Source organism: Rhizobium sp. Root708, from assembly GCF_001429725.1.
Taxonomy (GTDB): Bacteria; Pseudomonadota; Alphaproteobacteria; order Rhizobiales; family Rhizobiaceae; genus Rhizobium.
The window spans coordinates 280,089-337,138 of sequence record NZ_LMHV01000001.1 but is presented as its reverse complement, the minus strand read 5'-3'; the positions used below and the strand labels follow the sequence as shown (position 1 = coordinate 337,138).

Here is a 57,050-nt window from a genome sequence, read left to right as displayed (position 1 = left end):
TTTTTGCTGGTGAGCCGCTTGCGACAATGGGCGCAAAAAGAGTGGCAAGTGCGACCGCATTGGCGCTGGAAACCAGCCGGCCAACGCTTTACATTGAATTTCGAAAAGACGGAAAGCCGGTCGATTCCCGACCGTGGTGGACCGCCAAAGATACTGGAAAGGCACGCAATGATTCGTAGGGCTTCTCTTGTTCTGGTTGGCGCATTGATGGGTGCGACGGCTATGAGCGTCATTTACTCCGCGGGCGTGCCTGCTGAAGCGGCGGGGGCGTCCACCTACAAGGAGTTGTCGGTTTTCGGTGATGTTTTCGAGCGAGTTCGCGCGCAATACGTGACGCCGCCGTCGGAAGACAAGCTTATCGAAAATGCCATCAACGGTATGCTGTCGTCTCTCGATCCGCATTCCAGCTATATGAATTCCAAGGATGCGGCTGACATGCAGACGCAGACCAAGGGCGAGTTTGGCGGTCTCGGCATCGAAGTCACCGTGGAAGACGAGCTGGTCAAGGTCATCACGCCGATCGACGACACGCCGGCAGCCAAGGCCGGGGTGATGGCTGGCGACTACATCTCCGAAATCGACGGTCAGTCCGTTCGTGGTTTGAAGCTTGAGGACGCCGTCGAAAAGATGCGTGGTCCGGTGAACACGCCGATCAAGCTGACGCTGATCCGCAAGGGCGCGGACAAGCCGATCGAACTGACGATCGTTCGCGATGTCGTGGCTGTTCAGGCCGTGAAGTCGCGCGTCGAGGATAACGTCGGCTACCTGCGTATCATCTCGTTCACCGAGAAGACCTATCCGGATCTCGAAAAGGCGATCGAGAAGATCAAGAGCACCGTTCCCGCCGACAAGCTGAAGGGTTACGTTCTTGACCTTCGTCTCAATCCGGGTGGCCTGCTCGACCAGGCGATCCAGGTTTCGGACGCTCTTCTGCAACGCGGCGAAGTCGTTTCGACCCGTGGCCGCAATCCGGATGAGACCCGTCGGTTCAATGCCGGCCCGGGCGATCTGACGGACGGGAAGCCGGTTATCGTTCTGATCAACGGTGGCTCCGCCTCGGCTTCGGAAATTGTTGCCGGTGCACTTCAGGACCTCCGTCGTGCAACGATCCTCGGTACCCGCTCGTTCGGCAAGGGGTCGGTGCAGACTATCATTCCGCTTGGCGAAAATGGCGCGCTGCGCCTGACCACGGCGCTCTACTACACGCCATCGGGCCGTTCGATCCAGGGTACGGGCATCACGCCTGACGTCAAGGTCGACGAGCCGCTGCCGGATGATCTGAAGGGCAAGATGGTCACCGAGGGCGAATCCAGCCTGCGTGGTCACATCAAGGGGCAGAGTGAGACGGATGAAGGTTCCGGCTCTGCTGCCTATGTTCCGCCGGATCCGAAGGACGACGTGCAGTTGAACTACGCGCTTGATCTTCTGCGCGGCAAGAAGACCGATCCGTCTTTCCCGCCGAACCCTGATAAAGCCGTGAGCGCTAAGTAACGACGAATAAGGGCGTCATGCCGGAGCTTTCCGGCTGACGCCTTTTTTCTGTCTTGATCCAGAGGCGCCGAGATGGGTACCGATTTACATGCGCCCTTGGGGCAAGATCGCAAAGTCCGCCGGAAGCGTCCGGGCATTTTGCGTTTGGGGCGCATGCTGGCCGGCGTCTGCCTGGTCGCGATCGGGGGCTTCTCGGTCTATACGGCGTTTTATGGCGACGATCTGAAACGCACCAACCCAGCCGCAGGGCAGACAGCCGCGGCACCACCGACCGATACTGTTCAGGTTCCACCGGCTCCTACGGAGGCTCCGGAAGGCATGCCGCGTTCCGCCCCCCGGTCCGGCGCAAATGTCGAGCAAATGGTCTCTGGAGATGGATCCGTTGTGACCAAATACAGCCCGCGCTCGCGCGGCGACAGTGGCCCGGTTCTGATTGATGCGATGCAGGTGGGGCAGGATCCGCGCATGGCGGCGCTGCCCAATGATGCGTTGCTTGAGGATACGCCGGACGGGCGCCTACCGATCATTGGTCCGGATGGACGCCGTCCAATGGACCAGTATGCAAGACCATGGTCGGGAACACACGGAACGCGTGTCGCCATTGTCGTCAGTGGTTTGGGGCTCAGCCAGACCGGCACCCAGCGCGCGATCCAGAAGCTGCCGGAAGACATTACCTTCGCCTTCGCGACGAGCGGCAACAGTCTTCAGCGCTGGATGCAGGAAGCACGCCGGGGCGGGCACGAAATTCTGCTGCAGGTGCCGTTCGAGCCATATGATTACCCGGCGAACGACCCGGGGCCGGATACGTTGCTGACGTCGAAGTCCGCTGCAAAGAATCTGGAAAGTCTTCATCGTGCGATGGGCGAGATCACGAACTATACCGGGATCATGAACTACCAGGGTGCGCGCTTTCTCGCCGATCCCAATGCCATGGAGCCGGTGCTTCGTGACATTAGCAAGCGGGGCCTTCTTTTCCTCGATGACGGAAGCTCGGCACAGTCAAAGACGGCCGTGATCGCCAAGGGAACGGAACTGCCATACTCATTCGCGGACATTCAGCTCGACGCTCAGCTTGACGTGAATGCGATCACACAGAAACTCGACGAACTCGAGCGTATTGCGAAACGCAATGGACAGGCGATCGGCGTCGCATCTGCGTTTGACGAGAGTATTGAAGCGATCTCGAAATGGACGGAAGAGGCAGCGATGCGCGGCATAGAGATCGTCGGCATCGCGGCGCTGGCAAACGACCCGAAGAAGCCATGAGTGTGGGGCCAATGAACAAGCAGAAGATCAAAGCAGAAGACCTTCCTTACCGCCCCTGCGTAGGCGTGATGGTGTTTAACCGCGCCGGCTTTGTCTGGGCCGGCCGACGTATCGCGGAGGAGAACTCGGAGTATGACGGTTCACCGCAACTGTGGCAGATGCCGCAAGGCGGTATCGATCATGACGAGGATCCGCTGGAGGCGGCGTATCGGGAGCTTTACGAAGAGACCGGGATGAAGACGGTCACGCTGCTGGCTGAGGCGCGCGACTGGATCAATTATGATTTGCCGCCTCAGCTGATCGGCATCGGACTGAAGGGCAAGTTCCGCGGCCAGACCCAGCGCTGGTTTGCCTTTCGTTTCGAGGGAGACGAAAGCGAGATTGCAATCAATCCGCCACCGGGAGGACATTCCGCGGAATTCGATGAGTGGCAGTGGAAGCCGATGGAAAGCCTGCCTGGTCTCATCGTGCCGTTCAAGCGCGCGGTGTATGACCAGGTTGTGAACGAGTTTCGCCACCTGGCGAATTTGGCGCCGTCGGAATGAGAAAGCCGGCCGCAAGGCGGCCGGCTCTATCTCCGGTCATTCCGCCTCGTTGGCGGAATCTGCGTTCAGCTGTCCGTACTTGGCTTCGCCGATCTTGTTGAGAAGTTCGAGCTGCGTTTCGAGGAAGTCGATATGGCCTTCCTCGTCCGCGAGAAGCTCTTCGAAGAGCTTCATGGAAACGTAGTCGCCAGCCTCATGACAGATATCGCGCGACTTTTTGTACGCGCTACGGGCGTCGTATTCGCCGGCAAGGTCGGCTTCCAGAACTTCCTTGACGTTCTGGCCGATGCGAAGCGGTGCGAGTGTCTGGAGGTTGGGATGGCCTTCCAGGAAGATGATGCGCGCGACCAGACGGTCCGCATGGTGCATTTCTTCGATGGATTCGGCGCGCTCCTTCTTGGCGAGCTTGGTGTAGCCCCAATCTTCAAGGAGTCGATAATGAACCCAGTACTGATTGACAGCACCCAGTTCAAGAAAGAGGGCCTCGTTAAGCCGCTCGATGACTTTTTTGTCGCCTTTCAATGTCCGCTCTCCTGTTTTCCTCATGGAAGTTTCTGAGGCGGGACATGAAATCAAATATTTCGGCTTCCGTCGAGTGGTGACGGGCGTGATATTCCTCTGTCGTTTGGATTATGATGTCGACTACGTTCGGGAAACAACCGCAACAACGGCCCCGTTTTTCCATCGCGTGATAGACTTTTGCAGGAACAATCAACTGCCAACAGTCCTGCTCGAGAAGCTCGTTGATGACTTCCCGGATTTCGTGGTCAGTTATGTAATTGCAGCTGCAGACAAGCACGTCGTCATTCCAAACATGACATTCCTATCGTCTTTTCTGCTAAAGAAGACGCCGGTTGTCAAGAAAAAATAGAATCTGCGCCTGCGCCTTTGGTCGCATCTCGGATGAGTGTCGAAACGACTGGCACCCGCACCGCCATCAATTCCAACAGGGCTTCTCTCAATGGAAGTTTCGGCCCCTTGGCATGACGCCGGCGGTCTCGCGGGCTTCAGTTTTGCTGCCAGCCGTTATCTTCCTTTCCATGGCGGCCTTCTCCAGCGCATTGGCTACTTTTCGTTGACGGGGATCCGCTGTCGGATTGAGCGCTTCATCGGAACGGTCGCTAATGCCGAACCGCCGGGCTTCCTTCTGCAGGATACCAAGTGCGGGCGTCATGTCCTCGATATGGTCGACGACGGTATGGATCACGCCGCTCTGGCTCTGAAGCCTGCCATATATCTTCACAAGCCGGGCTCCCATGACGATCGGGCGGTACTTCTCGAAGACCTTCGTCCAGACAATGGCATTGGCAACGCCTGTCTCGTCTTCCAGGGTCATGAAGATAACGCCCTTGGCCGAGCCTGGGCGCTGCCGCACCAAAACGAGACCGGCGATCGTTACTTTTCGTCCGTTCGGAACAGTCAGAAGGTCGACGCTCCTCATTACGCCCGCCTTGTGAAATTCTTCGCGCAGGAAAGAGATCGGATGAGCTTTCAGGGAGAGCGAGAGGTAGCGGTAATCCTCGATGACCTGTTCGCCAGGCAGCATTTCCGGCAGCCTTGTCTCCGGCTCGACCTGCAGGTCGATGTGGTTTACCTGGTCAAACAGAGGGAGCTTTTCGGCGGCGCTCTTCACGTCAAGGGCTCGCACGGCCCAGAGTGCATCTCGCCGCGATAGTCTTATGGAGTGAAAGGCATCCGCATCAGCGAGGCGTTCTATATCGGCCTTCTGCAGGCCGGAGCGCAGCCAGAGATCGCGGATGGAAGAGTAGCCCCCGCCTCGGTTGGCAACGAGCTGTTCCATGCTCGTTTCCGAAAGGCCCTTTATCTGCCTGAAGCCAAGCCGAACGGCTCGCTTTGTCTTGATGACATCCCGCATGCTGGCATGTCGGAAATCGACTGCACGCTTGTCGAATTCGGTCTCCTCAAGCAAGCAGTCCCAGTTCGATTCATTGATATCGACGGGCCTGATCTCAACGCCATGCTCCCGGGCATCCCTGACAAGCTGCGCGGGGGCATAGAAACCCATCGGCTGCGAATTCAGCATCGCGGCACAGAAGACATCGGGATAGTAGGCCTTCACCCAGGACGAGGCGTAGACCAGCAGCGCGAACGAGGCCGCGTGGCTTTCCGGGAAACCGTATTCGCCAAAGCCCTTGATCTGGTTGAAGCATTGCTGCGCAAAATCGCGGGGGTATTCTTTTGCAACCATGCCACTAATGAACCGCTTTTCGAAATCGCCGATCGTGCCTGTTCGTTTGAAGGTTGCCATGGCGCGCCTCAACTGATCCGCTTCAGCAGGCTCAAAACCTGCCGCCGTGATGGCAATCTGCATGGCCTGTTCCTGAAACAGCGGTACGCCAAGCGTTCTCTCCAGAACTTTTTCAAGCTCGGGATTCGGATACGTTATCGGGATGCCGCGTGCTTGTTGTTCCCGGCGCTTCAGATAGGGATGGACCATGTCCCCCTGGATAGGGCCGGGCCTGACGATAGCGACCTCGATGACGAGATCGTAGAATTCCTTCGGTTTGAGCCGCGGCAGCATGCTCATCTGCGCCCGGCTCTCGATCTGGAAGACACCAAGCGTGTCGGCCCGGCACATCATCGCATAGACCGGTTCTTCGTCCTCATGAGTGGCGTTGCCGAGATCGGCGAGTGTCTTCTTGACGTCGTAATGCAGGAGAAGCAGATCGAATGCCCGCTTCAATGCGGTCAGCATTCCAAGTGCCAGAATGTCGACCTTGAGGATTTTCAGATTGTCGAGATCATCCTTGTCCCATTCGACCATGTAGCGTCCGGGCATTGCCGTCTTCATGATCGGAACGACTTCATCCAGCCTGTCCTTAGTGATGACGAAGCCCCCGACATGCTGGGTGAGGTGCCTGGGAAAGCCGAGAAGTTCGGATGCATATTTCAGCACGTTTTGGGTCACGGGATCGGAAGTTTCGAGCCCGGCCGCTTTTGCTTCCCGCTCGGACAACTTCTCTTCCGACCAGCCCCAGACCAGGCTGCCGATGGCGGACTGGATGTCCTCGGAAAGACCAAAGGCCTTCGAGACCTCACGACCTGCCGATCGGGTGCGGTAGGTCGTTACCCCTGCCGTCAGGCCGGCATGTTCCTTGCCATACTTTTGGTAGATGTGCTGGATGACTTCTTCGCGCCTCTCGTGCTCGAAATCGACATCAATATCCGGCGGCTCGTCCCGGTCCATCGAGAGGAAGCGGTCGAAGAGCAGGGTGCTCTTCTCCGGATTGACCTCGGTTATCTCGAGGCAATAGCAAATGACCGAGTTTGCAGCGGAGCCGCGCCCCTGGCAGAGGATTTTCTTCTCATGCCGGGCATATTGGATGATCCGATGGACCGTCAGGAAGTATGATTCATATTGCTTCTGACGAACGAGGCTCAACTCGTACTTAATGTTCTTCTGAACTTTTTCAGGCACGCCGTTTGGGAAGCGCTTTTCGGCCCCCGATCTGGTCAGACGTTCCAGTGTTTCATAGGGCGTTTCCCCCTCGTCATTCTCGGAGGGGTAATTGTGTTCCAGTTCGTCGAGCGAAAAGGAAAGGCTGCCAAAAAACTTCGCTGTGTTCGTGACGGCATGCGGATAGTCTCTGAAGAGACGATGAATTTCGCTGCCGCTCTTGAGATAGCGTTCGGCATTCGGAGCCAGGAGAAAGCCAGCCTCGGGAATGGGAATGTGTTCCCGGATCGATGTCACGATATCGGCGAGAGGGCGGCGGGCCGTATCGTGGTAGAGCGGCTGGTTGGTGGCGATCAGCGGGATGCGGTTGCGGTCCGCCAGCATGGAGATGGTCGCAAACATACGCTTATCGCGGCCGTCATAGGCGGGGGCGAGCGCCATGTGGATGTTTTTCCAAAAGCGTTTGCTGAGCCGCTCCAGACAGGTTTCGAACGCGGTGTGATTGTCATTATCGGCAATGGATGGGTGCGGAATGATCGCGAGCATCATGCCGTTGCCCCATTCCATCAAATCCGTTTCCGACAGAATGCACTTACCCTTCTCGGCTCGCAGGTTTCCAGCACTCAGCAGCCGGCAAAGATGCGCCCAGCCTTGACGATCTCGCGGGTAGGCAAGAATGTCAGGCGTTCCATCCGCAAAGACAAGGCGGGCTCCCGGCTGGAAACGGATCGGATCGGGAATGATGTCCTTCTTCTCGCGTTCCTCCAGAAGCCCGGCTTTCTTTCGTTCGAACTTCTTCCGGATCGCCTCTGCTTGGGCATGCGCTCGGACGACGCCCGCAACTGAGTTGCGGTCGGCAATGCCAAGGCCTCCAAGCTTCAGAACGGCAGCCTTAACGACCATCTCCTCAGGCTTGGAGGCGCCCTCCAGAAAGGAAAAATTGGTCTTGGCGCCGATTTCGAAGAAGGCAGACATCAGGCAATGACCCCATGCATGAACCAGTTCTGCGCTGTGTCACGCTCATAATGGCCTTGGCGATAGATCCAGAAGCGCCGTCCCTTATCGTCTTCGATCCGGAAGTAGTCTCGATCCGCAGTTTCCTTTCCATCCAAGCCATCGAACCACCATTCCATCGCCAGCCGCTCCGGTCCCTCGCTCTTCAGGACACGATGCTGCATGCGCCGCCAGTGAAAGCTCGCGGGTGCGCCATCCGGGATTTCGATGGCAAAGGCGTCCATCAGTTCCGCTTTCCGCAATAGCCGAATGGGCCGTTCGCTCCTGGCTGGCGGCTGATGTCCTTCCCGGGTTTTCGGGGCAGACAGGTGATCGATTGCGGGGACTGTCGTATAGGCTCTTTCCGGTATATGGCTTTCCCGCAATTGGAAGGTTTGCAGGCAGTCTTCTCCAAGGCGGGCGGAAACCCGATCCAAGAAAACAGCAAGAGAGGCGTCCTTCTGCTGGTGCTGTTCGAAATCACCCTGTGAGGTCACGAAATCTTCGTGCAGGAGCACGTTGAGGCGAAGGATTTCGAATCCGTAACCGGCATCGAAATCGTCGTGAATTGCCTGCAGGCGTTCAGCAAAGAGAGCGGCGATGCGCTTGGGCTCCCGCAAGGGCTGCGCTGTCCCGGCAGAAATCCGAAATACCTTGCCGTCGACACGGAACAGCACCAGTTCGAAGATGCGGCCGCCGACACCACGCGCTTCGAGCGAGGGCTTCAGGGAAACGGCAATCTGATCGGTGAGCGCAAGGATATCGTCTTCGGCTCCGATCGGTTCAATCAGGCGACGTTCGACCGAGAGGCTTGCGACGGGCAGGCGCGGAGAGACCGGCTCTTCATCTGTTCCAAGCGCCTGATCGAGCCTCAAGAGCACCGCTCCTCCAAATCGGCGGGTGAGCGGGGCGCGCGGCGCGGTCAGCAGATCGCCGACATATTTGAGACCCATCTTGTTCAGGCCGCCTATGGTTTCTTCCTCGAGGCGCAAGGCCGCGACAGGCAGGGGAGCCAGCGCCTGTTCTGCATCTCCATGCTCGATGATGCCGCCTTGGCCGAAACGGCTGATAGCCCAGGACAATCCGGGCGAAGAAGAGATCGCGCCGCGCGCGTCAATTCCCATCTGGAAAAGCCTTTTGAGAATATCCTTGAGAAGGGAGGCCTCGCCGCCGAACAGATGGGTGCAGCCGGTTATGTCGAGGAACAGGCCACCCATACCGTCGAGAGCGACAAGCGGGGTATAGCGATCGCACCAATCGGCGATCGCTTCCAGGAAGCGCCGGTTGGCGGCTGGGTCGTCCTCGATCACATCGAGCGTGGGGTAGATGGCGCGGGCTTCGGCGACGCCCATGTGCTTTCGGAGATTGAGGGTTTCGGCTGCCTCGTCGAGCGCTGTCAGCCGCATGGTATTGTTGAGACGGCTGGAACAGACGATCGGTGCGGCCTCAGGACGTCCGCGCGAACGCCAGGAGAGCCCCCATTTCTTTCTTGATATCCGGTCGGTTGGAAGATGCGGAAAGTGGAGTGCCAGAATGCGCTGCGCGTTCGTCTGGAAGGCGAGGCTCGACTGATTGTGAGACGGCGAAAAAACGGCGGTCATGAGGGTTCCACTCCAGTAGGAAGGAGAGGGGGGCCGGGTTGCGGCTCTTCTCCAGGGTCAGATGAAAAACCGGATTGCCGATGCTGCCGCCCAGCATCGTGCCATCCGGCAAGGGGCGCGCCTGTGCCGGCGCGGGTGCCATAAGGAAGCGGAAGCAAGCGCTGCTGGCCTCTTCCTCTCCAGCCTGCCGCAACAGGAAAAGCGGGCGTTTCGATGCTTTCGCCCGCAAGCTCAAACGACGGCTTTCCGTCAGGCCGAAGGGTTTCGGATTGCCGCGAACCTCCAGAATTGTCGCCGGAAAGACGCCGCTTTCGACTGCCGCTTCGGCAAGCCAAAGGGCATCTTCAAGCTTGCGTGGGCTGGCATAGAAGAACTGGTCCGGTTTCAGACCGAAATCGCGCAAGCCGACGGCGTAGGGGACGCCTGCTTCGATCGTGGAAACCATATCTGCGATCCAGAGGATCGGTAGCTGAGCACTGGGGCTCTCTCCCGCTTGACGCTGCAGCATGGCGGCAAGCGCCAGCACGAAGCCACTGCCGGCGCCGGCTTCGCGCAAAAGCTCTGAACGGACCTCGGTGATCCCGTCGAGCGGCAGGCCGCCGTCAACGGCCTCGTCGAGCGCGGGGATGCCAAGTGGAAGACGCAGCCCACTGTCATTCTGGGTGGAGAGGTCCTTCTCGGCCAGGGCTTCGCCTTGCGCTGCAGCCAAGGCCGGCGCGGGCTTTCCTTCAAGTTTTGCAATGGTTTCGCGGAGCGCAAAAAGCCGCTCGCGCGTCACGGCCGACTGTGCCATGACGTTCTCCAAGTCTCTTGTGTTCCTGTTATGTTCTTATGGATTCCAGAGGCGATCGGAAGAGTCAACAGCCATTTGATGTGAATTTATTCCTGCCTTTGATTCCGCTCTCGAAAATCGTACGCAAAGGTTCTATATGGGCCGCAAAGGAAGGGAATTTTTATGGCCCGCATAGACCAGAGCGATAATTGGCAGGATCGCCACGCTCCGACGATCAGCACTTTCGAGTCCCTGGCGATGGAAGCTTATAGCCATCTGCCGGAAGAGTTCCGCTCACTGACTACCAATCTGACAATCGAGATCGAGGATTTCCCTGACGACGACGTGTTCGAGGACATGGCGCTGGAAACGCCGTTCGACCTTCTCGGCCTCTTTGAAGGCCGAGGGATTTCGGAGCGGTTCACGATGGAAACCGGCGAATTGCCGAACCGTATCCGCCTCTACCGGCGGCCGATCCTCGACTACTGGGCCGAGAACGACGAGACGCTTGGCGATATCATCACCCATGTCCTCATCCACGAGATCGGCCACCATTTCGGTCTCAGCGACGACGACATGGAACGGATCGAGGCGAGCGCCGAAGAGGCGGCCGAACGATAAGCTTTCGCTTACTGTTCGGACAGCTTCATGTCCGGGTGGTAGTCCTTACCTTCGACGTCCTTGACGATCGCCTGAGCGCACATCACCTGGCCGGTCTGGGTATTGAAGGTCATCGATGGCGAACCGTTCAGCGACCAGCCCTTGTTGAGGGCGTCGGTCACGCGGTGACAGAAAACGGCATCATCCTGGCCGGTCAGAAGGCGATAAAGCTTCATCTAAAGTCGTCTTTCACTTCGCCGTTTGGCGTTCTGCAATCAGGCGAGCTTTATGAACCAGACTTTCCGCCTGAACAAGGTGTAGCCGCTCGATCATCCGACCATTGGCATTGATGACATTCAGTCCATCTGCAGTGGGGTCGGCAAAGGCGGCGATGATCGCCTCCGCCTCGGCAATTGCCGCCTCATCGGGGCCGAAATGCAGGTTAGCGGCTTCGATCTGAGCGGGGTGGATCAGCATCTTGCCGTCGAAACCCATGGCGCGGGCATGCGCGCATTCCGCATCGAAGGCATCGGCATCCTTGAAATCGTTGAAGACGCTGTCGATCGCGTCGAGGCCGTAGGCGCGCACCGCGAGCACCACCTGCATCAGCCAGGGCACGAGATAGGTGCGGCCGGGTTGCGGCAGAACGCCTGTTTCCTTGCGCAGGTCGTTGAGACCAACGACGAAACAATCGAGCCTCGAGCCCGGTGTTCGCCCGGCTTCGGCAATCGCCGCCGCGTTCAGAATGCCGCGTGGCGTCTCGATCATTGCCCAGATACGGAGGCTATCCGGCGCATCGGCATCGGCGAGCCGATCGCTGACGGCCATCACATCCTGAGGTTCGTTCACTTTCGGCAAGAGCACGGCATCCGGCTCCACCGCCAAGACCAATTCCATGTCCGAAATGCCGAATGTGGAATCAAGCGCATTAATGCGGATGATCCGCTCCTTGTTCAGAAGGGGAGCCCCTGAAAAAAAGGCCTTCAGATTGTCGCGGGCCTCCCCCTTTCGCTCCGGCGCCACCGAGTCCTCAAGATCGAAGATCACGGCATCGCAATCGAGCGCATGGGTCTTTTCCAGTGCGCGCGCATTGATGGCCGGAACGCTCAGAACGGACCGGCGGAGATTCAGGGAGCGAGTCGGAAAATTGCGGGTCATCACAAATGTGTGCCAAGCTTTGTGACAGGTGGCAAGACAACAAAAAGCCATGCTCATCTTGCAGAGAAAGAAATGAAGAACCACATTCCTTTCCGAAGAAAGGTCTAAAACCATGCAAAACATTCGTTCCGTCTTCCTCCTGCTCGCTGGCATCACCGCCTTCGTTGCACTGGCGTTCGTCACTTTTTCCGTGACGCTCGCAGTCGGAGGTATTCTGACGGTCCTCATGGTTGGCCGCGCGCTTTCGCTGAAGATGAAACCGGCTCCGGTCCGCGCCACAGCGAAGGCAAGGTCGCATTCCGGCGAGAACATGCGCATCTGGAATGACGGTCGCGGTACGATCATCGACCTCTGACTTTCGCGTCAGTTCCGGAAAATTTCGAGATCACTGTCGGCCCGACTGATCTTCCTGCGTCCTTGAGAGGTCTGGGCTTTCCGCCCGAACCAAATCAAACGATGGAGGACAGTATGGATACCGCAATGGAAACCGGCACGATGCAAATGCCGCCGGTCAAGAATGGCTTGCTGCCGTATATTACGGTCGATGGTGCGTTGAAGGCCGCGGAATTCTACAAGCGTGCTTTCGGCGCGGCGCAAGCCTTTGTCGTCCCTCCGGATGAAAACGGTCGGACGATGCATGTGCACCTCTACATCAACGGAAGCTCGCTGATGTTGTCCGATGCCTATCCCGAACACGGTCATCCGTTTCAGAAGCACCAGGGCTTCAGTCTCCAGCTTGTTATCGACGATATCGATTTCTGGTGGGAGCGCGCGGTTCAGGCGGGTCTAGAGGTGATCATGCCCGTTCAGATGATGTTCTGGGGCGATCGGTATGGCCAGCTGCGTGATCCGTTCGGCGTGCTCTGGGCAATGAATGAGCCAGCCAAGGCAAGCTGATCTCACTGCGGTCAGGGCGGGCTGCGCGTCGAATCCGCGCGCAGCCGGTCCCACGATATAAATTTTCCTTCATTTCGGCGGCAATCTGGACTAAACGCTGATCAACAAAACTACGTCTGCTGATATTGGAGCCAGGCCATGGACAAATTCGTAAAGCTGACGGGCGTCGCTGCCCCTCTGCCGGTTGTCAACATCGATACCGACATGATCATTCCGAAGGACTACCTGAAGACGATCAAGCGCACGGGTCTTGGCAAGGGTCTTTTCGCGGAAGCTCGCTACAATGAAGACGGCTCCCTGAACGAGGATTTCGTGCTGAACAAGCCGGCCTATCAGAATGCTAAGATCCTCGTTGCCGGCGACAACTTCGGTTGCGGCTCCTCGCGCGAGCACGCGCCGTGGGCGCTCCTCGACTTCGGCATCCGTTGCGTCATCTCGACCAGCTTCGCCGACATCTTCTACAACAACTGTTTCAAGAACGGCATTCTGCCGATCATGGTTAGCCAGGAAAACCTCGAAAAGCTGATGGACGACGCCTCGCGCGGCTCCAACGCGATCCTGACGATCGATCTGGAAAACCTCGAGATCACAGGTCCGGACGGCGGCTTGATCAAGTTCGATCTTGACGAGTTCAAGCGCCACTGCCTGCTGAACGGCCTCGACGATATCGGTCTGACGCTCGAAAAGGGCAAGGCGATCGACAATTTCGAAGCGAAAAACGCCGGATCCCATCCCTGGGCTGCGTAAGCTTAGAAGATTGTATGGTCAAAGCCGGGCTTTCGCCCGGCTTTTTCTTTGCTCGACTTACAGAAGCCGTTCTTTCCAGGTCTTCAGTTTCTCCAGCGAGACGCCGATGCCGCCGCAAACTTCGATCAGCGGTTTTTTGAAGCGGGCGAGACTATCGGCATGGACATCAGCGACCGCGAGCGCAGCACCGCAGGCAGGCTCGACCAGAATACGATAGGCATCGGCAAACTTCAGGCAGGCGGCGACCGCCTGCGCATCGGTGACCGTGACGCTTTCGATCGGGTGGTGTTTCGGCAGATCGAAGACGTGACTGGCCACCTGGCGCGCTCCGAGCGAGCTGGCGATGGAGGTGATCCCCGGCAAGGTGATGCGCTCTCCTGCAGCAAGGCTCGCATGAAGCGAAGCAGCTCCCTCCGTTTCGACGGCAATGACCGGAACATCAGACAGACCGTTTCGCTTGAGACCGGCAACGATGCCGGCAAGCAACCCGCCACCGCCGACGCTTGCGATGACACAATCGAAGTCGGCACCTTTTGCAACGACCTCGTCGATCAACGTGCCGTGTCCCTCCCACAGAAGCGGATGATCGAACGGATGCACATAGGCAGCCTTCCTGGCATTCGCCTGTTCGATCGCAAAGGCGTTGGCTTCATCGAACACCGTCCCGTGGACGATCACCGCAGCACCTGTTGCCTCGATCGATCGGCGCACTTCTGCGGACGTCGTCTCCGGCACGACGATCGTGACCGGAATGCCGAGCGATCGTCCGGCATAGGCGGCGGCGATCCCTGCATTCCCGCCTGAGGCGCAGAAGATTTCCCGTGCACCGTTTTCGATTTCATGCTGGCAAAGCCTGCCAACGCCTCGGAGCTTGAAGCTGCCGGAAGGCTGCAGCGCGTCGAGCTTCAGCCAGAGCGGCTTGTTGCTCGCGCTGTAATCGGCGGAGGTGCGGAAAAGTGGGGTGTCTAGATGGAGCGGTGCGGAAGGCATGATAGTACCCGATGAACTTGGCGATAGAGGCCCTTCTTGTGGACCCGCTTGCGCCAATCGGTCAACGAGCGATCGAGCAGTAATTCCGCAACCGTACCGAATCGGCCTCACACTCGCTTGAAATGCCGTTTTCGCAGGTCTAAGAAGCCGCAACTTGTTTTTCCGCGGAGGGTTTCATGACAGCGCGCAATCTTTTCCTGCTGCCGGGCGACGGCATCGGCCCAGAGGCGATGGGCGAGGTCCGCAAGATCATTGCCTACATGAACGAGGAAATGTCCGCCGGCTTCGTGACAGACGAAGGCTTGGTCGGTGGCAGCGCCTACGACGCGCATGGTGCCGCGATCTCCGAAGGCGACATGCAGAAGGCGCTGGCTGCCGATGCGGTTCTCTTCGGTGCTGTCGGAGGTCCGAAGTGGGACGACGTTCCCTATGAAGTGCGCCCCGAAGCCGGCCTGCTGCGCCTGCGCAAGGATCTGGAGCTGTTCGCCAACCTGCGTCCGGCCATCTGCTACCCGGCGCTGGCAAACGCCTCGTCGCTGAAGCCGGAGCTGGTCGAAGGCCTCGATATCCTGATTATCCGCGAGCTGACCGGCGGCGTCTATTTCGGCGAACCGAAGACCATCACCGATCTCGGCAATGGCCAGAAGCGCGCGATCGACACGCAGGTCTACGATACATACGAAATCGAGCGCATCTCTGCCGTGGCCTTCGAAATGGCCCGCACGCGTCAGAACCGCGTCTGCTCGATGGAAAAGCGCAACGTCATGAAGTCGGGCGTATTGTGGAACCAGGTGGTCACCGCAACGCACAAGGACAAGTATTCCGACGTCAAGCTCGAGCACATGCTGGCGGATGCCGGTGGCATGCAGCTGGTGCGCGCGCCGAAGCAGTTCGACGTGATCGTTACCGACAACCTGTTCGGCGACATGCTGTCCGACGTTGCGGCCATGCTGACGGGCTCGCTCGGCATGCTGCCATCGGCTTCGCTGGGCGCTCCGGATGCCAAGACCGGCAAGCGCAAGGCGCTCTACGAGCCGGTACATGGTTCGGCTCCTGACATCGCCGGCCAGGGCATTGCCAATCCGATCGCGATGATCGCTTCCTTTGCCATGTGCCTGCGCTATTCCTTTAACCTCGTGAAGGAAGCCGACAACCTCGAAAAGGCGATCGCCAACGTGCTCGACAAGGGCATCCGCACCGGCGACATCATGGCCGAAGGTGCCAAGAAGGTCGGAACCATCGAGATGGGCGAGGCGATCCTCGCCGAGTTCAAGGCGCTTTCTGCCTGATATTTCACGTGAAACACGGTTTTGGCCCTCCACATCACCAGATGCGGAGGGCCTTTGCTTGAAGGCGGCGGATGCTGCGCCTATCTCCGTTCTGCATTGATGAAAGAGCGGAGTGGAATGAGCGAGACAGTCGATCGTAAGCCCAGTTCCTGGAGTTACCTGCGGACTCGCTATGCGGCGCGGCGCACGATCCATCGGCGGGTGCCCTGGAAATGGTTTGCATTTTCCGCGGTCAATGCGATTGCCATCGCCTTCTTCGTCTTCGATCGCCCGCTCGGCCTGGCGGCCAAGGACCTGGCGCCGCCACTGATCTCGATCGCTGGCGATGTTACGGATATCGGCAGGCTTGCCTGGATCCTTGCCGGCCTCTGTACGATCTTCGCCACCGGTTATCTCGTTCGTCGCCGCCTCTGGAAAGTCCGCAGTCGGTTTCGCATTGTCTATTTTGCTCAGATGACGGCCTATGTCGCGCTGACCGTGCTGCTCACCAGCATCGTTGCCAACATCCTGAAGTTCGCAATCGGTCGGGCACGACCACTGATTTATGATCAGGAGGGCATCCTCAGCTTCGCGCCCTTCAACATGGATTTTCTGCACCAGAGTTTCCCGTCGGGGCATTCGGCCAACATCGGCGCGTTGTTCGTGGCGCTCGCGCTTCTCTTCCCGCGTTTTCGCCTCGGCTTCATCGCTATAGGTCTCTGGCTCGGCGCCACGCGCATCATCATCGGCGTGCACTACCCAAGCGATGTGGTGGCCGGCCTTGCTTTGGGCGCCTGGTTTGCTTTTGCTACCTCGATCCTTTTTGCGCGCTTCGGTCTCGTTTTCTCGATCGGTCGCGATGGCGGCTGGCCAACGCCGCGGCTGAGTCATCTTCTGTAAGGCCCACAACGAAAAACCCGGCGCTTTGGGCGCCGGGCGACTGTTTGGATATAAAGTTCCTCTAGTCCATGACGTTGATGTCGCGATCCTTCGTTTCCGGCAGGAAGATCAAGCCGATGACCAGCGTGATCGCCGCGAAGATGATCGGATACCAGAGGCCGAAGTAGATATCGCCAGTGGCGGCGCTCATTGCGAAGGCCGTTGCCGGTAGCAGGCCGCCGAACCAGCCGTTCCCGATATGATAGGGCAGCGACATGCCGGTATAGCGGATGCGGGTCGGGAAGAGTTCGACCAGCAGGGCTGCGATCGGGCCGTAGACCATAGTCACATAGAGAACCAGCACGAACAGGACAGCGATCGTGCCGATCCAGTTGACGCGGGCAGGGTCTGCCGTCATGGCGAAGGTGCCACCGCCAGCAATGCTATAGACCGCCATGTCGGTGACGCCATTCGCTTCATCCGCTGTCAGGAGCTTTCCGGCCACGAGTTTGTCGGCGGGCACGGTTTCCTTGGTGCCGGCGCGGATCGCATCTGCGTTCAGCGCGAGCTCGGGATTGGCGGCAATGAAGGTGTCCAGCTTGGCATCCGGAACCTTGGCGGCCCCACGGTTCAGCGGATAGCCGCCATCATGCAGGGCGATATTGACGCTCTTTTCGAAAGCCGAAGTCAGGCCTTTTGCCTTGTCGCCGGCCGCAATGGCATCGAAGCTGGCGATGGTTTCATCGCCGATCTTGACGGTTGCCGGTTGGCCAACTGGGCCGGGGACGACATCGTAGGGCACCGAGTTCTTGGTCAGGAAGGCCGTCGCCACGTCGCAGGAACTGGTGAACTTCGACGTTCCCGTCGGGTTGAACTGGAATTTGCAGTCAGCCGGGTCGGCTGTCACGGTTGCACGGACAGAGGCCTGGGCTTGCGCAAGTGCCGGGTTGGCGGTCCAGGTCATGGCCTTGAACAGCGGGTTATAGGTGACCGCTGCGATCAGCAGGCCGGCCATGATGATCGGCTTGCGGCCGATCTTGTCGGAGAGGCCGCCGAAAACGACGAAGAAGGGCGTTGCGAGGATAAGGGCAATGGCGACCATGATGTTTGCCGATTGCAGGTCGACCTTGAGCACGTTCTGCAGGAAGAACAGCGCGTAGAACTGACCGCCGTACCAGACGACTGCCTGACCCATCGTTGCGCCGAGAAGCGCGATCAGCGCGATCTTGGCATTTTTCCATTGACCGAAGGCCTCGGTCAGCGGCGCCTTCGAGCCCTTGCCTTCCGCCTTCATCTTCTGGAATGCGGGCGATTCGTTCATCTTCAGGCGGATCCACACGGAGACGCCGAGAAGCACGACCGACAGCAGGAACGGAATGCGCCAGCCCCATGCAGCAAAAGCTTCCTTGCCCATCAGGAACTGAACGCTCACGATGACGATCAGCGACAGGAAAAGGCCGAGCGTTGCCGTGGTCTGGATCCATGAGGTGAAGTAGCCGCGTCGTCCGTTTGGCGCGTGTTCGGCCACATAGGTTGCCGCACCGCCATACTCACCGCCGAGCGCAAGACCCTGCAGGAGGCGAAGGCCGATCAGGATGATGGGGGCTGCGATGCCGATCGATGCCGCACCGGGAAGAATACCGACGAGGAACGTCGAAAGACCCATGATGAGGATCGTTACCAGGAAGGTGTACTTGCGGCCGACCAAATCGCCGAGGCGACCGAAGACGAGCGCGCCGAATGGGCGCACCAGGAAGCCGGCGGCAAAGGCCAGAAGCGTAAAGATGTTTCGCGTCGCTTCCGGATACTGGGTGAAGTAGGTCGCGCCAATATAGGTGGCGAGCGAACCGTAAAGATAGAAGTCGTACCATTCAAAGACGGTACCGAGCGACGAGGCGAAGATAACCTTCTTCTCCTCGCCTGTCATCGGTCCGGCTTTGGTGCCGTCGACGCTTGCGACATTTGCCATTTTCTGTCCTCCACAGAGTGATGCGCGGAGCAAGCTGCGACCTCACTCTCCTCAAAGCTCGACCGGTCACAGTTCGCCTAAGTGGAGTGTGGCAGAAAATCGCCCTCATAAAGAGAGAGGCTTTGGAATTATGACTTTAGTCTAATGCTATGGAATCTCGCGTGAATTCTGGCGGCAATCTAATCGGTTCTGTGGGAGACGATGTTGACAAGCGTCCCGAATGGATCGCGCACATAGAAGCGCCGGACGCCCCAGGATTCATCTTTCGGACCGTAGGTAACTTCGAAGCCCGCTGCCGTCATCGCGGTGAAGGCATCGTCGACGTCATCCACCTCCACCGACAATCTCGGGACCGGTGTTCCGCCTCCACCTTCGCGCGCGAAACTGACCTGTGTCTGCATCAGCTCATCTGAGCCGAGGGTGACGATCCATCCGTGATCCATGACAACATCGAGGCCGAGGATGTCGCCGTAGAAGGATCTCGCGGCGGTGGGATCGGGTGTCTCGATATTGCCTACGATGCGTCGGACCTTCATGCTCTTCCTCCCAAGACGGATACGCGTTGCAGCCACCCAAACAAGAAAAAAGCCGGATGGCGAGACCATCCGGCTTTTTTTAAGCTATTGCTCGACCGTTTTTAAGCGGCCTCTGTCGTATGTGCCTTGCGGACTTCTTCGTCCGTAAGGATGCCGCTGGCGCGAAGCAGGGCAGCAAAGCGGCCGTTGCTTTGGCTAAGTTCATCGAAGCTGCCTTCCTCGACGACCCGGCCATTGTCCAGGAACAGAACCTTGTCAGCTTCGCGAACCGTCGAGAGGCGGTGGGCGATGATGAAGGTGGTGCGGTTCTGGCGTAGATTGTCGATGGCGGCCTTCACGCGGTTTTCGGTCTCGACGTCGAGCGCGCTTGTCGCTTCATCAAGCACCAGGATCGGAGCATCCTTGAGGATGGCGCGGGCGATTGCCACACGCTGACGTTCGCCGCCCGAAAGCCTGTTGCCGCGCTCACCGACATGGGTGTCGTATTGGTCTTCGCGGGTCTCGATGAAGTCGGCTGCGGCTGCAGCTTCGGCTGCACGACGCATGTCTTCGTCCGAAGCGCCTTCCCGGCCGAGGCGAATGTTGTCGCTGATCGAACGGTTGAGCAGCCCGGCATCCTGGAACACGGTGGCGATATAGCGGCGCAGCGACTTGCGAGTCACCTTCGTCGTATCGTGGCCATCGACCAGGATCTGGCCGCTGTCGGGGTCATAGACGCGCTGCAGCAGGTTGATCATCGTGGTCTTGCCCGAGCCGGTCGGGCCGACGATCGCAACCGTCTGACCAGCCTTGGCGGTGAAGGACACGTTGTGCAGGCCCTGCGCAGTGTTGCCGAAGCGGAACGACACGTTGCGGAACTCGACTTCGCCCTTGACGTCGGTAATGTCTGCATTGCCGGCAGGCTCTTCGCGTTCACGGACCGAGTCTTCGAGGGTATAGAAGTCCTCGAGCTTGGAGCGTGCTTCGAAAATCTGCGTTGCGAACTGGCGCATCTGGTCGAGACGCGAGATCAGCAGGTTGGCAAAGCCGATAAAGGCAATGACGTCACCGATGCGCAGCTCGCCGGCCTGAACCATGACGGTACCAATGACCAGGATGATCATCATGGCGATAGTCGACGCCATACGGTTCATCGCGCCGGCCAGCGCCCACCAGTCGAGAACAGGATACTGGGCCTGCAGCAGACGATCTGTGAAGGAGCGCAGTGCCTTGGTTTCGGCTTCGATGCGGTTGTAGCTATGCAGCACCGAGACGTTGCTGATCGAGTCGCTGACATGCGAAAAGACGGTGTGGTAGTGGTTCTCGACGGATGCCTGGCCGTCCTTGGTGCGGCTCATGACAAGGCGACCGATCAGCCAGTAGGCGATACCAAGCACGACCAGCACGCCGGACAGGCGCATGTCCATCGACATTGCGGTCGGGATCAGGATGACGATGGCCACGACGGTTGCGAGGTGGTTGCGCATGAATTCGAGCCAGAGGCCGAACAGCGTTTCACAGGCGCGCAACAGTGTATGCAGGGCGTTGGAGGTGCCGCGCTGGTGATGCCAGGACAGAGGCATGGAAATGATGCGGCCGAATGCTTCCGTCAGAAGCGTCGCACGCCGACCATGCGCCAGCCGGTCAGCCTCACGGGCGACCAGGACAAAAGCGATCGTATTGAAGACAGCAAATCCAGCCCACATGAACAGGATCGGCTTGACGTCACCCTTGCCGGAGATCGCATCGATGATGCGACCGAAAAGTACCGGCTCGGCGATGGTGATCGCTGCGAGAACGATATTCGCAATAACGACGAGGGATACGCGGAGCTTGTAGGCGCCGAGATAGCGCAAAGCTCTAGCATAGACCTTGAATAGAGACACGATGATACCTCTTTGTGCACCTGCGAAATAGTGAATGTTGCGATGCTACAAAAAACTATCTGAACCGGCGATTAACGACGCGTTCATGGCGGTCATGCCGGTCACCAAGGACCACTGTCAGCCGGCAGTAGAAATAAAATTTTTGAATGAAATGCAAACGCGGTGCAATTAAAGCTTGCGTGTGGATGCCATAGTGGCACACCATGTTTCATATTCTGAATCATGACTTCCATTGCATTCAATTCCGCTTCGATACGGGCAGCTCCCACGCGGTGGCGTCACACAGACGCCTAACACGGGAACAGGGGCGATTTTGTGAATATTCATTCTTTAATTCAATTGCTTGTCGTCCTGGAAGAGTGCCGCAAGCCGGAGGCGGTGGTCGATGAGATCAAGCACGTCATCCTCTCTTATGGTTTCTCCTTTTTTGGTCTGCTGCGGCGGATAAAGGAAGGCGAGGATCCGAACGGGCGCATCCTCGCCGGCCACTGGCCGGATTCCTGGCCGCAAATCTATCTCGCCAAGAAATACATTCTCAGCGACCCGACCATCCGCTACCTTGCCTATACGCAGAGACCGTTTCGCTGGAAGGAAGGCCTGGCAGCCTTTCGCAAGGATCCGAACTTCCGGCGCATGGACATGATGATGGCCGATGCCGCATCGCACGGTCTCAAGGACGGGTACACGTTTCCCATTCACGGGCGAACAGGCGTCCTCGGCAATATGATGGTAGGCGGAAAGCGGCCCGTCGACCTCTCTCCCGTCGAAATTTCGCTCTTCGATGCGGTCGCCAGAAAAGGGTTCTGGCGTATTCTCGAGCTCAACGGACGTGCTCAGGCGCTCGAGAGTTCAGCGGAAGCAGAGGCGCGACTAACGCGACGGGAGACCGAAATCCTGCGATACCTGGCAGAAGGCATGACCTCGGTCGAGATCGGCAAGTCGCTGAAGATTTCCAATCATACCGTGGATTGGTATGTGAACGGCCTGCAGGATAAGCTGAAAGCCAAGAACAGGCAGCACGCCGTGGCGGTCGCCTTCCGGCACGGGCTGATCACCTGATTAGAGAAATTCTATTTAAGGCCGCTCAGGAAATTGAACTTTCCGTGACAGCGCGTTAAGACTTCTCTTCGCGGGTGCAGCATTGCCCGTTTCGATGCCGTGAGGAGACTGCATTGCCCATTTCCAAGATACTTGTTGCCAACCGTTCCGAAATTGCCATCCGCGTGTTTCGCGCGGCAAACGAACTCGGGATAAAAACGGTCGCGATATGGGCGGAAGAGGACAAGCTGGCGCTGCACCGCTTCAAGGCGGACGAGAGCTACCAGGTTGGCCGCGGTCCTCATCTTGCGCGTGATCTCGGCCCGATCGAGAGCTATCTGTCGATCGACGAGGTGATCCGTGTCGCCAAGCTGTCGGGCGCGGATGCGATCCATCCGGGCTACGGCCTGCTGTCGGAAAGCCCGGAATTCGTCGATGCCTGCAACAAGGCTGGCATCATCTTCATCGGCCCGCGCGCCGATACGATGCGTCAGCTTGGAAACAAGGTCGCGGCGCGTAATCTGGCCATCTCGGTCGGCGTACCGGTCGTGCCGGCGACCGAACCGCTGCCTGACGACATGGCCGTCGTTGCCAAGATGGCCGAGAACATCGGCTACCCCGTCATGCTGAAGGCCTCCTGGGGCGGCGGCGGACGCGGTATGCGCGCCATCCGCGACCCAAAGGATCTCGCGCGCGAGGTGACGGAAGCCAAGCGCGAAGCTATGGCCGCCTTCGGCAAGGACGAGGTCTATCTGGAAAAGCTCGTCGAGCGTGCCCGCCACGTCGAAAGCCAGATTCTCGGCGATACGCACGGCAATGTCGTGCATCTCTTCGAGCGCGACTGCTCGATCCAGCGCCGTAACCAGAAGGTCGTCGAGCGCGCGCCTGCCCCTTATCTCAGTGAAGCGCAGCGTCAGGAACTGGCCGCCTACTCGCTGAAGATCGCGGGTGCCACCGGCTATGTCGGCGCCGGCACCGTCGAATATCTGATGGATGCCGATACCGGCAAATTCTACTTCATCGAAGTCAATCCGCGCATCCAGGTCGAACACACGGTCACCGAAGTCGTCACCGGCATCGATATCGTCAAGGCGCAGATCCATATTCTCGACGGCTTCGCGATCGGCACTCCGGAATCGGGCGTCCCCGCACAGGCCGATATCCGTCTCAACGGCCATGCCCTGCAGTGCCGCATCACCACCGAGGATCCGGAGCACAACTTCATCCCGGATTACGGCCGCATCACCGCCTATCGTTCGGCATCCGGCTTCGGCATTCGTCTCGATGGCGGCACGTCCTATTCGGGCGCCATCATCACCCGCTATTACGATCCTCTGCTGGTCAAGGTCACGGCCTGGGCGCCTAGCCCTTCGGAAGCGATCTCGCGCATGGACCGCGCGTTGCGCGAATTCCGTATCCGCGGCGTCGCCACCAACCTGACCTTCCTGGAAGCGATCATCACGCATCCGAAGTTCAAGGATAACAGCTACACCACGCGCTTTATCGACACGACGCCGGAGCTGTTCCAGCAGGTCAAGCGCCAGGACCGCGCGACGAAGCTGCTGACCTACCTGGCCGACGTCACCGTCAACGGCCACCCCGAGGCCAAGGATCGGCCGCGCCCGACGGCGGATGCCGCCGAGCCTGTCGTGCCCTACACCAACGGCACGACGATCAAGGACGGCACCAAGCAGCTGCTCGACACGCTCGGTCCTAAGAAATTCGGTGAATGGATGCGCAACGAAAAGCGCGTGCTGATGACCGACACGACGATGCGCGATGGCCATCAGTCGTTGCTCGCCACTCGTATGCGCACCTACGATATCGCCCGTATCGCCGGTACTTATGCGCATGCGCTGCCGAACCTGCTCTCGCTGGAATGCTGGGGCGGCGCCACCTTCGACGTCTCGATGCGCTTCCTCACGGAAGATCCGTGGGAGCGTCTGGGCCAAGTGCGCGAGGCGGCGCCGAACCTGTTGCTGCAGATGCTGCTGCGCGGTGCCAACGGCGTCGGTTACAAGAACTACCCCGATAACGTCGTTAAATACTTCGTCCGTCAGGCCGCTGCCGGCGGTATCGATCTATTCCGTGTCTTCGACTGCCTGAACTGGGTCGAGAACATGCGCGTTTCGATGGATGCGGTGGCCGAAGAGAACAAGCTCTGCGAAGCGGCGATCTGCTATACCGGCGATATCCTGAACTCGGCGCGTCCGAAGTATGACCTGCAGTATTACACCGATCTTGCCGTCCAGCTCGAAAAGGCCGGCGCGCATATCATTGCGCTGAAGGACATGGCGGGCCTGTTGAAGCCGGCCGCTGCCAAGGTGCTGTTCAAGGCGCTGCGCGAGGCGACCAGCCTGCCGATCCACTTCCATACGCACGATACCTCGGGCATTGCGGCCGCAACCGTTCTGGCTGCCGTCGATGCCGGCGTCGATGCCGTCGATGCGGCCATGGACGCGCTGTCGGGCAACACCTCGCAGCCCTGCCTCGGCTCGATCGTCGAAGCGCTGCGCGGCTCCGAGCGTGATCCGGGCCTCGATCCGGAATGGATCCGCCGCATCTCCTTCTACTGGGAAGCGGTGCGCCACCAGTACGCGGCCTTCGAAAGCGATCTCAAGGGACCGGCTTCGGAAGTCTATCTGCACGAAATGCCGGGCGGCCAGTTCACCAATCTCAAGGAACAGGCCCGTTCGCTCGGTCTGGAGACCCGCTGGCACCAGGTGGCTCAGGCCTATGCCGACGCCAACCAGATGTTCGGCGATATCGTCAAGGTGACGCCGTCCTCCAAGGTGGTCGGCGACATGGCGCTGATGATGGTCTCCCAGGATTTGAGCGTCGCTGACGTCGTCAGCGCCGACAAGGAAGTGTCCTTCCCCGAATCCGTCGTCTCGATGCTGAAGGGCGATCTCGGTCAGCCGCCGTCGGGTTGGCCGGTAGCACTGCAGAAGAAGGCGCTGAAGGGCGACGCGCCCTATACGGTGCGTCCCGGCTCGCTGCTTGAAGACGCCGATCTGGATGCGGAGCGCAAGACCATCGAGACCAAGCTGGAGCGCGAGGTCAACGACTTCGAGTTCGCCTCCTACCTGATGTATCCCAAGGTCTTCACCGACTTCGCGCTGGCATCCGACACCTATGGCCCGGTTTCCGTTCTGCCGACGCCTGCCTACTTCTACGGTCTGCCTGATGGTGGCGAGCTGTTCGCGGACATCGAGAAGGGCAAGACGCTCGTCATCGTCAACCAGGCGATGAGCGGGACCGACAGCCAGGGCATGGTCACGGTGTTCTTCGAGCTCAACGGCCAGCCGCGTCGCATCAAGGTTCCGGATCGCGCCCATGGCGCTACCGGTGCCGCTGCCCGCCGCAAGGCGGAGCCAGGCAATGCCGCCCATGTCGCCGCGCCGATGCCGGGCGTCATCTCCCGCGCCTTCGTCGCGGCCGGCCAGACGGTCAGCGCCGGCGACGTTCTGGTGTCGATCGAAGCCATGAAAATGGAAACGGCGATCCACGCCGAAAAGGACGGCACGATCGCCGAAGTGCTCGTCAAGGCGGGCGACCAGATCGATGCCAAGGACCTGCTGGTCACCTACGCGAGCTGATCGACTTCAAGTGGATGGGGTTGGTCTTTTGGCCAACCCTTTGCTGCCTCGAGCTTTGCCTTCGTTCCGCTGCCTTGCGGCTTTCTGCTGCCAAAATCTTGGATTTTGCCAGCTATTCTTCCTGGCTAAGGCGCCCTCGTGCTGCGACAACCGGTGATGAGCCGGCCCGCGAAATAGCGCTTGCACAAGCGGGATTGCTCGACCGCTTTTTAGTGTCTGTATGCCGACTTAAGATCGTTGTGAGTTCAGAAAGGCGCTCGGTATTTATCGAGCGCCTTTCTGAAACAATTGGTAGTGTTTAACGCGGGCAACGCGCTTCGTAGCGGCGGCCATAGCGGTCGCGGTAGACGCAATAGCCGCGGCGTTCAACCGACTGACCGATCAGGGCACCGGCCAGACCACCAGCAACGGCGCCGACAGCCGCGCCACCCCAGCTGTGGCTGATCGCGCCGCCGATGACAGCACCGGTACCGGCACCGATTGCGGTGCCTTGTTCAGTCGGCGTGCAGGATGCCAAGGCCGCCAAAAGTGCCATCGTTGCTGCAATTTTCTTCATCATTTTATTACTCCCCAAGTTACTGGCCACTAGATCCGGCCCAGAAGCACTAGAATTATGATGATTACGAGTACCAATCCAAGACCGCCGGAAGGGCCGTAACCCCAAGCGCGGCTATATCCCCAATTCGGGAGTGCCCCGACCAGAAGCAGAATAAGGATTATAAGAAGTATGGTTCCGAGCATTTTCTGTGACCTCGACGCATTCCATTAGAATGAGCAGAAAACACGTTTGCCGGCTTTTTGTTCCGCCAAATCCTTTTACGCCACGTCTTAGCCTTCAAATAGTCTCACGTTCCTAGCCAGCTTATCGTAGTTTTGCACGATTTCGCGCAGGCCATTCGTGAAATATGCCTAAAGATCCATTAAATACAATAGGTTGTGGCGTGCAAAGCAGCAGAATCATGGAGATTTCGTCGCACGGAGGCATTTTGCTCAAATCGTGACGCCGGGGTCAGCGTGTCGAAACCCGGCTATCAGCGCGCATGAAGCTGAGAAATGAGGGCCAGACGATCGGCAACACTCGCAAAGGTAGAATCTGGCGATTCAGCATCTTGTGGAAAAAAGCGATTCAAAATCAATACTTAGCCGTGAACAAACCCTGAATCGGAGCTCGGCAGCGATTCGTCTCTGATTCGTTCTTGCGCTGTTCCGAATCGCAGTGCGTGTACCCTGCAAGTTATTCGTGCGTCGAAAATCGGTATGGCAAATTAGAAATCAGCCCTTGCGTTTGTGGGTACGGCTGTCCATGTGTTGTGTGCTTCACACGTGCCGATTTGACTTCGGGGGCGTTGCGCCCCTCTTGCAGGACCATGACTCTGACATCGCAGCCGATGATATTGTCCGGGCGCGGCGTGACCGCGGTGCTCGGGCCCACGAATACCGGCAAGACGCATTATGCTATCGAGCGTATGGTCGCGCATGGGACAGGTGTGATCGGCTTGCCGTTGCGCTTGCTGGCGCGTGAAGTCTATTCGCGCGTCGTGGAGAAGGTGGGCGTCCAGAACGTTGCGCTGGTTACCGGCGAAGAGAAGATTTCGCCTCCCAATGCGCGCTTTTCGGTCTGCACGGTCGAGGCGATGCCGCGCGAGACGAAGGCGGCTTTCGTTGCCATCGACGAGGTTCAGCTCGCTGGAGATCTTGAGCGTGGACACATCTTCACCGATCGTATCCTTCACTTACGCGGGCGCGACGAGACGCTGTTGCTTGGCGCCGCCACCATGCGCCCGATCCTGCAGCAATTGCTTCCAGGCATTACCGTGGTCGAACGGCCGCGGCTTTCTCAGCTTTTTTACGCGGGTCAGAAGAAGATCACTCGCCTGCCGCAGCGCTCGGCAATCGTCGCCTTCTCGACGGACGAGGTCTATGCCATCGCGGAACTCATACGGCGCCAGCGCGGCGGGGCTGCCGTTGTCCTCGGTGCGCTCAGCCCTCGGACGCGCAATGCGCAAGTCGCGCTCTATCAAGCTGGTGATGTCGAGTATCTCGTCGCCACCGACGCGATCGGAATGGGTCTCAATCTCGATGTCGACCACGTTGCCTTCGCGCAGGACCGGAAATTCGACGGCTACCAATTCCGCAATTTGAATCCTGCCGAACTCGCTCAGATTGCCGGTCGCGCGGGCCGGCACGTCCGGGATGGCACCTTCGGCGTCACGGGTCATGTCGATCCGTTCGACGAGGAGCTTGTCGAGCGGATCGAGGGGCACCAGTTCGACAGTATCAAGGTGCTGCAGTGGCGAACCAAGAACCTGGATTTCGCCTCGCTCCACGCCTTGCGCGCAAGCCTCGAGACCGGACCGAGCGTGACCGGTTTGACGCGGGCGCTTCCCGCCGTCGACCAGCAGGCCTTGGAGCATCTGTCGCGCTATCCGGAGATCGTTGATCTCGCCAAAACGCCAGCGCGTGTGGAGAAGCTTTGGGAAGCGTGCGCTTTGCCTGATTACAGGCGCATTGCGCCCGCCCAACACGCCGATCTCATCTCCACCCTCTTTTCGGATCTCGTGCGCTATGGCACGGTGAACGAGGACTTCCTTGCGGAACAAGTTCATCGCGCCGATCGAACGGATGGTGAAATTGACACGCTTTCGGCGCGAATCGCGCAGATAAGGACGTGGACCTATGTATCGAATCGGCCCAACTGGCTTGCCGATCCGACACACTGGCAGGAAAAGACGCGGGAAATCGAAGATCGATTGTCCGATGCGTTACATGAAAGGTTGACGAAACGCTTTGTTGATCGCAGGACATCTGTGCTCATGAAGCGCCTGAGAGAGAATGCGATGCTGGAAGCTGAAATCAGTGTAAATGGCGATGTCTTCGTTGAAGGGCATCATGTGGGGCAGTTGTCGGGATTCCGGTTCACGCCTGTTGCGGGAGCAGACGGACCTGACGCCAAGGCAGTCCAGTCTGCGTCGCAGAAAGCGCTGGCGCTTGAATTCGAGGCACGTGCAGCACGTCTTCATGCTGCCGGTAATGGCGATCTGGCAATCAGTTCGGACGGTTTGATCCGTTGGCTGGGCGATCCGGTGGCGCGTCTTTTGGGAAGCGACCACATCATGCGTCCGCGGGTGGTCTTGCTGGCAGACGAGCAGCTCACGAGCAATGCGCGCGATCACGTCGCCGCCCGTATCGAGCGGTTCGTCAATCATCACATCAGCACGGTTCTGAAGCCGCTCGACGATCTGTCGCGCGCCGAAGACCTGCAGGGACTTGCCAAGGGGCTGGCATTCCAGCTCGTCGAGAACCTCGGTGTGCTTTTCCGTCGCGATGTCACGGAAGAGGTGAAGTCTCTCGATCAGGACGCTCGTGCTTCGATGCGTCGCTACGGCGTGCGTTTCGGTGCCTACCACATTTTTGTTCCGGCTCTGTTGAAGCCCGCGCCCGCGGAGCTGATTACCCTGCTTTGGGCTCTGAAGAACGACGGCCTGGACAAGCCAGGCTATGGCGATCTCATTCCGGTACTGGCCGCTGGCCGTACGTCCGTCGTCACCGACCCGACCTTCGAGCGCACATTCTACAAGCTTGCCGGTTTCCGCTTCCTTGGAAAGCGCGCCGTTCGTATCGATATCCTTGAGCGCCTCGCCGATATCATCCGGCCGCTGCTGCAGTGGAAGCCCGGTCAGGCCAATCGTCCGGAAGGTGCTTACGACGGTCGTCGTTTCACCACGACAACGGCGATGCTCTCCATTCTCGGCGCGACGCTGGAAGACATGGAAGAGATCCTGAAGGGTCTCGGCTACCGTGCCGACGCCGTGAAGGCGGAGGAGGCCGCAGCGCATCTTGCGGCTCAGGTCATGACAGCCGCACCTGTGGTCACGGAGACCGTGGAGGCTGCTGCCGAAGCTTCCGATCACGACGACGCGGACGCAGTCACAGAGGAGAGCGGTTCGGAGGCAGCCGTTGTCGAACAGCCGGCGGCCGTTGAAGACCAGCCCGTTGCGGAAGCGGGGGAAGCAGAGGAGCCGAAGCCGGTACTTCTATGGCGCCTCGCCGGTCGGAGCGATGCGCAGCGTCAGCCACGCGGCCAGCAGGGCGAGCGTCGTGCAGGCCAGCCTCAGGATCGCGGCAACCGTCGTAACGGCGGCGGCTCGGAAGCGGGCGAGGGCGGTCGTCCGCAGCGCAAGGACGGCGGCAAGCCGCATCAGGGGCGCGGTGACCGCAACGAGCAACGCGGCGACCGTCAGGATCGCGGTGATCGCAAGGACCGCAACAACAATAATCGTGGCGGCAACCAGTCGCTGCGCTTCGAGGCGAAGCCGCCGCGCAAGGAAAAGCCGATTGATCCGGATTCACCCTTCGCCAAGCTCGCTGCCTTGAAGGAGCAGATGAAGAAGTAAGACATCATGGACGGGGAGACACAGCCAGCAACCGGTTCGCGACAGCGTATCGACAAGTGGCTGTTCTTCACGCGTATGGTGAAGTCACGCTCGCTGGCGCAAAGCCATGTTCAATCCGGTCACGTGCGCATCAACGGTGTGCGCGTGCTCCAACCCAGCCAGATGGTCAAGATCGGCGACAAGATCGAGTTGACGCTCGAGCGGCGGGATTTGATCCTGCAGGTCAGGGCCGGCGGTGAACGACGCGGACCCTACGAGGAAGCCAGGCTCCTCTACGACGACCTTTCTCCATCACCCGAAGAGGCCGCGAAGCTGACGCCTTATGAACAGGCGATACGCGCGACCGGTGCCGGCAGACCGACGAAGAAGGAACGCCGCGCAATCGATCGATTGATGTCGGACGATGATTAGAAAACTCTGCCGCGACTGGCCCTTTTTGAGATCGGTTTATTCTTGAAATCCGCCTTCAAAGCCGATACTTGACAGACAACCTGCCGGATCGCATGACGGTTTCCCAAACATGGTCGCGCGGCTCTTCCGGCTAGGGAAGGTGTGACGTTCCAGGTTGCCCGGCCCTATCTAAGCGAGAATCCTGGAGTTCTTCATGACCTATGTCGTGACCGACAATTGCATTCGCTGCAAATATACCGATTGCGTGGAAGTCTGCCCTGTCGACTGTTTTTATGAAGGCGAGAACTTCCTCGTTATTCATCCCGACGAGTGCATCGACTGCGGCGTTTGCGAACCGGAATGTCCTGCCGAAGCGATCAAGCCGGATACCGAGCCGGGCTTGGACAAGTGGCTGAAGGTCAATGCCGAGTTTGCCAGCGTCTGGCCAAACATTACGGTCAAGAAAGATGCCATGCCTGAGGCAAAAGAACTGGACGGCGAGACCGGAAAGTTCGAAAAGTACTTCTCGGAGAAGCCCGGTTCGGGCGACTGATCGACTTAGGTCGATCCGGCTTTAACGCCTGCGATATGGGGCGAAATGTGCTTGGAGCATATGGGTGACATGTGTTGCCCGCATGACTCATGCACAGTAAATTATTGATTTCCTCATATTTTTGTGGTAGCTTTAATATCACTGATCCATTTGCGGCATGTCGCATGCCCAAAACCACCAGAAAGCAAATCAACTAACGCTCGGTTTCCGTGACATATCAACGCCTTGAGCTGTCAGGTCCTAAAATCGCGCGGGGGTATAGCTTTGTTTTCGACCGGTGGGCCAGAAGTAAAGTCACCCGACGGATCCGACCGTCTCACCCGGGCCTGACTGACCCGGCTCCGGCTCTCGCCGGAAGCGTAACAGGGAGTTTTTGAATAGAATGACGACCCAGCAGAAAAAACCTTCAGCAGCACGCCATGGCTTCAAGACCGGTGAATCGATCGTGTACCCCGCACATGGCGTCGGTACCATCAGCTCCATCGAAGAGCAAGAAGTCGCCGGCATGAAGTTGGAACTTTTCGTAATTGATTTCGAAAAGGACAAAATGCGTCTGAAGGTGCCGGTCGCGAAAGCTATGAGCATTGGTATGCGCAAGCTCTCCGAGACCGATTTCGTGGAGCGTGCTCTGAAGGTTGTGCAGGGTAAGGCACGCGTGAAGCGTACCATGTGGTCCCGTCGCGCGCAGGAATATGATGCCAAGATCAATTCCGGCGACTTGATTTCCATCGCTGAAGTCGTGCGCGACCTCTACCGTGCCGAAAACCAGCCGGAGCAGTCCTATTCCGAGCGTCAGCTTTACGAAGCGGCCCTTGATCGCATGGCGCGCGAAATTGCCGCTGTGAACAAAATGTCCGAAACCGAAGCCGTCCGTCTGGTCGAGACCAACCTGAACAAGGGTCCGAAGCGCGGCAAGGCGATCGAGGAAGACGAATCCCAGGATGAGGCGGCTTAAAAAGGCCTGTCACTTCTCACAAAAAACCCGGCCATCGAGCCGGGTTTTTTATTGGAACTTTTTCCGCAGTCGCGCGTTTATAAAATGTCAGTGCGAACCTGTTCGGGCCGCGGCCCGTCAGATCGCCTCGAAGTCAACGTGACGAGGAGCGGATCATGCCTTCCAAATCTTGCCCGGCCGGCAACTTGACGAAACTGATCCCGCCGAATGGCCTGAACGGTACCTAGACAATAAACTAGGGCCTCTGTCGCAAACATCCAGAGCCGAGGCCTTCATATCTTCCAAACCACGATTTCGATCCGGGCGCGTTGTGTCCGGAAACAGATATTTGTTGCCCAAATTAGGGCTAGCCTGAGCTCAGGAGACCGATATGAAGAACATGTCTGCAGACCGGCGCATGATTAAGATTGCGATGGCCGCGCCTTATCTGGCGCGTGAGGAAGAACATGATCTTGCTGTTCGTTGGAAACATAATGAGGATCGTGGCGCGCGAAATCAGATTGCGATGGCGCATATGCGTCTGGTCATTTCCATGGCGGCAAAGTTTCGAAATTTCGGCTTGCCGATGAGCGACCTGGTTCAGGAGGGCTATGTCGGTCTGCTCGAGGCGGCTGCACGCTTCGAGCCGGAACGCGACGTGCGCTTTTCGACCTATGCCAGCTGGTGGATTCGCGCGTCTATTCAGGACTATATTCTGCGCAATTGGTCGATCGTGCGCGGTGGTACCAGTTCGGCGCAAAAGGCGCTGTTCTTCAATTTGCGCCGGCTCCGCGCCAAGCTCGCCAAGGGCGATACACAGCTTACACTGCAATCCATTCACCAGGAGATCGCAGCCGCCCTCGGCGTCAGCCTTTCCGACGTCCAGACCATGGATGCGCGTCTTTCCAGCAATGATGCTTCGCTTCAAGCGCCTTCGGTTTCCGGCGATGCGGACAGTGCCGAGAAGATGGACTTCTTGGTCAGCAATGAGCCGCTTCCCGATGAGCAGGTCACCAACATGATCGACGGGGAGCGCCGCCGGGTATGGCTGGCGTCTGCCCTCACGCATCTCAACGAGCGTGAAATGAAGATCATCAGTGCCCGCAGGCTGGCTGAGGATGGTGCGACCCTCGAAGAGTTGGGCGCGGATCTCGGCATTTCCAAGGAGCGCGTGCGTCAGATCGAAAGCCGGGCAATGGAAAAGCTGCGTACGGCGCTTGTAAGCGCGGATCCGTATATGGCTGCGTCGGCGTGAGCCTATCCCAGCAGGACAAAAGCTCGGCGAAAGCCGGGCTTTGTTTATTCTGATATGATCTTGACGCGATCGCCGGGCGCCACCGACGCGCCTGTCGGCAGGGCGTTGATGAGCTTGAAGAGATCAAGCTTTCGATCCGTTCCCATCATTCGCGCGGCGAGCGTCGTGATGTTGTCCCCGGCGCGAACGGTTAAGACGCGCACGCGAAGTGGCTTCAGCGAAGCGGCTTCTTCCGGCGTCATGCGACGGAAACTTGCGCGCAGGACATCGGCCGTCTGCTGCAGCGTCGCGCTGCCCTTTGGAACCGCTGTCAGGAAACGGAAGATCTGCGAGTTGTTGCGCACCACAGTAACGTCGAAGTCCCAACGATCGGCGCTTGCGCGCGCCGTGGCGGCTTCCATGCCGTTGACGGTGACCTGGCGAATGCTCGATGGATCGAGGCCGGTGACCCAGCCGCTGGAAATATAGTTCGTCAGCGATTGGTTCTGGTTGTCGGCAACGCCGTCGAAACGGATGGCGACATCGCCCGGTCCCGTCGCCATGACGGCCTCGACCTTGTTGTCGATCTTGAAGTCGGGCGGGACGTCGAAACGGATGCCCAAGCCGCCATGCAGGAATGTCTGTCCGCGGACGTAGCCCTCTTCCGGGCTGTCGCCATATAGCAGGCCATCAATGCCATCGAGATAGTAGTTGCGGCCGGTATCGCCGACCTTGCCTTCCTGTCCGAAGGCACGCGCATGATCGCGCGCCAGCTCAATGCGTTGGGCGGAATTCGGGTGGCTTGAGAGGAAGTCGAGGCTCTGGTCGGCATCCGGGTCCACCGACATGAACCGACTATAGCCTGCCATGGAATCGAGGAAGCGCCCCGCCGCATAGGGGTCGTAGCCGGCTTCGCCGAGCATCCGCACGCCGATGACATCGGCCTGCAATTCCTGCTGCCGCGAGAATGCGGCGAGGCGCAGCTTTCCGCGTGCCAGCGCCTGCTTGCCGGCGATGTCGCTGGACAGGACCTCCGCCACAACGCGGCTGGCAATGACCTCGGCCTCTTCACGCTTCTGTCGCTCGATACCGTGGTTCGCCGTCACGTGGCCCATCTCATGCGAGAGGACGGCCGCGACTTCCGAGGCATCGTTGGCGAGCGCGAGCAGGCCTCGCGTCACGTAGAGATAGCCGCCCGGCAGGGCAAAAGCGTTGATCGCCGGGGAGTTCAGGATCGTGATGCGATACGACTGGCTGGGGTTTTCGGAGACAGCCGTCAACGCGCCAGCGATGCGGGCAACCAGCCGCTCGGTCTTTGCATCCTTGTACTCACCGCCATAGCTCGCAACGATCCGTGGATGCTCACGCGCACCCATCGCGGCACGAGGATCATTCTTCTGGACTTCATCGACGATCTGGGGATTCGATGATGGGCCGACGCTCGGCTGATAGGATTGCTCGAGGGCTGACTGACAGCCATACAGCCCCGCGCTGGTCGCGCAAATCAGCGACGCACTACGAGCCCAACGACACGTTGCGAGAAACACACTACTGGCGGGCGCGGGCAGTTTCCACGTCGTCATGCGGTCCAGTGCGTCTCTCCGAGTCATATTGCTTGCCGATCGGTTTCCCCAACGGTTGATCCGATCGCGATCACGGCGGTTAAACAGGCGTCCATCCCCGCTTTTGCAGTGCACAAACGAGAACGCAAGTCTTTGCTGTAACTGATTTTCGCATCGGTTGCATAGCGAGACTCTGCTTAAATGTGGCGCCGTTGTATTTTAGCAAGCCTAACGTGGTTAAGGAGTTCTTTGGGTCGACTCAAATTATGGCGAAAGTGCCGTTGCCCGGTGAAAAACGTCAGCCACGCAGAAATTGGACCACGCCAAAGTGATCCTTTTGTGTGAGAAACTCCTCGATCGGCGCATCAGCGACGATGGAGCCGGCATCGATGAAGATCGCATGATCGGCTATCTTTCGAACCTCGTCCGGATCGTGCGACACGATGACAACAGTGTTGTTGGTTTCGCGGTGCAGGTCGAGAAGCAACGCCGCCATATCGTTTCGGAGGGCCGGATCAAGTGCTGCGAACGGCTCATCGAGCAGAAGCAGCGGACGCTTGCGGACGAGCGCGCGCGCGAATGCGACCCGCTGCCGCTCACCGCCGGAAAGCGTCGACGGCATGCGCTTTTCGAAGTTGTCGAGGGCGACCTTGGTCAGAGCCTCGCTGATCGCTGACCGATCTCTGGCCGACAGCTTCAACGACGGATCGATACCGAGGCCGACATTGGTGAACACATCCAGGTGGGCGAACAGATTGTTGTCCTGAAAGACGAGCGAAACCGGGCGCCGGGATGGATGCTCGCGCGTGACGTCGTCTCCCGCAACAAGGATGCGCCCCTCTTCGGGCATGTCGAAACCGGCAAGAAGGTTGAGAAAGGTCGATTTTCCAGCGCCCGATGGCCCGGTCACCGCGATCACGGCGCCTCGTGGCAGTTTGCAATCAAAGCGGAAGGAATGCTGGCCGAGCCGCAGTCGTACATCCTGCATTTCGATCCCGTCAGCCATGCAGGACAGCCTCTTTTCTGGCATTTCCCGTCGTACCCGCAATCGTCAGAAGAAGGCAGACAATGCCGAGGATCAGTGCCAATCCATCTGCATCGCTGGTCCTATAGCTTCCCATGCGGCTGTAGATCAGCCAGGGAAGCGTGACGAGGCTATCCGAGCCGAACAGCGCGACCGCGCCGAGGTCCCCGAGCGATAGTGCCGCGGCGAAGGATAAGGCCGTCAGCAATGGCCTGCGCATCGCCGGCCAATCGACAAAGCGGAGACGAGTGAACCCTGCGATGCCGAGGCTCGCGCTCAGGCGCTGCGTTCGTTGCTGGTGCGTCATATAAGCCGGCTCAAGCACGCGCATGACGAAAGGAAGCGACATCAGAGCGTTGATCGCCGCAATGAGAAGGGGGGCGTAGGCGTGGATGTCGCCGATCGATCGAAGGGCCATGAACCAGCCGGTTGCCAGCACGATCGGCGGCACCAGCAGAACGAAGGACGAGGCCGAGCCCGTCGCAGCAAAAAAGGCCCTGTCGACGTGGGTTCTGGTGCGGCCCAGCGTTATCGTATGCCTCGCGCGGATGAGCAGGATTGCAATGCTCGACGAAAGGACTGCCGAGCATGTTGCTATCGACGCGCTGGTGATCGCGGATCGCCAGAAGATCGGTTCGATAAAGAGTTTGATCAAATTCGCGCGCAGTCCGGCAACGGTGATGGAAATCAAAGGCAACAAAAGGAAGGCGACGCCAAGCGACAGGAGGGTGATATCCAGCAGGCGTACGGGCAGGGATGTGCCGTCCGGTCGCTTGACCGTCTTACCTGCGGTGGTTCCCTCGTCATCGACGGACCGCAACAGGGCCATCCCACCCAAAATGATTGCCGTCAACACGATCTGCAGCACCGAGAGTGAAACCGCCCTGCCGGGATCGAAATCGAAACGCAGCGACTGGTAGATGGCCACCTCGATCGTTGTTGCCGCCGGTCCACCGCCGAGCGTCAGCACCAGCGTGAAACTCGTAGCACACAGCATGAAAATCAGCCCCGCGATCCCGGGGATAACGGAGCGCAGTACGGGCCACTCGATAAAGCGAAAAACGTCCTTTGGTCGCATGCCAAGTCCGGCGCCCACGAGCCAGTATTCGCCGGGTATTCTCTCCAGCGACATCAGCATAAGCCGGCAGGCAAGCGGCAAGTTGAAGAAGACATGCGCCAGCAGGATTCCGGCGAGGCCGTAGATACTTATCGGTTCGGCAAGCCCGAGGCGCAGCAGCAGGGAATTCAGAACACCTTGCCGTCCCCATATGCCGATGAGACCCAATGCGCCGATCAGCACGGGCAGGCCCATCGGCAGGGCCATCAGCCGCACGATCCATTGGCGACCAGGAAAGTTGGGCTGGCGCGCAAGCGCCTGGGCAAGCGGGATTGCAAAGGCAACCGAGAAAAGTGTCGACAGGAATGCCTGCAGCAGCGTGAAGCGCAAGACCCTTCCGATGTAGGGATCAGTCAGAACCGATGTGAGGGACTGGATACCGCTCGCCGTCAACAGCATTGCGACCGCGAGTGCAATGAACAGAACGATACCGGCAAGGCCAATGGCCCCGCCGATCATCGAAAACCGTCTCTGCGCCGCGGTCAGCAGCATCAATTCATGCTCATTGCCGCAAGCCACTCGTCGATCCAGGCCTTTCGATGCGCGGCGACGTCGTCAGAGCTCATCAGGAAGGTCTTGCTCGGCTTGACGAGTTTGCCGAAGGCATCCGGCAGGGGCTCGGACGTCGCCGCAACCGGCATCATCCAATTGTTTGTCGGAATGGTATCCTGAAAGCCAGGCGCCAAAACGAACTTGAGGAAATCCCGGGCAAGCGCCTTGTTCGGCGCATTCTTCAGCAGGCCCGCGACTTCGATCTGGATGTAGTGCCCTTCGGAAAAGTCCGCGGCCTGGTAGCGGTCAGTGTTTTCCGAGATCATGTGGTAGGCCGGCGATGTCGTGTAGGAGAGCACCATCGGTGCTTCGCCCTTCGTGAAGAGCCCGTAGGCTTCCGACCAACCGGGCGTAACAGTGAGGACGCGGTTCTTCAGCTTGGCCCAGGCTTCCGGCGCCTTGTCGCCGTAGACCGACTTTACCCATAGCAGCAGGCCGAGGCCCGGGGTCGACGTGCGCGGATCCTCGATGACGATCTTCTGCGACGGATCGCCTTCAACGAGATCCTTCATGCTCTTCGGCGGATTCTTGATGGTCTGCGTATCGTAGACGACGGCAAAATGCCCGTAGTCGTAGGGGACAAAAACATCGTCCTTGTAATCACCGGGCACGCTCAGTCCGGCCGTGTCGATGCCGCTGGCATCGAAGAGACCGGTCGCCTTTGCTTCCGCCACAAGATTGGTATCGAGGCCAAGAACAACATCGGCCTTGGTGCCCGCACCCTCGAGCTTGAGGCGGGACAGCAGCGCGACACCATCGGCGACACTGACGAAATTGACGCTGCACTCGCATGTCTTTTCGAAAGCTGCCTTGACCTTCGGGCCGGGGCCCCATTCCGACGTGAAGCTTTCGTAGGTGTAGACCGTCAGCGACTTCTCGGCCGCGCCGGCTTTCGTGGCGGAAAACGCCGCAAAGCCCGCTACGAGAGCTGCCAGCCCATGAAGAATTTTAAACTTGGAAACAAACATCGCACCTCTCCTCTTTTCGTTGTTGAACGGGAAAAGGGCGGTGGCAAATGTCACGCGTCTAATCCCTCCGCCGGTGTTAGCCGGATCAGGTTCCGCGGGTTAGCTTTGGCAAGCCTCTCAGCCTTCATCCGATGAACGAAAGCACCCCGTTAGAGCGAGAAGAGATGTATCGTCGCGGCCGGCATCTGGCAAGAGTGAAGCCGGCCACGTATGCCTTATTCGCTGGCCTCGGCGATCGTTGTCGAGCGAGCGCCGCTGACTGTCCGTGGCAGTTGCACCGGTTTCAGCAGCAGTGCTGCAATCAGGCCGATGACAGCAATGCCGCAGGAAGTGACGAACAGCGGCGTAAATGCGTGCGAATAGGCATCCGCCACGGCCTGTTTGACGGCATCGGGCAGGGTTGCCATCATCTTCGGCGTGAGTTCCTCAATATTGGAGACGCCCGGGATGACGGATCCCGATCCGCCAAGCTGAGAGCCGACGATTGCACCGTAGATGGAGATGGCAATCGATGCGCCTCCCATGCGCGACAGCGTGACCGATCCGGTCGCGGCGCCGACGTCGCGTGCGGGCGTGGCATTCTGGACGCCGATAACCGGCACCTGCTGCGCGAGGCCAACACCTATTCCATGCATCATCATCAGGGCGCCGATCACGAAAAGGGGCGTACCGGCGTGGACCTGTGAGATCAGGGCGAAGGCTACGGCGCTACAGCTCAGGCTCGCGATCGCCAGCGGCTTATATCGTCCCGTCGCGGAGATGATGCGTCCGGCCGACAGCGAGCCGCAGACGATGCCGCCCGTGAGCAGGATGAAAAACCCGCCTGCGGCAGAGGGTGACAGGCCCGTCGTTGTCTGCAGGAACAGCGCGAAATAGTTCACCATGCCGATGCCGATGGCGCCGCTCATAATCGACATGACCAGCAGCAAGCTGAACGTCGAATTGCTGAACAGCGAAAGCGGGATGATCGGCTCGACCGCGCGTCGCTCCACCATGACCCAGGCGATCGCGCCTGCGACGCCAATGCAGATGACGGCAATGTTCTGCGGTGCGATCAGGGAATCGAAGAGCTGCGCGCCGTCGGCTGCAAGCACGACGCTTGCAGTTACGATGGCAAGGAGTATTGCCCCCGCATAGTCGATCTTCGGGCGGCGGTTCGGTTTGCGATAGGGAAGCATGAAGGCGAGCCCGGTCAGGACGACAATGCCGATCGGCACGTTGACGAGAAAGATTGAGCGCCAGCCGAAGAGGTCGCTCATCGCTCCGCCGAGCACGGGGCCGATGGCGCCGGATGCCATCAGGACCAGGCTCGAATAGCTCTGGTAGCGGGCCCGCTCGCGAGGCTCGAACAGGTCTGCGTTGACGGCGAAGATCGAGACCATGATGCCGCCGCCGCCAAGTCCCTGCAACACGCGTGCGGCGATCAGGGTGTTCATCGAGATGGCGAGACCGCAGATGGCCGATCCGATCGTGAAGATCAGGATCGCGGACATCATTACGTATTTGCGACCGAACAGGTCGCCGAGCTTGCCATAGAGCGGCATCACAGCGCTGACCGAAAGAAGGTAGGCCGAGCCGACCCAACTGAACTGCTCGAGATGTCCGAACTCACCGACGATCGTCGGCAAGGCCGTCGCGACAATCTGATTGTCCAGCGTTGCCATGAACATGGCTGTCATCAGGAAAAGAAAGAGAATGAGTTTGCGGCGATGATCCGTCACAAGCGGTGCCGGCGCGCTATGCATATCCATGGGAGTGCCATTTTCCGATTAGATGAGAGTTGGATTTGTGTGCTATCAGCATATAATTGTCAATGGCATATTTATGACGCCGGCATATTCTCATCCACAATGCGTTCTGCTATGATTGCCGCATGAGCAAAACCGCGAAGGAAATCACCGACGTCGAGAGCGCCGCAGACAGCGGAGGCAGCGTTACGCATATCGGCCAGACAATGACCCGCATGCGGCTGATGACGGGTCGCAGACTGATCGGGAGGCTTGCGATACAGAGCGTAGCGCCCGATCTGGAGCTGTCGCATCTGGATGTTCTGGATGCGGTGAGACGCGCGCAGGATTCCGGAGAGGTCACGGTTGGAACCATCGCCGAGATGATGCGTATCGACCCGTCGCGAGCCAGCCGCGTGGTATCGGATATGGTCGGCCGCAATATTCTGAGGCGCAAGGCATCGCAGGCGGATGCGCGGCGGATCGTGGTGGTGATGACGCCGCTCGGCCAGAAACTGCTGGCGGAGATAAAGGCGCAGAAGATGACCCTGGTCTCCGACATCGTCGCCGATTGGCCGCAGGAGGAAATCGACGTCTTCGCAAAGCTCTTCGATAAGTTCATCTCGGGCTTCGAAGAGGTCTTCGAGACCCGGATGCGCGATATCAGCGACGGAGCATAGCAGGCGGGTCTTTCCCTTTACCCCTGCTTTGCGCTATGGCAGTCGCCATGAGCCAGTCTACCTTCACCATCCTGCTCGGCGGCGAGATTCAGCTGACAGATCGCCTGATCGAGGCTGTCGCCGGAACGCGCGTCATCGCTGCGGACGGCGGCATGCGGCATGCGATCGGCCTCGGGTTGGAGCCGGAGTTATGGGTGGGCGATTTCGATTCGGCGCCGGCGGCCCTTACTGACACTTTCCAGCATGTTCCTCGTCGGCCTTATCCCGCTGCCAAAGCAGCGACGGACGGAGAAATCGCCGTCTCCGAGGCGATCCGCCTCGGTGCGCGTCGGCTGGTCCTGGTCGGGGCGCTGGCCGGAGACCGTTCCGATCACGCGCTTCAGCATCTGCTTTATGCCGTCCGGCTGGCGGAAGACGGTTTCGATGTACTTCTCACATCGGGAACAGAGGAAGCCGTCCCTCTAATCCCCGGCGCAATCGAGCTCGACCTGCCGAAGGCGAGCCTGTTTTCGGTTGCCGGCTTCAGCGAGCTGATCGGGCTCTCTATCGAGAGCGCACGCTATCCGCTGACGGATTTTCCTTTGCCCTTCGGTTCTTCACGTACCATTTCGAATGTTGCGGAAGGCAAGGTGCATTTCACGCTTCAAAGCGGTCGCGCCATCGTGCTTGCCCGCCCTTACGATCTTTCCGGAGTCTGATTTTTGGCGCCTCCCATTCTAAAACTCGATGACATCTTCCTGAGCTTCGGCGGTGCGCCGCTTCTGGCGGGTGCTGGCCTGCAAGTGGAGCCGGGCGACCGGATCTGCCTCGTCGGCCGCAACGGCTCGGGCAAGTCTACCCTGCTGAAGATCGCTGCAGGGCTGGTGGAGGCGCAGTCCGGTGAAGTGTTCCGGCATCCGGCTTCGACCATCCGATATCTGGAGCAGGCTCCCGACTTTGCCGGTTACAAGACCGTTCAGGCCTATGCCGAAGCAGGCCTCGGTCCGGGCGACGATCCGTATCGCGTGACCTATTTGCTGTCGCATCTCGGCCTTACCGGCGAAGAAGATCCGAACAACCTGTCGGGCGGCGAAGCCCGTCGTGCTGCGCTGGCGCGCGTTCTGGCGCCCGAGCCCGACATTCTGATGCTCGACGAGCCGACCAACCATCTCGACCTTCCAACCATCGAGTGGCTTGAAGGCGAGCTTCAGAAAAGCCGCAGCGCGCTCATTCTGATTTCGCACGACCGGCGGTTCCTCGAGAAGGTATCGAATGCCACCGTCTGGCTGGATCGCGGCACATCCCGGCGACTGGATCGGGGCTTTTCGCATTTCGAGGCCTGGCGGGATCAGGTGCTCGAGGCCGAGGAGCTGGAGCAGCACAAACTCGGTAAGGCTATCGAACGTGAAGAGCACTGGTTGCGCTACGGCGTGACGGCGCGACGCAAGCGAAACATGCGCCGCCTTGGCGAATTGCAGACGATGCGAGCGGATTATCGTGGCCACAAGGGTCCACAGGGATCCGTTCAGGCGACGGCTTCCGATTCTCAGGAGTCGGGCAAGCTGGTTATCGAAGCGGAAAAGATCACCAAGGCATTTGGTGATCGGTTGATTGTTGCGCCTTTCTCGATCCGTGTTCATCGCGGCGATTGCATCGGTCTTGTCGGCCCAAATGGTGCGGGCAAGACGACGCTTCTGAAGATGCTGACCGGGCAGCTTGCTCCTGATGCCGGCACCGTCAAGCTCGGGACGAACCTCGAAATCGCAACACTCGATCAGAAGCGCGAGGATCTCGATCTCGAGGATACGCTCGCCCATTATCTGACGGATGGCCGCGGCGACAATCTTCTCGTCAACGGCGAGCAGCGGCATGTCACGGGCTATATGAAAGACTTCCTCTTTCAGCCCGAGCAGGCCCGTACGCCGATCAAGAACCTGTCGGGCGGCGAGCGCGCCCGCTTGATGCTGGCGCGCATTCTGGCGCGGCCGTCGAACTTGCTGATTCTCGACGAACCGACGAACGATCTCGATATCGAGACGCTCGATCTGCTGCAGGAAATCGTCGCCGGCTTCCCGGGCACGGTGATCCTCGTCAGCCACGATCGTGACTTCCTCGACCGGACCGTCACGTCGACGATCGCACCGGCGGTTCCCGATGCGCCCGATGGCCGGTGGATCGAGTATGCCGGTGGCTACTCCGACATGCTTGCGCAGCGCAAGGGCGCGGCGGAAGAGCGGCGGAGAGCCGAAAAGGCGATCGAGAAGCCCAAGGCGCAAGCCGAACCGGCTGGCGATCAGGCGAAGGGGAAGGGCAAGCTTTCCTTCAAGCAGAAGTTTGCGCTGGAGAACCTGCCGAAAGAAATGGCGAAGCTGGAAGCGGAGATCGCCAAGCGCGAAGCCAAGATGGCTGACCCGAACCTCTTCACCAAGGACCCGGAAACCTTTACCCGCCTCGCCGCGGAAATGGAAAAATTCCGAAGCAGCGTCACTAAGATGGAAGAGGAATGGCTGGAACTCGAGATGCTCCGGGAAGAACTGGAAGGCTAGGAGGCGGCCCCGAGGCCGCAATCCTATAGCACCGGCGCCGGTGCGTTTGCGGCCTTCGCCATAATCTTCTCTTCAGACTTCGCCGATATCGCCTCAAGATGAAGTACCCGCGGATGGAATGCCTCCATGTAGGCTTCCGAACGGCCGATGTAGATCATGGTGCTATCGGGTATCGATTTCAGAACGTTCATCATCGTTGCCTGCCAGGCGGGTTCCATTCCTTCCAGAACCTCATCGAAGACGATCCACTTCGGTCGAACCAGGAGCAGCCGCGCAAAGCCCATAGCACGCTGTTCGTCTGAATCGAGCAGCTTGTCCCAACGCGCCTGCGTATCGAGCCGCGCGATTAGCGCATGCAGCCCCGCCAACTCCAGTGCAGCCTTGACGTCTTCCGTCCGGTAGGTCTCGACGGGCTCGGGAAAGGCCAGGGCCTCGCGCAGCGTTCCGCCCGGAATATAGGCCGACTGCGGCACGAACAGGATGTCGTTGGTCGGCGGCAAGCCGATCTTGCCGCCCCCGCAGGGCCACAGCTCAGACATCGAGAGGAAGAGGAGCTTCCTGTTGACGCTATGATCGCCGTTGATCATCACCTTGTCGCCGGCGTTGATCGTCACTTGGGTCTCATGGATGCGGAAGCCGCCGCACTGATCGATCTCTTCGCCGATCTTGACGGCGATGCTGACGTTATCAAGCGTGAGTGTGCCGGCCGGGCTGTTCTCGTATTCGATCGTTTCCTTGAGGTTCAGGTCGTCGCTCATGTCGGTCAACGCCTGCCGGAAGTCGGTCACGCGCATCAGGGTTGCCCGCCATTCGGCAATCGGGCCGAAGTTCGCGACATACCAGCGCAGAGCGGTGTTGACCTGGTTGAACGCCCCGACTGACATCATCAATTCACCGAAGGTCAGGCCGCCGGAAAAATACGCCGGCGCCGCGACGATGATCGGGATAACGACGACCAGCCAGCCATAGCCGGCCGACACCCAAGTCAAGTTGACGTTGGCCATTGCCAGCCGCTTGATGACCGCTAGGACGTTGCTGATGTCGCCGTTGATGCGCCGCCGTTCGTTTTCCTCGCCGCGGGCGACCGTGATCGCAGGCATGTTTTCGTTGGCGTGCATCAAGGCAAAGCGCAGCTCCGCTTCCTTTGAGAAGCGATCGGCGTTGAGTTTAACCAGTTTGCGTCCAACGAGCTGGCTAAGGATCGAGGCGGATGCCGCGTAGAATATGGCGGCCCAAACCATATAGCCGGGAATGGAAAAGCTGTAGCTGCCAAAATGGAAGACGAAGCCGCTGGAAAGCTCCCAGAGAACGCCGATGAAGCTGACCAGCAGGATTGTCGCCTGGACGAGGCCGATCACGAGGCTGGTCGAGCTTTCCGCCAGGTTGCGCGCATCCTCATGAAGACGCTGGTCCGGATTGACGCCGATCAGCCCGCTGGCCGAGAGCCGGAGCGCCCGCTTGCGCTGAAGCCATTGATCGACCAGATCACGGGTCAGGCCCTCGCGCATGTAGAGGGCCGTCATCTGGTTCAGCCATGCCTGGATGACATTGAGCAGCAACAGCATGCCGGCAATCAATCCAAAGATTTTAAGCTGATGGAAAAAGCCTGCCAGATCGCGTCGCGCGATGCTGTCGTAGAACGGCGCATTCCACTGGTTGAGAATGACGGTCGCATAGGCGGTCGCGAGAATGATGCCGATCAATGCGGTTCCAAGGACAAGGACCCGTCCACGGACGTTCGAACTCCAGAAGGCCGAAAACATCACTTTCACGCGGTAGGCGAGACTAAGTTCATACCCTACCCGGTCCTGCGCCTGGATGGTCGGCTTGGCCTTCACTTCATCTGCCATTCTGCTTCCTTAACCGGTCTGTTCGGTCTGAATAACATGGTGCATCGTCATGTCCAGCAACAGATTCTACCACGCTTTAATGCGCGAGTTACTCCACTGGGGGCCTGCCATTGATTTGGCGCCCGACAAGGGCTATTTAAGTTGCTCCGTGGTGATTTGGCCGGCCGGCTTGCAGCCACGTTAAAGAAGTAGCTAAAGGGCCGCGTGCGGACCGATAGCGATATTTCGTTTTTTTATCGAGTGACCGCGATGCCCATCAAAATTCCCGACACGTTGCCTGCCTTTGAAACGCTTGTTCAGGAAGGCGTGCGCGTAATGACCGAGACGGCGGCAATCCGCCAGGACATTCGCCCCCTGCAGATTGGTTTGCTCAATCTGATGCCGAACAAGATCAAGACGGAATTGCAGATGGCCCGCCTCGTCGGCGCCTCGCCGCTTCAGGTCGAGCTTTCTCTTGTGCGGATCGGAACTCACAAGGCGAAAAACACGTCGGAAGATCATCTTCTCTCCTTCTACGAAACCTGGGAGGAGGTCAGGCACCGCAAATTCGACGGTTTCATTATCACGGGCGCGCCGATCGAGACGCTGCCCTACGAAGACGTTACATATTGGCAGGAAATGCAGCGGATTTTCGACTGGACCAATACCAATGTCCATTCGACCATGAACGTCTGCTGGGGAGCGATGGCCGCGATCTACCACTTCCACGGTGTTCCGAAGTACGAGCTCAAGGAAAAGGCGTTCGGTATCTATCGTCACAGCAACCTCAAGCCGTCGTCCGTATATCTGAACGGCTTCTCGGACAATTTCGAGGTGCCGGTGTCACGCTGGACAGAGGTGCGCCAGGACGACATCGAGAAATCGAACTCGCTGGAAATTCTGATGGCGTCGAAGGAGATGGGCGTCTGCCTCGTCCACGAAGACGAGGGGAAACGCCTCTACATGTTCAATCATGTCGAGTACGATTCCACGTCGCTGGCCGACGAGTATTTTCGCGACGTCGATGCGGGCGTTCCCATCAAGATGCCGCACAACTATTTCCCCCATAACGACCCGTCGATCGCGCCGCAGAACCGCTGGCGCGGCCATGCGCATCTGCTTTTTGGGAACTGGATCAACGAGATCTACCAGACAACACCCTATGATCTGGAAACGATCGGCAAAGGTAGATGACATCGTAGAGCGCCGCGGCAATCCCAGCGGCGCTTTTTTGTGCCGCAGTGGTTGCGATTTGTCGCAAACGGGAGCAGTTTCCCTGCCGAAATCATGGATTTATGGATAGCCTTATGACGAATAATTTGGTGCGGGAAGTTTTCGGGCATACCACGACGGGGGAGACCGTCTATCGGGTGGAGATCAAGGGTGGCGGTCTGACTGCCAAGGTCATCAGCTGGGGCGCTGTCGTTCAGGATCTTCGCCTCGAGGGACACGATGCACCCCTGACGCTCGGCTTTGATGATTTCGACAGTTATCCGGCCTATTCATCATATTTCGGTGCGACGCCTGGCCGCTGCGCCAACCGCATCGGCTCCGGCAAGTTCACGCTCGACGGTAAGTCACACCAGCTCGACCTGAACGAGAATGGCGTTACGCATCTTCATGGCGGCAGCGATAACATCGCAAAGCAAAACTGGACGATCGTCGAGCATGACGTTGACCGCGTCGTCCTGAAGATCGTCGATCCCGACGGTCGCTCCGGCTATCCCGGCAACTGCACGATCCAGGCGACCTATCGGGTTCACGGTTCGGGCGAATTGTCCGTCACCTATGAGACGACGACCGACCAGCCAACGATCGCCAATGTCTGCCAGCATGCATACTTCAATCTTGACGGCCGCGAGGACACCCTCGGTCATGACATCATGATTGCGGCCGATGGCTATCTCGTCACCGACGAGCGCCAGATTCCGACGGGCGAAGTACGCCCCGTCGAGGGAACGGCGTTCGATTTTCGCGAGATGGCTTCGATGAAGCGCTTCGAAGGTGGCGAGCAGGCGTTGTACGACCATAATTTCTGCCTTTCCAACGAGCGCACCGCCAAGCGCTCCGTTGTGCTGGCACGTAGCCTGCACTCCGGCGTGTCGCTTGAAGTGCGCACGACCGAGCCCGGCGTCCAGTTCTATGCAGCGTTCAAGCTTGACGTTCCCGTGCCTGGCATCGGTGGACGCAAGTACGGGCCGTTTGCCGGTTTCTGCCTGGAAACGCAGGTCTGGCCGGACGCGATCAATCACGAAGGATTCCCGAATGCAGTTGTTCGCCCGGGCGAAGTGATGCGTCAGGAGACCGACTATATCTTCTCGAAGAACTGATCGGCCGCTTTTCGCATTTCTGGTTTGACGTGAAGACCCCCGCGACTTTGGCGCGGGGGTTTTTCTTTGCGATCAGCTTGTAATTGGTTCCAAATAGGTTCTATTGTGGTTCCATGGATAGAACCAGTCTTGTCACCGAGATCGAGAACCGCGGTTTGCGCGATACCCAGCGCACCGGGCCGCTTTACAAGCGTCTAGCGGCGGCTCTCACCGGGCTCATTCAGGAAGGTTTGCTGAAGCCCGGGACGGCGCTGCCAAGCGAGCGCGATCTTTCCGAGTCTCTCCAGATTGGCCGCGTTACCGTGCGCACCGCGTATCGTGATCTCCTGAATGCTGGGACACTGGAATCGCGGCACGGCAGCGGTACTTTCGTTTCCGGAAGCGTGCAGCGAATGGAGCAGTCGCTTTGGCGATTGTCGTCATTCTCGGCGGACATGCGCTCACGTGGCCGCGTGCCGGCCGCAAAAATTCTGTCGCGCACCATTGCTACACCGTCGCCGGAGGAGGCTTTTTTGCTTGGCCTCGGTTTGAATGAACAAGTTCTCCGGCTCGATCGCTTGCGCCTGGCCGACGGGCAGCCTTTGGCGATCGAGCGGTCGGTGGTGCCGTTGAAGTTTCTCGGCGCCAGCCAGGGAAACGAGGGGTCGCTTTACGATGCGCTGGCGGCGAGCGGGAACCGGCCGATGCGTGCGGTCCAGCGGCTGACAGCCGTTATCCTGGACCGGTCATCGGCAGCGGCGCTCGAGGTGAAGGCAGGCGCCCCCGCCCTGTTGATCGAGCGTGTCTCTCGCCTGGATGACGAACGCCCGGTTGAATACACGCGGTCGCACTATCGAGGCGACGCCTATGACTTCGTTGCAGAATTGAGAATTGGAGAAGAGCCATGAGTGAGACACAGTCTTTGATGTTGCAGGAAGCCGGGCAATCCCCGGAGGTCGTTGCGACGCTCCTCGAGAAGGAGAAGAATGCCTTTGCGGAGATCGCGAAGCTGTTTTCCGACAACGCTCCCAGCGTTGTTACGACAGCGGCACGCGGGTCGTCCGACCACGCGGCGACGTTCTTCAAATATCTTCTGGAGATCAGCTGTGGCATACCCGTCGCCTCGATCGGTCCCTCGATCGCGTCTGTTTATGCCGCGCCCCTGCATCTGAAGGGCGGGGTCCACTTTACCGTTTCGCAGTCGGGAGCAAGCCCCGATATCGTCGCCCTGCAGGACGCCGCCAAACGCGGCGGCGCGACCACGATTGCCGTGGTCAATGTGGTCGACAGCCCGCTCGCCAAGCAGGCGGATATCGTGCTCGGGCTCAACGCGGGACCTGAAAAAAGCGTAGCTGCAACGAAATCCTTCATCGCGTCGGTCGCCGCTTTGTCGGGCGTGACGGCAGCGATCGGCGGTAAGCGCGATCTTCAGCACGCGCTCGAAAAGCTTCCCGAGGCGCTGCTTTCGACTGTCGGTATCGACACGGCGGCTGCCGAGGAGGTGCTTTTGGGTGCAACCTCGCTTTACACGGCCGGCCGCGGCCCGGCTTTTGCGATCGCTCTTGAGGCGGCCTTGAAGGCAAAGGAAACGGCAAGCCTGCATGCGGAAGCCTTCTCGCTGGCGGAACTGATGCATGGGCCGATGCGTCTCGTGCAGCCTGGCTTCCCGATCATTGCCTTTGCTCCCGATGATGCCGCCTATGCTAACAACGTCCAAGCGCTGGAGCGACTGCAGAAGCTTGGGGCAACTGCGGTGCCTTTCTCCTCGCAACCGCTGGCCGGCATCAATCTGCGTGTGCCGACGACGGGTAACGGGCTTCTGGACCCGTTGGTCTCCTTGCTCGTCTATTACCGCCTGATCGAGTCCGTGACACGCCGCAAGGGCTTTGATCCCGACAAGCCGGCAAACCTTCTGAAGGTCACGGAGACGATGTGATGCAGCAAAAGGTCTTTACCGGCGCACGGATCTTCGACGGCGAGCGCTTCCATGACGATAAGGTCCTGATCGTGGCCAACGGTCGGGTCGAGCGCATTGCCACGGCGGGGGATCACCCCGCTGGCGAACCTGTCGTGCTCGACGGCGGCATTCTTTGCGCCGGCTTCGTCGACGCACAGGTCAATGGCGGCGGCGGCCGGATGCTGAACGACGAGCCGTCGGTCGAGTCCATGCACATGATTGCCGATGGGCATCGCCCTTACGGCACGACAGCACTGCTGCCTACCCTGATTACGGATACCGCCAGCGCCACGCTCGCCGCCATCGAGGCCGCGAAGCGTGCCGTCGAAACAAACAGGGGCGTCGGAGGTCTGCATCTCGAGGGCCCTCACCTTGCCCCGACGCGCAAGGGAGCGCATCTCGCCGAACTGATGCGTCCGGTCGAAGACAAGGACGTCGATGCATTTATTTCAGCCAGGCAGTCGATCGGCACCTTGCTGGTCACGATTGCGGCGGAACAGGTGACCGCCGGACAGGTGCGAAAACTCAACGACGCGGGTGTTATCGTCAGCATCGGGCATTCGGATTGCTCCAGCGAGGCGGCGGAAGCACTTTTTGATGCCGGCGCACGCGGGGTCACGCACCTCTTCAATGCAATGAGCCAAATGGGTCATCGCGCGCCCGGCCTGGTTGGCGCGGCGCTTGATCATCCGTCGGTTTGGTGCGGCATCATTGCCGATGGCCACCACGTCGATCCGAAGGCGCTGCGCGTGGCTCTTCGCTCCAAGCGTGGGGAAAGTAAGCTCTTCTTCGTGACGGATGCTATGTCTCTTGTTGGCTCCGAGCTCGATAGTTTTACGCTGAACGGCCGCACGGTTCGTCGCGAAAAAGGGGGCTTCTGCTCGAAGCTCGTGCTTGCCGATGGGACGCTCGCGGGTTCGGACGTGGATATGGCATCCGCCATTCGCTACGGCCTCACATATCTGGATCTCACCCTTGCCGAAGCGCTGCGCATGGCGACGCTTTATCCCGCCCGTTTCCTGCAACTTCACGATCGGGGCAGCCTGCGGCCCGGCGCGCGTGCGGATCTGGTTCACATGAGCGATGCCGTCGACATTCATCGGACATGGATCGGCGGCGAGTAAGCTGCTCGTCGTCAATGTCGTGTTGACGATCGGTTGCCGAAGTTCACTCTACCGAACCCAATACGGGAGGCGCATATTTTTCCCAGTTGAAGCGACGGCATCCAGCCGCTGCTTCCTGGGAAGGAATACTCCTATGGCTCAGGTACTATTAAATTCCATCGCCGCGCTTCTGGTCACCGCCGCATTTTTGGGTACGGTTCTTGCCGCGCTCCGCAACGAAACACAGGCGATGCAGCGCGTCCCCGTGAGGATTAGGCAACGCCGTCAGGGCAACCGTTAACCGACCGAATGTTTCCTCAAATTGGCCCCAATATCGACACCGGTCTCCAGCACGAATGCCTGCACCGGACTTGGGAGACGAACATGACCAGAATCATCGGAGCGGCAGCATTCCTGACCATCGCGATTGCTACCTACGCGGCTTCGATCAACCCGTATGAAACCAAACCGCTGCAGCAGTCGAAGCAGCGGGATGGGCAGACGGTCGAGCACACGGGATCCGTGCGCTAGGGCAGACCGGGTCCGTGCGCTAGACGAAAAGCTGTCCGCCGTTTGCGCTCAGGGTCGAGCCTGTGATGAAGCCGGCGTCGTCGGAGACGAGGAACATGACGCAGCGTGCCACTTCCTCCGGCTCCCCGAGCCTTCCGACCGGAATCTGCGGAATGATCCGTTCGTTCAAAACCTTTTCGGGCACCGCCAGAACCATCTCCGTGCCGATGTAGCCGGGGCAGATCGCGTTGACAGTGATGTTCTTCGCCGCGCCTTCCTGGGCCAACGCCTTGGTGAAGCCAAGGTCACCCGCCTTCGCGGCTGAGTAGTTGGCCTGTCCCATCTGGCCCTTCTGACCATTGATCGACGATATGTTGACGATGCGGCCGAAGCTCCGCTCGCGCATGCCGCCCCATACCTGATGGGTCATGTTGAACAGGCCGGTCAGGTTGGTGTTGACGACCTCATGCCACTGTTGCGGGGTCATCTTGTGGAACATGGCGTCCCTTGTGATCCCGGCGTTGTTGACGAGAACCTCCACGGGTCCAACCTGCGCTTCGACCTTTGCAAGACCTTCGCCACAGGCGGCGTAGTCAGACACATCCCATTTGAAGACCGGAATGCCGGTCGAATCGTGGAATGCCTTGGCCTTCTCGTCGTTGCCCGCATAATTGGCGGCAACTTTATAGCCAGCGTTTTTCAGCGCGAGGGAAATCGCAGCACCAATGCCTCGGGTGCCGCCGGTAACGACCGCTACTCTGCTCATGTTTCGCTCCCCTGTGTAAGGCTCCGCTATACTGCGGAGCTTGATAGTTCACGCATCGATCCGCGGTTCACATTGCCTCGAAGCACATGGCGACACCCATGCCGCCGCCGATGCAAAGTGTTGCCAGCCCCTTCTTCGCGCCGCGTCTCTTCATTTCGAACAGCAGTGTGTTGAGGACACGCGCGCCGGAGGCGCCGATCGGGTGGCCAATGGCAATCGCACCGCCGTTGACGTTGACGATCGACGGGTCCCAGCCGAGATCCTTGTTGACTGCGCAGGCCTGTGCGGCGAACGCTTCGTTGGCCTCGATGAGATCGAGATCGGAGACGGACCAGCCGGCCTTTTCGAGAGCCTTGCGCGATGCCGGGATCGGTCCGGTTCCCATCACTTGCGGATCAACGCCGGCGGTTGCCCAGGAAACGATGCGGGCAAGCGGCTGAATACCGCGTCGGGAGGCCTCGGCTTCCGTCATCAGAAGCGCTGCAGCGGCCCCGTCGTTGAGACCGGAGGCGTTGCCCGCCGTGACGGTGCCCTCCTTGTCGAATGCCGGCCGCAGTTTGGCCATACCGTCGATCGTTGCGCCGTGGCGGATGTATTCATCGGCATCAACGGTAACATCGCCCTTACGGGTCTGGATAGCGTAGGGCACGATCTCATCAGCGAAACGGCCGGCTTTCTGGGCCGCTTCCGCCTTGTTCTGTGACGCAACGGCGAACTCGTCCTGCTCGCTGCGCGACAGCTGCCACTGCCGGGCGACGTTCTCCGCCGTAACACCCATGTGGTAGCCATAAAACGCGTCGGTGAGGCCATCCTTGATCATGGTGTCGATCATCTTCATGTCGCCCATCTTGACGCCGCTGCGCAGGTAGGCTGCGTGCGGTGACATCGACATGGATTCCTGGCCGCCGGCAACGATGATCTTCGCGTCTCCGAGGGCAATCTGCTGCATCCCAAGCGCAACCGCCCGCAGCCCGGAACCGCAAAGCTGGTTGACGCCCCACGCGGTCGCTTCCTTCGGAACGCCAGCCTTCATCGCGGCCTGACGCGCCGGATTTTGTCCTTCACCGGCCGGCAGTACCTGGCCAAGAATAACTTCGTCGACCTCGGCGGCATCGACGCCTGCACGTTCCAGTACACTTTTAACGGCCGCCGCGCCCAGCTCATGCGCCGGTACGGTTGCGAACGCGCCGTTGAAAGAACCAACCGCCGTACGCGCGGCGCTTGCGATGACGATAGAAGAATTGGACACGGGCAGTCTCCTCTTTGCACCGACATATCTGAGGTGAAACTGACAAAGCTTCGGCGTCGAGTCAAACGACATTAGCCTTCAAGAGAATTTTCGGAAATGCTTACATACAGACAAATTATCCCTACCGTAAAAGGGGTTGCCGCATCGCACAAAGAGATTGTCACCGGCCTTCTTTTGCGTCTACACTCCCCAACGGAGGAGCTTCCATAACAATCAGACGGGCTTCGGGAGACTGATATGGCGAAGAATGAGGGTCAGATCGTAATCAAGAAATACGCCAATCGCCGCCTTTATAATACAGGAACCAGCACATACGTTACGCTGGAAGACTTGGCGGAGATGGTGAAGAAGGGGGAGGATTTTACGGTCCAGGACGCTAAGAGCGGTGATGACATCACCCACTCGGTGCTGACACAGATCATCTTCGAACAGGAATCAAAGACAGGGAATACGCTGCTGCCGATTTCGTTTCTGCGTCAGCTGATCACCTACTACGGCGACCAGATGCAGATGGTCGTTCCGAGCTTCCTCGAGCATTCGATGAAAGCGTTCACGGAGCAACAGTCGCAGATGCGCGAGCAGGTCACGCGTGCTTTCGGCGAAACGCCGATGAGCAAGAACCTGCAGTTGCCGATGCAGATGGTCGAAGAGCAGGTGCGCCGGAACACCGAAATGTTCCAGCAGGCAATGCAGATGTTTTCGCCTTTCATGACGCCGCCTGCAAAGGAGACGACGCGTAAGGCGGAGGCAAAGGATATCGACGAGTTGAAGCAGCAATTGCGCGCGCTTCAAAACAAGCTCGACAGTCTCTGAAATCCATAGGACTGGATTTGCCGGATTCGCGGTTCGCCCGCTGATCCGGCAACAGCGATCTTTCAAAGTCCGATCGAGACGTCACGGCCCGCGCTACGGACCGACACGGCAAAGCCGCCGATCACGTCGATCAGTGTAATCGTCATCAGTATGAAGAAGACTTGCGTCGCGGCATCCTGAACGAGCAGAAACTCGACCAGGAACGCGATGAACACGAGCATCGAGAGCATATGGTTGGCGAGGCTTGCGCCGCCGCTTCGTGTCGCCTTCAATATCTCAAAGAACAGAACACAAAGCGCCAAGACGATGAACAGGTCGCCGAGCGACATGCTCCAGATCGCGCCTGAAATCATCGACAGCACGACCACGTCATTCTGCAACGCCGGAAGTCCGCCGCTGCCCATCAGGCCCAACATTGCAAGATTGTAGAGAACGAAAGGAATGATCATCAGCGGAAAGGCGTTGAACATGTAGCAGAATCTCCCTCGACGGAAGAATAGTGCCGCAAATCTTCGTGTCACTTCAAGATACGAAAACAGTACATTGCCGCTTTAACGCAAAAGGCCGGCTCAAGGCCGGCCCTGCGATCATCATTTGCGCATCGGCGCAAACAGATATTATGCGCTTTCCTTCGGCGTCAGAACCTGACGGCCGCGATACATACCGGTCTTCAGATCGATATGGTGCGGGCGACGCAGTTCGCCGGAGTTCTTGTCTTCAACGTAGGTCGGTGCCTTCAGCGCGTCAGCAGAGCGGCGCATACCGCGCTTGGACGGGCTTGTTTTTCTCTTCGGTACAGCCATTTTTCTTACTCCACTTCACGGGCGAACACATCCAACGGCCAGACCGGCGGCCGAAACGACGTATCGCGATTTCGGAAATTTTGCGCGCTTATACATGCCTTGTAGGGACTTGACCAGTCCCCAAGCGTATTTTTTGAGATTCCCCAGATTCTTCTTCAGGCCTCGTCTTCCTGAACAATCCAGGGCTCGGCGCGGGCGGCTTCTTCCCAGGATCGCCAGGCAGGATGAGCCTTCACCTCGGCAATGTAGCTCAGCGTGTCGCTGGCGCTGACGAGGTCGTAAATATCGAAGCGATTGACGACCGGGGCGAACATAGCATCAATTCCCGAAAACGTTCCGAGAAGGAACGGCCCGCCCGAGCGCGCGCGGAGGTCGCGCCAGATCGCTTCAATGCGTGCTACATCCGCCATCACGCCATCCGCCAACGCTATCTTGCCTTTTGGCCGCCGGATGTTCATCGGGCAGGCGCTGCGAAGATGCTGGAAGCCGGACAGCATCTCCATGGAGGCGGCCCGCGCTACTGCGCGCTTGTCCCGCTCCTTGGGCCAGATCCGGGCCTCGGGGAAAAGCTCGGCAACGTATTCGATGATGGCGAGCGATTGCCAGATGCGGACATCTCCATGCACCAGAACCGGCACCTGTCCGGTCGGCGAAAATTCCTTGAAGTGCTGGTTTCCGGTCGCGAAATCGAATGGCACAACCACTTCCTCGAACGGAATGCCGCCCGCCGTCATCGCGATCCAGGGACGGAATGACCATGACGAATAATTCTTGTTGCCGATGTAGAGTGTAAGCTTCTCCAAATCCGTTCCTTCGATCAGTTATCGATATCGAATATCAGCCGTTCCTCGAAATGATTCATATCCTCGAAGGTGCAGAACGCCGGTGGCCTCAACTCTATCGTCGGCGCGCTTTCGCGCAACTCCTCCAGCGACTCGTCCAACATTGCCTGCCATCGCGGCAGTGCTTCGTCATCAAGCCTTCTTATCGGGTAGCAGAAAGTAACGTGGAACGCATAGGAATCGTGATCCGGGTGTCTGTATCCGAACACCTCGGCAAAGGCGCTCCGCCACGCCGCGAGCGACTTGCGGTCCTGGACCGATGCGCCCGCCATGGTCAGGCCGACGGGCGTGACCTCGGTTACCTCGACGCGAAAGGGCTCGAGTGCGTGAAAGGACTGCAGGCGGGACAGGTAGATCTCGCTCATCCGGTTGATATCGGTGTCGAGGGATACGTCCTGCGGCCAGAAAGGCAACCGACGGCGGTACTCGATAATGCCCTGAAACAGCGTCATGTGCAGGCTTGAAACCGGCGTGAATGCAAACTGGGACGCTTCCTCCATCATCAGGAATTTTTGGCGTGCACGCACGATTGCGCTTTGTGAGCGCGAACCGTCCACCAGATGGCAGACGACGGTGTTGCCGGGTTCGGGAAGAAACTCGCCGGCGTCGTCATAGCGCGTGTCGAGATGCGGGATCGGAGCGGGATTGTGCGTGCTGGAATAGCGGAGCAGGGAGGGCGAGAAGGGGGAAGCCATGGGGAGATTGTCCGGGGTTTCGACGGGAGGCACGTCCATACGTCCCGATCACGACTGTCGGATGACACAGCCGAGGGATCGGCCTCCCCTAGTCGTAGATGCACCTGACATATTCGCCGGAGCTGCGGGCGCGCCTTTCGATGACTGCGGCCAGCCGGCGCAGCCCGCGGCCGGGTTTGCCGGCATTGCGGTCGATCGGATTGGGGAGCGATACGGCGAGCAACGCCGCCTGGCGGCTGCTCAACTTCGAAGCAGGCACCTTGAAGTGATGGCGCGCGGCCGCCTCGATACCGTAGATCCCCGGTCCCCATTCGGCAATGTTCAGGTAGATTTCCATCAGGCGGCGTTTCGACCAGACGAAATCCGCCGTGACGGCCAGCGGCAACTCGAGCGCCTTTCGGACGAAAGACCGGCTGTTCCAGAGAAAAAGGTTTTTGGCGGTCTGCATCGGTATGGTGCTGCCGCCACGGGTCGAATGGCCTGCGAGCGTGTCGGAAACCAGCATGCGCATTTCCGCCCAATCCACGCCGCCGTGAAAACAGTATTGGCCATCTTCCGACATCATGACCGACTGCACCAGCACCGGCGAGATCTTGTCGATCGATACCCATTGGCGGTCGTAACCCCGCAACAGCACGAGATCGCGCAGCATCAACGTCGAAACCGGGTGGATGAAGGGGATCAGGTAGAGGACGATAAGCGCGTAGGGAATAATGGCGAGCGCAGCCAAGGCAAGGACGATACGCATCATGACCGGGCGACCTCTCAGCCACAGAAGGATGCGCCTGTGGAACGGCACGGCGCTGCTGTCCTCTGTCTCTGGCGTGATGTCCAATTCCCCGACCCAGTCTTGTTCCCTGTCTCTCCATACCGCCTCAAAAC

At 59.1% G+C, this 57,050-nt stretch carries 52 protein-coding genes, 1 pseudogene and 2 riboswitches (1 of these 55 only partly in view); of the genes and pseudogenes, 27 read left to right on the top strand and 26 right to left on the bottom strand.

The window, feature by feature from the left end:
• The 4 genes from ASE04_RS01615 to ASE04_RS01600 form a co-directional block, all read left to right on the top strand.
• Positions 1-179, top strand: partial view of a murein hydrolase activator EnvC family protein gene (locus ASE04_RS01615; protein ID WP_056810884.1) — the 3' portion only. Its footprint begins 1,267 nt before the window's first position; only the last 179 of its 1,446 coding nucleotides appear in the window; its start codon lies off the left edge, out of view; its stop codon occupies positions 177-179.
• Complete coding sequence (locus tag ASE04_RS01610) at positions 169-1,491, top strand: S41 family peptidase (protein ID WP_056810881.1); 1,323 nt, start codon at positions 169-171, stop codon at positions 1,489-1,491. Before ASE04_RS01615 ends, ASE04_RS01610 begins: the two co-directional genes overlap by 11 nt.
• A 72-nt stretch (positions 1,492-1,563) precedes the next feature.
• Positions 1,564-2,757, top strand: a complete 1,194-nt coding sequence (locus ASE04_RS01605; protein ID WP_056810878.1) for a divergent polysaccharide deacetylase family protein — start codon at positions 1,564-1,566, stop codon at positions 2,755-2,757.
• Positions 2,758-2,768: 11 nt separating this feature from the next.
• The gene (locus ASE04_RS01600) at positions 2,769-3,302 is read left to right on the top strand and encodes an RNA pyrophosphohydrolase (protein ID WP_056810875.1); all 534 of its coding nucleotides are present in this window, start codon (positions 2,769-2,771) and stop codon (positions 3,300-3,302) included.
• A gap of 36 nt (positions 3,303-3,338) precedes the next feature.
• Here ASE04_RS01600 and bfr read toward each other — a convergent pair whose 3' ends face one another.
• From bfr to ASE04_RS31390, 5 genes and pseudogenes are all read right to left on the bottom strand, one after another.
• Positions 3,339-3,824, bottom strand: a complete 486-nt coding sequence (gene bfr, locus ASE04_RS01595; RefSeq protein WP_056810872.1) for a bacterioferritin — start codon at positions 3,822-3,824, stop codon at positions 3,339-3,341.
• Positions 3,790-4,163 (bottom strand): annotated as a pseudogene (locus ASE04_RS29780) ((2Fe-2S)-binding protein). Before ASE04_RS29780 ends, bfr begins: the two are co-directional and overlap by 35 nt.
• Positions 4,164-4,260: 97 nt before the next feature.
• On the bottom strand, positions 4,261-7,695 hold the full coding sequence (locus tag ASE04_RS01585; RefSeq protein WP_056810868.1) for an error-prone DNA polymerase: 3,435 nt from the start codon (positions 7,693-7,695) through the stop codon (positions 4,261-4,263).
• Positions 7,695-9,149, bottom strand: a complete 1,455-nt coding sequence (locus ASE04_RS01580; protein WP_274533858.1) for a Y-family DNA polymerase — start codon at positions 9,147-9,149, stop codon at positions 7,695-7,697. The genes ASE04_RS01585 and ASE04_RS01580 overlap by 1 nt, the downstream gene beginning before the upstream one ends.
• A 10-nt stretch (positions 9,150-9,159) precedes the next feature.
• Positions 9,160-10,107 carry an ImuA family protein gene (locus ASE04_RS31390; RefSeq protein WP_056810860.1) on the bottom strand — a complete coding sequence of 316 codons (948 nt, stop codon included), beginning with the start codon at positions 10,105-10,107 and terminating at the stop codon, positions 9,160-9,162.
• 162 nt (positions 10,108-10,269) lie between these two features.
• On the opposite strand from ASE04_RS31390, the gene ASE04_RS01570 reads away from it, so the two are divergent.
• Positions 10,270-10,707: a metallopeptidase family protein gene (locus ASE04_RS01570; RefSeq protein ID WP_016556767.1), complete on the top strand. Its 438-nt coding sequence runs from the start codon at positions 10,270-10,272 to the stop codon at positions 10,705-10,707.
• Between the two features lie 8 nt (positions 10,708-10,715).
• Here the strand turns inward: ASE04_RS01570 and ASE04_RS01565 are convergent, their stop codons facing one another.
• Together ASE04_RS01565 and ASE04_RS01560 are read right to left on the bottom strand one after the other, a co-directional pair.
• Complete coding sequence (locus ASE04_RS01565; protein ID WP_056810857.1) at positions 10,716-10,922, bottom strand: DUF1737 domain-containing protein; 207 nt, start codon at positions 10,920-10,922, stop codon at positions 10,716-10,718.
• Positions 10,923-10,935: 13 nt separating this feature from the next.
• Positions 10,936-11,844 (bottom strand): HpcH/HpaI aldolase/citrate lyase family protein, encoded by a 909-nt coding sequence (locus tag ASE04_RS01560; protein WP_056810853.1) that lies wholly within the window; start codon positions 11,842-11,844, stop codon positions 10,936-10,938.
• A 112-nt stretch (positions 11,845-11,956) separates the two neighbouring features.
• On the opposite strand from ASE04_RS01560, the gene ASE04_RS01555 reads away from it, so the two are divergent.
• The 3 genes from ASE04_RS01555 (at position 11,957) to leuD (ending at position 13,488) form a co-directional block, all read left to right on the top strand.
• Positions 11,957-12,199 (top strand): hypothetical protein, encoded by a 243-nt coding sequence (locus ASE04_RS01555; protein WP_056810850.1) that lies wholly within the window; start codon positions 11,957-11,959, stop codon positions 12,197-12,199.
• A 113-nt stretch (positions 12,200-12,312) separates the two neighbouring features.
• Complete coding sequence (locus ASE04_RS01550; RefSeq protein ID WP_056810845.1) at positions 12,313-12,741, top strand: VOC family protein; 429 nt, start codon at positions 12,313-12,315, stop codon at positions 12,739-12,741.
• A 138-nt stretch (positions 12,742-12,879) separates the two neighbouring features.
• Positions 12,880-13,488: a 3-isopropylmalate dehydratase small subunit gene (leuD, locus tag ASE04_RS01545; RefSeq protein WP_056810843.1), complete on the top strand. Its 609-nt coding sequence runs from the start codon at positions 12,880-12,882 to the stop codon at positions 13,486-13,488.
• A 57-nt stretch (positions 13,489-13,545) separates the two neighbouring features.
• Here leuD and ASE04_RS01540 read toward each other — a convergent pair whose 3' ends face one another.
• A complete protein-coding gene (locus tag ASE04_RS01540; protein WP_056810841.1) occupies positions 13,546-14,478 on the bottom strand; it encodes a pyridoxal-phosphate dependent enzyme in 933 nt (310 codons plus the stop codon).
• A 176-nt stretch (positions 14,479-14,654) separates the two neighbouring features.
• Between ASE04_RS01540 and leuB the strand changes: the two genes are divergently transcribed.
• A complete protein-coding gene (gene leuB / locus ASE04_RS01535) occupies positions 14,655-15,767 on the top strand; it encodes a 3-isopropylmalate dehydrogenase (RefSeq protein WP_056810838.1) in 1,113 nt (370 codons plus the stop codon).
• A gap of 117 nt (positions 15,768-15,884) precedes the next feature.
• Positions 15,885-16,646: a phosphatase PAP2 family protein gene (locus ASE04_RS01530; RefSeq protein ID WP_056810834.1), complete on the top strand. Its 762-nt coding sequence runs from the start codon at positions 15,885-15,887 to the stop codon at positions 16,644-16,646.
• A gap of 61 nt (positions 16,647-16,707) precedes the next feature.
• Here ASE04_RS01530 and ASE04_RS01525 read toward each other — a convergent pair whose 3' ends face one another.
• From ASE04_RS01525 to ASE04_RS01515, 3 genes are all read right to left on the bottom strand, one after another.
• Positions 16,708-18,594 carry an MFS transporter gene (locus tag ASE04_RS01525; RefSeq protein WP_056810831.1) on the bottom strand — a complete coding sequence of 629 codons (1,887 nt, stop codon included), beginning with the start codon at positions 18,592-18,594 and terminating at the stop codon, positions 16,708-16,710.
• Between the two features lie 179 nt (positions 18,595-18,773).
• Positions 18,774-19,130 (bottom strand): VOC family protein, encoded by a 357-nt coding sequence (locus ASE04_RS01520; protein WP_056810827.1) that lies wholly within the window; start codon positions 19,128-19,130, stop codon positions 18,774-18,776.
• A 101-nt stretch (positions 19,131-19,231) separates the two neighbouring features.
• Positions 19,232-20,995 carry a glucan ABC transporter ATP-binding protein/ permease gene (locus ASE04_RS01515; protein ID WP_056810824.1) on the bottom strand — a complete coding sequence of 588 codons (1,764 nt, stop codon included), beginning with the start codon at positions 20,993-20,995 and terminating at the stop codon, positions 19,232-19,234.
• Positions 20,996-21,310: 315 nt separating this feature from the next.
• Here ASE04_RS01515 and ASE04_RS01510 point away from each other — a divergent pair, with 315 nt between their 5' ends.
• Positions 21,311-22,054 carry a helix-turn-helix transcriptional regulator gene (locus ASE04_RS01510; RefSeq protein ID WP_056810820.1) on the top strand — a complete coding sequence of 248 codons (744 nt, stop codon included), beginning with the start codon at positions 21,311-21,313 and terminating at the stop codon, positions 22,052-22,054.
• A gap of 113 nt (positions 22,055-22,167) precedes the next feature.
• Complete coding sequence (gene pyc / locus ASE04_RS01505) at positions 22,168-25,632, top strand: pyruvate carboxylase (protein WP_056810818.1); 3,465 nt, start codon at positions 22,168-22,170, stop codon at positions 25,630-25,632.
• 298 nt (positions 25,633-25,930) lie between these two features.
• On the opposite strand, the gene ASE04_RS01500 is transcribed toward pyc, so the two are convergent.
• Positions 25,931-26,191, bottom strand: a complete 261-nt coding sequence (locus ASE04_RS01500) for a YMGG-like glycine zipper-containing protein (RefSeq protein ID WP_056810816.1) — start codon at positions 26,189-26,191, stop codon at positions 25,931-25,933.
• Positions 26,192-26,217: 26 nt separating this feature from the next.
• Positions 26,218-26,373, bottom strand: a complete 156-nt coding sequence (locus ASE04_RS29775) for a DUF3309 family protein (protein ID WP_082597221.1) — start codon at positions 26,371-26,373, stop codon at positions 26,218-26,220.
• A gap of 626 nt (positions 26,374-26,999) precedes the next feature.
• On the opposite strand from ASE04_RS29775, the gene ASE04_RS01495 reads away from it, so the two are divergent.
• The 5 genes from ASE04_RS01495 to ASE04_RS01475 all read left to right on the top strand — a co-directional run bounded on the left by ASE04_RS01495 (position 27,000) and on the right by ASE04_RS01475 (position 33,158).
• Entirely contained in the window at positions 27,000-30,026 is a 3,027-nt protein-coding gene (locus ASE04_RS01495) for a helicase-related protein (RefSeq protein ID WP_056810813.1), read from the top strand.
• 6 nt (positions 30,027-30,032) lie between these two features.
• Entirely contained in the window at positions 30,033-30,437 is a 405-nt protein-coding gene (locus ASE04_RS01490; RefSeq protein WP_056810809.1) for an RNA-binding S4 domain-containing protein, read from the top strand.
• 193 nt (positions 30,438-30,630) lie between these two features.
• On the top strand, positions 30,631-30,969 hold the full coding sequence (gene fdxA, locus ASE04_RS01485) for a ferredoxin FdxA (protein WP_056810806.1): 339 nt from the start codon (positions 30,631-30,633) through the stop codon (positions 30,967-30,969).
• A 382-nt stretch (positions 30,970-31,351) separates the two neighbouring features.
• The gene (locus tag ASE04_RS01480; protein WP_056810802.1) at positions 31,352-31,924 is read left to right on the top strand and encodes a CarD family transcriptional regulator; all 573 of its coding nucleotides are present in this window, start codon (positions 31,352-31,354) and stop codon (positions 31,922-31,924) included.
• Positions 31,925-32,294: 370 nt separating this feature from the next.
• Entirely contained in the window at positions 32,295-33,158 is an 864-nt protein-coding gene (locus ASE04_RS01475; RefSeq protein ID WP_056810799.1) for an RNA polymerase factor sigma-32, read from the top strand.
• Positions 33,159-33,202: 44 nt separating this feature from the next.
• Here ASE04_RS01475 and ASE04_RS01470 read toward each other — a convergent pair whose 3' ends face one another.
• From ASE04_RS01470 to ASE04_RS01450, 5 genes are all read right to left on the bottom strand, one after another.
• Complete coding sequence (locus ASE04_RS01470) at positions 33,203-34,720, bottom strand: M48 family metalloprotease (protein WP_443216836.1); 1,518 nt, start codon at positions 34,718-34,720, stop codon at positions 33,203-33,205.
• A 277-nt stretch (positions 34,721-34,997) separates the two neighbouring features.
• Positions 34,998-35,705, bottom strand: coding sequence for a thiamine ABC transporter ATP-binding protein (locus ASE04_RS01465; RefSeq protein ID WP_056810794.1), 708 nt, complete (start codon positions 35,703-35,705; stop codon positions 34,998-35,000).
• Entirely contained in the window at positions 35,698-37,332 is a 1,635-nt protein-coding gene (thiP, locus tag ASE04_RS01460) for a thiamine/thiamine pyrophosphate ABC transporter permease ThiP (protein ID WP_056810789.1), read from the bottom strand. The genes ASE04_RS01465 and thiP overlap by 8 nt, the downstream gene beginning before the upstream one ends.
• Positions 37,332-38,360: a thiamine ABC transporter substrate binding subunit gene (thiB, locus tag ASE04_RS01455; protein ID WP_156408677.1), complete on the bottom strand. Its 1,029-nt coding sequence runs from the start codon at positions 38,358-38,360 to the stop codon at positions 37,332-37,334. The genes thiP and thiB overlap by 1 nt, the downstream gene beginning before the upstream one ends.
• 45 nt (positions 38,361-38,405) lie before the next feature.
• A riboswitch (TPP riboswitch) is annotated at positions 38,406-38,519 on the bottom strand.
• Between the two features lie 56 nt (positions 38,520-38,575).
• On the bottom strand, positions 38,576-40,111 hold the full coding sequence (locus tag ASE04_RS01450) for an MDR family MFS transporter (protein ID WP_056810786.1): 1,536 nt from the start codon (positions 40,109-40,111) through the stop codon (positions 38,576-38,578).
• Between the two features lie 122 nt (positions 40,112-40,233).
• Between ASE04_RS01450 and ASE04_RS01445 the strand changes: the two genes are divergently transcribed.
• From ASE04_RS01445 to ASE04_RS01435, 3 genes are read left to right on the top strand one after another with little or no spacing between them, the layout of a single operon-like run.
• Positions 40,234-40,767 (top strand): MarR family winged helix-turn-helix transcriptional regulator, encoded by a 534-nt coding sequence (locus ASE04_RS01445; RefSeq protein WP_056810782.1) that lies wholly within the window; start codon positions 40,234-40,236, stop codon positions 40,765-40,767.
• 47 nt (positions 40,768-40,814) lie between these two features.
• A complete protein-coding gene (locus tag ASE04_RS01440) occupies positions 40,815-41,465 on the top strand; it encodes a thiamine diphosphokinase (RefSeq protein WP_056810780.1) in 651 nt (216 codons plus the stop codon).
• Between the two features lie 3 nt (positions 41,466-41,468).
• The gene (locus ASE04_RS01435) at positions 41,469-43,292 is read left to right on the top strand and encodes an ABC-F family ATP-binding cassette domain-containing protein (RefSeq protein ID WP_056810777.1); all 1,824 of its coding nucleotides are present in this window, start codon (positions 41,469-41,471) and stop codon (positions 43,290-43,292) included.
• 23 nt (positions 43,293-43,315) lie between these two features.
• On the opposite strand, the gene ASE04_RS01430 is transcribed toward ASE04_RS01435, so the two are convergent.
• Positions 43,316-45,142, bottom strand: coding sequence for an ABC transporter ATP-binding protein/permease (locus tag ASE04_RS01430; RefSeq protein WP_056810774.1), 1,827 nt, complete (start codon positions 45,140-45,142; stop codon positions 43,316-43,318).
• A gap of 138 nt (positions 45,143-45,280) precedes the next feature.
• Positions 45,281-45,358: riboswitch (SAM riboswitch) on the top strand.
• 33 nt (positions 45,359-45,391) lie between these two features.
• Between ASE04_RS01430 and metA the strand changes: the two genes are divergently transcribed.
• The 6 genes from metA (at position 45,392) to ASE04_RS30555 (ending at position 51,021) form a co-directional block, all read left to right on the top strand.
• Entirely contained in the window at positions 45,392-46,315 is a 924-nt protein-coding gene (gene metA / locus ASE04_RS01425; RefSeq protein ID WP_056810772.1) for a homoserine O-acetyltransferase MetA, read from the top strand.
• A 113-nt stretch (positions 46,316-46,428) separates the two neighbouring features.
• Positions 46,429-47,451 (top strand): aldose epimerase family protein, encoded by a 1,023-nt coding sequence (locus ASE04_RS01420; RefSeq protein WP_056810767.1) that lies wholly within the window; start codon positions 46,429-46,431, stop codon positions 47,449-47,451.
• Between the two features lie 113 nt (positions 47,452-47,564).
• Positions 47,565-48,338 carry a GntR family transcriptional regulator gene (locus tag ASE04_RS01415; RefSeq protein ID WP_056810764.1) on the top strand — a complete coding sequence of 258 codons (774 nt, stop codon included), beginning with the start codon at positions 47,565-47,567 and terminating at the stop codon, positions 48,336-48,338.
• The gene (locus ASE04_RS01410) at positions 48,335-49,366 is read left to right on the top strand and encodes an SIS domain-containing protein (protein WP_056810761.1); all 1,032 of its coding nucleotides are present in this window, start codon (positions 48,335-48,337) and stop codon (positions 49,364-49,366) included. The genes ASE04_RS01415 and ASE04_RS01410 overlap by 4 nt, the downstream gene beginning before the upstream one ends.
• On the top strand, positions 49,366-50,511 hold the full coding sequence (gene nagA / locus ASE04_RS01405; RefSeq protein WP_056810758.1) for an N-acetylglucosamine-6-phosphate deacetylase: 1,146 nt from the start codon (positions 49,366-49,368) through the stop codon (positions 50,509-50,511). Before ASE04_RS01410 ends, nagA begins: the two co-directional genes overlap by 1 nt.
• A gap of 363 nt (positions 50,512-50,874) precedes the next feature.
• On the top strand, positions 50,875-51,021 hold the full coding sequence (locus ASE04_RS30555) for a hypothetical protein (protein ID WP_156408676.1): 147 nt from the start codon (positions 50,875-50,877) through the stop codon (positions 51,019-51,021).
• Between the two features lie 19 nt (positions 51,022-51,040).
• Here ASE04_RS30555 and ASE04_RS01400 read toward each other — a convergent pair whose 3' ends face one another.
• Both ASE04_RS01400 and ASE04_RS01395 read right to left on the bottom strand, forming a co-directional pair.
• Complete coding sequence (locus ASE04_RS01400; protein WP_056810753.1) at positions 51,041-51,766, bottom strand: beta-ketoacyl-ACP reductase; 726 nt, start codon at positions 51,764-51,766, stop codon at positions 51,041-51,043.
• 67 nt (positions 51,767-51,833) lie between these two features.
• Positions 51,834-53,015, bottom strand: coding sequence for an acetyl-CoA C-acetyltransferase (locus ASE04_RS01395; protein ID WP_056810750.1), 1,182 nt, complete (start codon positions 53,013-53,015; stop codon positions 51,834-51,836).
• Between the two features lie 237 nt (positions 53,016-53,252).
• Here ASE04_RS01395 and phaR point away from each other — a divergent pair, with 237 nt between their 5' ends.
• Positions 53,253-53,828, top strand: coding sequence for a polyhydroxyalkanoate synthesis repressor PhaR (gene phaR, locus ASE04_RS01390; RefSeq protein ID WP_056810748.1), 576 nt, complete (start codon positions 53,253-53,255; stop codon positions 53,826-53,828).
• 62 nt (positions 53,829-53,890) lie between these two features.
• Here phaR and ASE04_RS01385 read toward each other — a convergent pair whose 3' ends face one another.
• The 5 genes from ASE04_RS01385 to mtgA all read right to left on the bottom strand — a co-directional run bounded on the left by ASE04_RS01385 (position 53,891) and on the right by mtgA (position 57,003).
• Positions 53,891-54,298, bottom strand: coding sequence for a hypothetical protein (locus ASE04_RS01385; protein ID WP_056810744.1), 408 nt, complete (start codon positions 54,296-54,298; stop codon positions 53,891-53,893).
• Between the two features lie 147 nt (positions 54,299-54,445).
• Positions 54,446-54,631, bottom strand: a complete 186-nt coding sequence (gene rpmF, locus ASE04_RS01380; protein WP_003543812.1) for a 50S ribosomal protein L32 — start codon at positions 54,629-54,631, stop codon at positions 54,446-54,448.
• A gap of 155 nt (positions 54,632-54,786) precedes the next feature.
• Positions 54,787-55,434, bottom strand: coding sequence for a glutathione S-transferase family protein (locus ASE04_RS01375; protein ID WP_056810741.1), 648 nt, complete (start codon positions 55,432-55,434; stop codon positions 54,787-54,789).
• 14 nt (positions 55,435-55,448) lie between these two features.
• Entirely contained in the window at positions 55,449-56,168 is a 720-nt protein-coding gene (locus ASE04_RS01370; protein WP_056810738.1) for a DUF1868 domain-containing protein, read from the bottom strand.
• A gap of 88 nt (positions 56,169-56,256) precedes the next feature.
• Positions 56,257-57,003 carry a monofunctional biosynthetic peptidoglycan transglycosylase gene (gene mtgA / locus ASE04_RS01365; RefSeq protein WP_056810735.1) on the bottom strand — a complete coding sequence of 249 codons (747 nt, stop codon included), beginning with the start codon at positions 57,001-57,003 and terminating at the stop codon, positions 56,257-56,259.
• Positions 57,004-57,050: the final 47 nt, after the last annotated feature.

What these genes read in the sequence shown, in the direction of transcription:
- ASE04_RS01540 (WP_056810841.1), bottom strand. Translation starts at nt 14,478, where the DNA reads ATGCCTTCCGCACCGCTCCATCTAGACACCCCACTTTTCCGCACCTCC.
- ASE04_RS01490 (WP_056810809.1), top strand. Translation starts at nt 30,033, where the DNA reads ATGGACGGGGAGACACAGCCAGCAACCGGTTCGCGACAGCGTATCGAC.
- ASE04_RS01370 (WP_056810738.1), bottom strand. Translation starts at nt 56,168, where the DNA reads ATGGCTTCCCCCTTCTCGCCCTCCCTGCTCCGCTATTCCAGCACGCAC.
- ASE04_RS01530 (WP_056810834.1), top strand. Translation starts at nt 15,885, where the DNA reads ATGAGCGAGACAGTCGATCGTAAGCCCAGTTCCTGGAGTTACCTGCGG.
- ASE04_RS01445 (WP_056810782.1), top strand. Translation starts at nt 40,234, where the DNA reads ATGAGCAAAACCGCGAAGGAAATCACCGACGTCGAGAGCGCCGCAGAC.
- ASE04_RS01400 (WP_056810753.1), bottom strand. Translation starts at nt 51,766, where the DNA reads ATGAGCAGAGTAGCGGTCGTTACCGGCGGCACCCGAGGCATTGGTGCT.
- phaR (WP_056810748.1), top strand. Translation starts at nt 53,253, where the DNA reads ATGGCGAAGAATGAGGGTCAGATCGTAATCAAGAAATACGCCAATCGC.
- ASE04_RS01565 (WP_056810857.1), bottom strand. Translation starts at nt 10,922, where the DNA reads ATGAAGCTTTATCGCCTTCTGACCGGCCAGGATGATGCCGTTTTCTGT.
- ASE04_RS01550 (WP_056810845.1), top strand. Translation starts at nt 12,313, where the DNA reads ATGGATACCGCAATGGAAACCGGCACGATGCAAATGCCGCCGGTCAAG.
- ASE04_RS01450 (WP_056810786.1), bottom strand. Translation starts at nt 40,111, where the DNA reads ATGGATATGCATAGCGCGCCGGCACCGCTTGTGACGGATCATCGCCGC.
- ASE04_RS01555 (WP_056810850.1), top strand. Translation starts at nt 11,957, where the DNA reads ATGCAAAACATTCGTTCCGTCTTCCTCCTGCTCGCTGGCATCACCGCC.
- ASE04_RS01520 (WP_056810827.1), bottom strand. Translation starts at nt 19,130, where the DNA reads ATGAAGGTCCGACGCATCGTAGGCAATATCGAGACACCCGATCCCACC.
- ASE04_RS01420 (WP_056810767.1), top strand. Translation starts at nt 46,429, where the DNA reads ATGACGAATAATTTGGTGCGGGAAGTTTTCGGGCATACCACGACGGGG.
- ASE04_RS01560 (WP_056810853.1), bottom strand. Translation starts at nt 11,844, where the DNA reads ATGACCCGCAATTTTCCGACTCGCTCCCTGAATCTCCGCCGGTCCGTT.
- ASE04_RS01480 (WP_056810802.1), top strand. Translation starts at nt 31,352, where the DNA reads ATGACGACCCAGCAGAAAAAACCTTCAGCAGCACGCCATGGCTTCAAG.
- thiP (WP_056810789.1), bottom strand. Translation starts at nt 37,332, where the DNA reads ATGCTGCTGACCGCGGCGCAGAGACGGTTTTCGATGATCGGCGGGGCC.
- rpmF (WP_003543812.1), bottom strand. Translation starts at nt 54,631, where the DNA reads ATGGCTGTACCGAAGAGAAAAACAAGCCCGTCCAAGCGCGGTATGCGC.
- leuD (WP_056810843.1), top strand. Translation starts at nt 12,880, where the DNA reads ATGGACAAATTCGTAAAGCTGACGGGCGTCGCTGCCCCTCTGCCGGTT.
- ASE04_RS01500 (WP_056810816.1), bottom strand. Translation starts at nt 26,191, where the DNA reads ATGATGAAGAAAATTGCAGCAACGATGGCACTTTTGGCGGCCTTGGCA.
- ASE04_RS01410 (WP_056810761.1), top strand. Translation starts at nt 48,335, where the DNA reads ATGAGTGAGACACAGTCTTTGATGTTGCAGGAAGCCGGGCAATCCCCG.
- ASE04_RS01605 (WP_056810878.1), top strand. Translation starts at nt 1,564, where the DNA reads ATGGGTACCGATTTACATGCGCCCTTGGGGCAAGATCGCAAAGTCCGC.
- ASE04_RS01465 (WP_056810794.1), bottom strand. Translation starts at nt 35,705, where the DNA reads ATGGCTGACGGGATCGAAATGCAGGATGTACGACTGCGGCTCGGCCAG.
- ASE04_RS01570 (WP_016556767.1), top strand. Translation starts at nt 10,270, where the DNA reads ATGGCCCGCATAGACCAGAGCGATAATTGGCAGGATCGCCACGCTCCG.
- fdxA (WP_056810806.1), top strand. Translation starts at nt 30,631, where the DNA reads ATGACCTATGTCGTGACCGACAATTGCATTCGCTGCAAATATACCGAT.
- leuB (WP_056810838.1), top strand. Translation starts at nt 14,655, where the DNA reads ATGACAGCGCGCAATCTTTTCCTGCTGCCGGGCGACGGCATCGGCCCA.
- ASE04_RS01585 (WP_056810868.1), bottom strand. Translation starts at nt 7,695, where the DNA reads ATGTCTGCCTTCTTCGAAATCGGCGCCAAGACCAATTTTTCCTTTCTG.
- ASE04_RS01495 (WP_056810813.1), top strand. Translation starts at nt 27,000, where the DNA reads ATGACTCTGACATCGCAGCCGATGATATTGTCCGGGCGCGGCGTGACC.
- ASE04_RS01610 (WP_056810881.1), top strand. Translation starts at nt 169, where the DNA reads ATGATTCGTAGGGCTTCTCTTGTTCTGGTTGGCGCATTGATGGGTGCG.
- metA (WP_056810772.1), top strand. Translation starts at nt 45,392, where the DNA reads ATGCCCATCAAAATTCCCGACACGTTGCCTGCCTTTGAAACGCTTGTT.
- ASE04_RS01440 (WP_056810780.1), top strand. Translation starts at nt 40,815, where the DNA reads ATGAGCCAGTCTACCTTCACCATCCTGCTCGGCGGCGAGATTCAGCTG.
- thiB (WP_156408677.1), bottom strand. Translation starts at nt 38,360, where the DNA reads ATGTTTGTTTCCAAGTTTAAAATTCTTCATGGGCTGGCAGCTCTCGTA.
- ASE04_RS01470 (WP_443216836.1), bottom strand. Translation starts at nt 34,720, where the DNA reads ATGACGACGTGGAAACTGCCCGCGCCCGCCAGTAGTGTGTTTCTCGCA.
- ASE04_RS29775 (WP_082597221.1), bottom strand. Translation starts at nt 26,373, where the DNA reads ATGCTCGGAACCATACTTCTTATAATCCTTATTCTGCTTCTGGTCGGG.
- ASE04_RS01525 (WP_056810831.1), bottom strand. Translation starts at nt 18,594, where the DNA reads ATGGCAAATGTCGCAAGCGTCGACGGCACCAAAGCCGGACCGATGACA.
- ASE04_RS01385 (WP_056810744.1), bottom strand. Translation starts at nt 54,298, where the DNA reads ATGTTCAACGCCTTTCCGCTGATGATCATTCCTTTCGTTCTCTACAAT.
- ASE04_RS31390 (WP_056810860.1), bottom strand. Translation starts at nt 10,107, where the DNA reads ATGGCACAGTCGGCCGTGACGCGCGAGCGGCTTTTTGCGCTCCGCGAA.
- ASE04_RS01600 (WP_056810875.1), top strand. Translation starts at nt 2,769, where the DNA reads ATGAACAAGCAGAAGATCAAAGCAGAAGACCTTCCTTACCGCCCCTGC.
- ASE04_RS30555 (WP_156408676.1), top strand. Translation starts at nt 50,875, where the DNA reads ATGACCAGAATCATCGGAGCGGCAGCATTCCTGACCATCGCGATTGCT.
- ASE04_RS01475 (WP_056810799.1), top strand. Translation starts at nt 32,295, where the DNA reads ATGAAGAACATGTCTGCAGACCGGCGCATGATTAAGATTGCGATGGCC.
- nagA (WP_056810758.1), top strand. Translation starts at nt 49,366, where the DNA reads ATGCAGCAAAAGGTCTTTACCGGCGCACGGATCTTCGACGGCGAGCGC.
- ASE04_RS01430 (WP_056810774.1), bottom strand. Translation starts at nt 45,142, where the DNA reads ATGGCAGATGAAGTGAAGGCCAAGCCGACCATCCAGGCGCAGGACCGG.
- ASE04_RS01415 (WP_056810764.1), top strand. Translation starts at nt 47,565, where the DNA reads ATGGATAGAACCAGTCTTGTCACCGAGATCGAGAACCGCGGTTTGCGC.